Source organism: Rheinheimera sp. SA_1 (assembly GCF_001669775.1).
GTDB lineage: Bacteria > Pseudomonadota > Gammaproteobacteria > Enterobacterales > Alteromonadaceae > Pararheinheimera.
The window spans coordinates 922,747-980,417 of record NZ_LXWK01000011.1 but is presented as its reverse complement, the minus strand read 5'-3'; the positions used below and the strand labels follow the sequence as shown (position 1 = coordinate 980,417).

35 protein-coding genes (2 of these 35 only partly in view) are annotated in these 57,671 nt (G+C 49.4%); 19 read left to right on the top strand and 16 right to left on the bottom strand.

The window, feature by feature from the left end:
• The 7 genes in view from A5320_RS05155 to A5320_RS05125 are tightly spaced (at most 58 nt apart) and all read left to right on the top strand, a layout consistent with a single transcriptional unit that may run on beyond the window.
• Positions 1–7,282 carry the 3' portion of a non-ribosomal peptide synthetase gene (locus A5320_RS05155; RefSeq protein ID WP_082971543.1) on the top strand. 1,628 nt of this gene lie to the left of the window's left edge, so only the last 7,282 of its 8,910 coding nucleotides appear in the window; its start codon lies beyond the left edge, outside the window; the stop codon is at positions 7,280–7,282.
• Entirely contained in the window at positions 7,276–8,559 is a 1,284-nt protein-coding gene (locus A5320_RS05150) for a phenylacetate--CoA ligase family protein (protein ID WP_068061790.1), read from the top strand. Before A5320_RS05155 ends, A5320_RS05150 begins: the two co-directional genes overlap by 7 nt.
• 9 nt (positions 8,560–8,568) lie before the next feature.
• Complete coding sequence (locus tag A5320_RS05145) at positions 8,569–9,792, top strand: aminotransferase class V-fold PLP-dependent enzyme (RefSeq protein ID WP_068061788.1); 1,224 nt, start codon at positions 8,569–8,571, stop codon at positions 9,790–9,792.
• 30 nt (positions 9,793–9,822) lie between these two features.
• Positions 9,823–11,085, top strand: a complete 1,263-nt coding sequence (locus A5320_RS05140; protein ID WP_068061784.1) for an efflux RND transporter periplasmic adaptor subunit — start codon at positions 9,823–9,825, stop codon at positions 11,083–11,085.
• A gap of 12 nt (positions 11,086–11,097) precedes the next feature.
• A complete protein-coding gene (locus A5320_RS05135) occupies positions 11,098–11,808 on the top strand; it encodes an ABC transporter ATP-binding protein (RefSeq protein WP_068061781.1) in 711 nt (236 codons plus the stop codon).
• An 8-nt stretch (positions 11,809–11,816) separates the two neighbouring features.
• The gene (locus tag A5320_RS05130) at positions 11,817–14,303 is read left to right on the top strand and encodes an ABC transporter permease (RefSeq protein WP_197489985.1); all 2,487 of its coding nucleotides are present in this window, start codon (positions 11,817–11,819) and stop codon (positions 14,301–14,303) included.
• A gap of 58 nt (positions 14,304–14,361) precedes the next feature.
• Complete coding sequence (locus tag A5320_RS05125; RefSeq protein ID WP_157605643.1) at positions 14,362–15,741, top strand: hypothetical protein; 1,380 nt, start codon at positions 14,362–14,364, stop codon at positions 15,739–15,741.
• A gap of 302 nt (positions 15,742–16,043) precedes the next feature.
• Here A5320_RS05125 and A5320_RS05120 read toward each other — a convergent pair whose 3' ends face one another.
• Positions 16,044–16,448, bottom strand: coding sequence for a VOC family protein (locus tag A5320_RS05120; RefSeq protein ID WP_068061774.1), 405 nt, complete (start codon positions 16,446–16,448; stop codon positions 16,044–16,046).
• Positions 16,449–16,641: 193 nt separating this feature from the next.
• On the opposite strand from A5320_RS05120, the gene A5320_RS05115 reads away from it, so the two are divergent.
• The 7 genes from A5320_RS05115 to A5320_RS05085 all read left to right on the top strand — a co-directional run bounded on the left by A5320_RS05115 (position 16,642) and on the right by A5320_RS05085 (position 26,069).
• Positions 16,642–18,111, top strand: coding sequence for a sialate O-acetylesterase (locus A5320_RS05115; RefSeq protein ID WP_068061771.1), 1,470 nt, complete (start codon positions 16,642–16,644; stop codon positions 18,109–18,111).
• 340 nt (positions 18,112–18,451) lie between these two features.
• Positions 18,452–20,476, top strand: coding sequence for a CTQ-dependent lysine 6-oxidase LodA (gene lodA / locus A5320_RS05110; RefSeq protein ID WP_068061769.1), 2,025 nt, complete (start codon positions 18,452–18,454; stop codon positions 20,474–20,476).
• A 5-nt stretch (positions 20,477–20,481) separates the two neighbouring features.
• On the top strand, positions 20,482–21,687 hold the full coding sequence (lodB, locus tag A5320_RS05105) for a lysine-epsilon-oxidase maturase LodB (RefSeq protein ID WP_082971542.1): 1,206 nt from the start codon (positions 20,482–20,484) through the stop codon (positions 21,685–21,687).
• 316 nt (positions 21,688–22,003) lie between these two features.
• Positions 22,004–22,330: a low molecular weight protein tyrosine phosphatase family protein gene (locus A5320_RS05100; RefSeq protein WP_197489984.1), complete on the top strand. Its 327-nt coding sequence runs from the start codon at positions 22,004–22,006 to the stop codon at positions 22,328–22,330.
• Between the two features lie 1,030 nt (positions 22,331–23,360).
• A complete protein-coding gene (locus A5320_RS05095) occupies positions 23,361–24,017 on the top strand; it encodes a pentapeptide repeat-containing protein (RefSeq protein WP_068061764.1) in 657 nt (218 codons plus the stop codon).
• Between the two features lies 1 nt (position 24,018).
• Positions 24,019–25,056 (top strand): hypothetical protein, encoded by a 1,038-nt coding sequence (locus A5320_RS05090; protein WP_068061762.1) that lies wholly within the window; start codon positions 24,019–24,021, stop codon positions 25,054–25,056.
• Between the two features lie 2 nt (positions 25,057–25,058).
• A complete protein-coding gene (locus A5320_RS05085; protein WP_068061758.1) occupies positions 25,059–26,069 on the top strand; it encodes a hypothetical protein in 1,011 nt (336 codons plus the stop codon).
• 356 nt (positions 26,070–26,425) lie between these two features.
• Here the strand turns inward: A5320_RS05085 and A5320_RS05080 are convergent, their stop codons facing one another.
• The 6 genes from A5320_RS05080 to A5320_RS05050 form a co-directional block, all read right to left on the bottom strand.
• A complete protein-coding gene (locus tag A5320_RS05080) occupies positions 26,426–28,591 on the bottom strand; it encodes a TonB-dependent receptor (RefSeq protein WP_197489983.1) in 2,166 nt (721 codons plus the stop codon).
• Between the two features lie 145 nt (positions 28,592–28,736).
• A complete protein-coding gene (locus A5320_RS05075; RefSeq protein WP_068061752.1) occupies positions 28,737–29,594 on the bottom strand; it encodes an energy transducer TonB in 858 nt (285 codons plus the stop codon).
• Between the two features lie 216 nt (positions 29,595–29,810).
• On the bottom strand, positions 29,811–30,431 hold the full coding sequence (locus tag A5320_RS05070; protein ID WP_082971541.1) for a 2OG-Fe(II) oxygenase: 621 nt from the start codon (positions 30,429–30,431) through the stop codon (positions 29,811–29,813).
• A 230-nt stretch (positions 30,432–30,661) separates the two neighbouring features.
• Positions 30,662–31,273, bottom strand: coding sequence for a TetR/AcrR family transcriptional regulator (locus A5320_RS05060; protein ID WP_068061745.1), 612 nt, complete (start codon positions 31,271–31,273; stop codon positions 30,662–30,664).
• Between the two features lie 19 nt (positions 31,274–31,292).
• The gene (locus tag A5320_RS05055; protein WP_068061743.1) at positions 31,293–34,403 is read right to left on the bottom strand and encodes an efflux RND transporter permease subunit; all 3,111 of its coding nucleotides are present in this window, start codon (positions 34,401–34,403) and stop codon (positions 31,293–31,295) included.
• A complete protein-coding gene (locus A5320_RS05050) occupies positions 34,403–35,647 on the bottom strand; it encodes an efflux RND transporter periplasmic adaptor subunit (protein ID WP_068061741.1) in 1,245 nt (414 codons plus the stop codon). Before A5320_RS05050 ends, A5320_RS05055 begins: the two co-directional genes overlap by 1 nt.
• 343 nt (positions 35,648–35,990) lie before the next feature.
• Here A5320_RS05050 and A5320_RS05045 point away from each other — a divergent pair, with 343 nt between their 5' ends.
• Complete coding sequence (locus tag A5320_RS05045) at positions 35,991–36,839, top strand: hypothetical protein (protein ID WP_068061739.1); 849 nt, start codon at positions 35,991–35,993, stop codon at positions 36,837–36,839.
• A 93-nt stretch (positions 36,840–36,932) separates the two neighbouring features.
• Here A5320_RS05045 and A5320_RS05040 read toward each other — a convergent pair whose 3' ends face one another.
• Together A5320_RS05040 and A5320_RS05035 are read right to left on the bottom strand one after the other, a co-directional pair.
• The gene (locus A5320_RS05040; protein ID WP_068061736.1) at positions 36,933–37,793 is read right to left on the bottom strand and encodes an AraC family transcriptional regulator; all 861 of its coding nucleotides are present in this window, start codon (positions 37,791–37,793) and stop codon (positions 36,933–36,935) included.
• A 99-nt stretch (positions 37,794–37,892) separates the two neighbouring features.
• Positions 37,893–39,833 carry a GGDEF domain-containing protein gene (locus tag A5320_RS05035; protein ID WP_068061734.1) on the bottom strand — a complete coding sequence of 647 codons (1,941 nt, stop codon included), beginning with the start codon at positions 39,831–39,833 and terminating at the stop codon, positions 37,893–37,895.
• Between the two features lie 145 nt (positions 39,834–39,978).
• Here A5320_RS05035 and A5320_RS05030 point away from each other — a divergent pair, with 145 nt between their 5' ends.
• Complete coding sequence (locus A5320_RS05030; protein ID WP_068061732.1) at positions 39,979–41,577, top strand: MFS transporter; 1,599 nt, start codon at positions 39,979–39,981, stop codon at positions 41,575–41,577.
• A 40-nt stretch (positions 41,578–41,617) separates the two neighbouring features.
• Here the strand turns inward: A5320_RS05030 and A5320_RS05025 are convergent, their stop codons facing one another.
• The gene (locus tag A5320_RS05025; RefSeq protein ID WP_442966048.1) at positions 41,618–42,712 is read right to left on the bottom strand and encodes a zinc-binding alcohol dehydrogenase family protein; all 1,095 of its coding nucleotides are present in this window, start codon (positions 42,710–42,712) and stop codon (positions 41,618–41,620) included.
• A 134-nt stretch (positions 42,713–42,846) separates the two neighbouring features.
• Between A5320_RS05025 and A5320_RS05020 the strand changes: the two genes are divergently transcribed.
• Entirely contained in the window at positions 42,847–43,752 is a 906-nt protein-coding gene (locus A5320_RS05020; RefSeq protein WP_197489982.1) for a LysR family transcriptional regulator, read from the top strand.
• Positions 43,753–43,814: 62 nt separating this feature from the next.
• Here the strand turns inward: A5320_RS05020 and A5320_RS05015 are convergent, their stop codons facing one another.
• From A5320_RS05015 to A5320_RS04990, 6 genes are read right to left on the bottom strand one after another with little or no spacing between them, the layout of a single operon-like run.
• Positions 43,815–46,178 carry a GH92 family glycosyl hydrolase gene (locus tag A5320_RS05015; RefSeq protein WP_197489981.1) on the bottom strand — a complete coding sequence of 788 codons (2,364 nt, stop codon included), beginning with the start codon at positions 46,176–46,178 and terminating at the stop codon, positions 43,815–43,817.
• Positions 46,175–48,568 (bottom strand): GH92 family glycosyl hydrolase, encoded by a 2,394-nt coding sequence (locus A5320_RS05010; RefSeq protein ID WP_197489980.1) that lies wholly within the window; start codon positions 48,566–48,568, stop codon positions 46,175–46,177. Before A5320_RS05010 ends, A5320_RS05015 begins: the two co-directional genes overlap by 4 nt.
• Positions 48,569–48,585: 17 nt before the next feature.
• A complete protein-coding gene (locus A5320_RS05005) occupies positions 48,586–49,833 on the bottom strand; it encodes an AGE family epimerase/isomerase (RefSeq protein WP_068061730.1) in 1,248 nt (415 codons plus the stop codon).
• Positions 49,834–49,850: 17 nt separating this feature from the next.
• Positions 49,851–50,921 carry a carbohydrate kinase family protein gene (locus tag A5320_RS05000; protein ID WP_197489979.1) on the bottom strand — a complete coding sequence of 357 codons (1,071 nt, stop codon included), beginning with the start codon at positions 50,919–50,921 and terminating at the stop codon, positions 49,851–49,853.
• Complete coding sequence (locus A5320_RS04995; protein WP_068061728.1) at positions 50,918–52,246, bottom strand: sugar MFS transporter; 1,329 nt, start codon at positions 52,244–52,246, stop codon at positions 50,918–50,920. The genes A5320_RS05000 and A5320_RS04995 overlap by 4 nt, the downstream gene beginning before the upstream one ends.
• On the bottom strand, positions 52,243–54,684 hold the full coding sequence (locus A5320_RS04990; protein WP_082971538.1) for a GH92 family glycosyl hydrolase: 2,442 nt from the start codon (positions 54,682–54,684) through the stop codon (positions 52,243–52,245). The genes A5320_RS04995 and A5320_RS04990 overlap by 4 nt, the downstream gene beginning before the upstream one ends.
• Positions 54,685–55,146: 462 nt before the next feature.
• On the opposite strand from A5320_RS04990, the gene A5320_RS04985 reads away from it, so the two are divergent.
• Positions 55,147–56,151: a LacI family DNA-binding transcriptional regulator gene (locus tag A5320_RS04985; RefSeq protein ID WP_068061725.1), complete on the top strand. Its 1,005-nt coding sequence runs from the start codon at positions 55,147–55,149 to the stop codon at positions 56,149–56,151.
• Between the two features lie 472 nt (positions 56,152–56,623).
• Positions 56,624–57,671: the start of a TonB-dependent receptor gene (locus A5320_RS04980; RefSeq protein WP_068061723.1), read on the top strand. Its footprint extends 1,916 nt past the window's final position; only the first 1,048 of its 2,964 coding nucleotides appear in the window; the start codon lies at positions 56,624–56,626; its stop codon lies off the right edge, out of view.

Sequence of the window (57,671 nt, the reverse complement as noted above, 5' to 3'; positions counted from 1 at the left end):
CACTTCGGTAGATTTTCAACTCAGGCAGCCGGTGCATCAATGGTTTGCCGCACGGGCGCAGGACCAACCTGATCGAATAGCATTAAGTCTGGCAGAACAACAGGTGACTTATCGTCAGCTTGATGAGCACAGCAATCAGCTTGCTCAATACTTGCGGGAGAATTATCAGCTCGGAACCGGACAACTGGCGGTGGTTGGCATTGCGCGCAGCATTGAGTTGGTTGTTGGGATGCTTGCAGTGATGAAAACTGGAGCTGCTTATCTGTTGTTGGACCCAGAGCAGGGAGAACAACGGTTGTCCGATATCCTGCTGGATGCCACACCTACATTGGTTTTAACCGCGAAGCCATGTGTGTTCGATCGACTGACAGACAAAGCTCCTGTTGTGAATATAAGTGCGATGTGGCCGACAATACAGCGCTACAGCTCTACACCTTTGCCTGTGGCTCAGCGCGATACATCACTGTCGTCGGCCGATGATTTAGACCAATTGGCGTATCTGATTTATACGTCAGGTTCAACGGGACTGCCAAAAGGGGTGAACATCACCCATCGAAGTTTGGCTGATTATTGTACTTTCGCGATGCAGTATTATTACAGTCCGCACTGCGAGGGTGCATGGTTGCTGACCTCGCCATATTTTGATATTTCAGTGCCAGCCTTATTGTTACCACTTATTACTGGCGGTAGGTTGGATCTGCTGGCGACGGAGCATCCGTTAGAAGTACTGGCCGGCCAATTATTGGCGGGTAGTGAACAACGGTTTTTGCTGAGGTTGACTCCCAGCCATCTGCAGGCATTACTACAGTTGTTACCAGAGCGACCTTTTTCACACCAGATTGTGTTTGTTATTGGTGGGGAAGTGCTGTCCGTGACTGCCGCCGACGCACTGGCTGAGCGTTTTCCTCACAGCCAGATATACAATCATTATGGTCCGTCTGAAGCAACGGTGGGCTGCGCTATTTTTGACTACAGTTTGCACCGTCGGCCAGATCGGCAGAAAGTACCGATTGGCCGAGCGATGGCTAATACGGCATTATTAGTGTTGAGTGACGATCTGGCTCTGTTACCGGATGGCGCTGTTGGTGAGCTTTATATTGGCGGAGCGGGGCTCGCCCGGGGCTATCGTAATAATCCGACAGCCACTGCCCTGCATTTTGTTGAACACCCGTTTGCAGAACTGCTGTCGACGATAGGCCGGTATCTCTACAAAACCGGCGATTTGGTTCGTTACAATCAGGATGGTGATTTGGAGTTTGTCGGCCGGGTTGATCAACAGTTGAAATTTCGCGGCTTTCGACTTGAACCGGCGGAAATTGAGCTAAAAATCAATCGACACCCTGCTATTCATTCCTGTCTGGTGTTGATTGATACTTCAGCCAGTGGCTATCAGCAACTGATTGCATATGTTCGGTTGCAGCACGATGTCGCGAATACCGACATCTCTGAGCTGTTAAAAATGTTTCTGCGACCTCAACTTGCTGATTATATGCTGCCGGAGCAGTTCGTGGTCTTGCAGCAGTGGCCGTTGAGTGCCAATGGTAAAATCGACCGTAAGAGATTACCGGCAGTAGTTCGTTCTCTCAGTGCGATCGAATCTCGACCATTATCGACTCCACAAGAGACGTTGTTGGCTGATTTGTGGCAGCAATTATTACATATACAAAAAGTAGGGCCGGATGATAGGTTTTTTGCATTAGGCGGCCATTCCTTGCTTGCTGTCAGCTTGTTATCTCGTCTTGAAAAAAGCGGGTATCGCATCAGCTTAAAAGATGTCTATCGAGCTGGCACCTTAGCAGAGATGGCCCTGGCATTAATACCTGTCAGCACCTCAGCGGATAGTGAGCCCCTAACGGCTACTGCGCTGATTCCGCCTGGCTGCCAGCAACTTAAGCCAGCGATGTTAGCTTTTGTGCAGCTCGAGCAGTCGGAATTGGACTGGCTGACTCAGCAGGTTCCGGGAGGCGCCGCCAATATTCAGGACATTTATCCGCTGTTATCCTTGCAAACCGGCATTTTGTTTCATCATTTGCTGGATGCCGAGCACGATCCTTACCGGCAAAGTAGTCAGTTGTTGTTACACAGTGCACAAGCGGTGAATGAACTGATAGCGGCGATCAATTTTGTGATCAGCCGACATGATTTACTTCGCTGTTGTGTGATCTCTGAATTAGAAGAGCCTGTTGCGGTGATTCTGCGTCAGGCTGAAATACCAGTGTTCAACTTTGAGTTACAATCGACCGACGATATCAGTGCACTATTGCAGCTTCGGTCTGCCACCCGGTTAACGAGGCTCGACCAGGCGCCGTTGTTGAACTTGGATATCGGCCATGATCGCAGTTCTGGCAAGTACCATGCGATTTTGACGTTTCATCATATGATTATTGACCACGTCGGTCTGGACATTTTGATGAAGGAGATTGCATTACACCGCAGTGGCCAGATTGATCGAGTCCCCAAGCCTTTACCATACCGGAATTTTGTTGCTGATTTGCTCAGTCGCAGCCGAAAAATCAATTCGGCAGAATTTTTTGCCGACATGTTAGCTGGCTTCAAAGAACCTGTGGTGCCATTTTCAATCGATGATGTTCAGGGAAATACGGCGGTTGTGGAAACGGTATTTCAGTTGCCAGAACCGCTTGCTGGCGAAATCCGACGTTTGGTTGCAGAGCTGAATGTCAGTCCTGCCAGTTTTTTCCACACTGCATTTGCGCTGATGCTGCAGCATTTGACCGGGCGTACCGATGTCGTGTTTGCCACCGTATTATCGGGTCGGCAACAAGGTCTGGTTGGTAGGGAACATAGTGTTGGTATGTTTTTGAATAGTTTACCAGTTCGGATCAGACTGACCGGCAGCTCAGTCCAAGCGACAATGCAGCAGGTGCAACATAATTTAGTTGCCTTACTGGAACATGAGCAGTGTCCGTTATCGGTCGCAATTGCGGCCAGCAATGTGGATCCGGGCAGGCCTTTGTTTACTTCTGTGTTGAACTATCGTCACAGCAATATCAGTCAGGCAGCCGATATTGCTGCTATGACGGATATTGAGTTGATCCGGACTGTGGAGCGAACCAACTACCCACTTTCATTAGGGGTGACTGATGTAACTGGCGAAACCGGACAAATGTTTCATCTTAGTCTGAAACTGCATCCTTCCATGGACCAGCAAACAGTGCTGAGTGTCTTGAATGGTTGTGTCAACAGCCTGGCGACGAAGCTTGCCGAGCAGCCGGATCTGCCGATAGCACAGCTGTTGGAGCCATCGGAGCCGTCGGCAGACCAATTGCTTGCCGCTTGTTTAACAGCAGAAGTCTCTACTACCGAACCCGCTCATCTGGCGGCATTATTTCAGCAAACTGTAGGACAGATTCCTGATGCTCTGGCTCTTTGTGTCGGCGAGAGGCAGTTGAGTTATGCAGAGCTGGCGGTATTAGTGATGCAAACTGCTTTGCATTTGCAAGAGCAAGGGATTGGCAGGGGAGACAAGGTTGCGCTTTGCCTGAATCGTGGTATCGATATGGTGGTGGCAATGCTGGCAACTTTGCAGACCGGCGCTTGTTATGTACCGCTCGAACCTGACTGGCCGGCGGCACGACTTCGTTTTATTCTGCAGGATGCCTCTGTTCGTCTGGTGATTACCGAAGCCGATGTTATAAAAGCACAGCCGTGGTTGGTTGAGCACCGGCTGTATTTGGCCGGGAAACCGGACTTAACACCACCACCATTGACCTTTGAGACTGTCGCTATTGAGCCTACGGATCTGGCGTATATTATTTATACGTCAGGCACAACTGGCCAACCTAAGGGGGTTTTGATTTCCCATGGTAATGTCCTGAGTTTTCGCCGAGGTTTTGCCTGCCAACTGGCTGAACTGGGACTGTCGGCCCAGGACATCTGGCTCTGGAATGCATCTTATGCTTTTGATGCTTCAATCAAAGCTCTGGTCTCGTTGTTGTCAGGTCGGCCTGTGGTATTGACTGGTCATGCACAAAATAAAGATGCTGCAGCTTTGGTGACATTGTTATGTAAGCATCGAATCAATGTATTTAACAGCGTACCGGCAATGGTGGAGCAAGTTGCTGGGTTACTGCTGGAGCATGGCGTCAGGACCGTGCATCTAATTTCCAGTGGTGAAGATATCCCGCCTCGAGTCTGGCAGCGACTGATTGAGTATAGCAAGCAAACTGGCTGTAAAGCGCTGAATGCCTATGGACCGACAGAAACGACCGTGAATGCCTGTTATGGTCTGATCACATTGCAGCATGGGGTGCATATGGGGCGACCATTGCCAGATTGTCAGTGCTATATTTTGGATGAACAACAACAACCGGTGCCACAAGGGACGATAGGGGAGCTGTATATTGGCGGCGCAAATGTTGCTTTAGGCTATCTCAATCGTTTAGAGCAGACGGCAGCCAGTTTTATTCCATCACCTTTTGCCACGGACAGTGGGCAAAAGCTGTATAAAACCGGTGATTTAGTTAAATTATCTGAAATGGGCAATCTGGTGTTTTGTGGCCGGGTTGATCATCAGGTGAAGATCCGGGGTTATCGCATTGAACTGGAAGAAATTGAGCGGACACTGCTGGCGGCAGATCCGACAATCACACAAGCGGTAGTGTTGGTTCAGGAAAACAAAAGTGGCAGTAAATCGTTGTTCGGATATGTGCAAAGTGAGGCTGCATTGGAACAGACGTTGTTACGGCAACACTTGCTGTCCGTGTTGCCCGAGTATATGGTGCCAGAACAACTCAGCGTCCTGACTGCCTTACCAATGTTATCTTCCGGTAAAATCGACCGGGCTGCGTTATTGGTGCCACTAAGCCAACCGCAGGATAACAAGACGTTGCCAAGGAATGATACCGAGGCAGTGCTATGTGAGATTTGGCAAAAAATCCTGCAACTGGACAGTGTCGGTATCCATGATGATTTCTTCCTATTGGGCGGAGATTCTATCTTATCAATGCAGGTAGTGGCGCATGCCAGGCGCAAACAGCTACAAGTCAGCATTCGACAGTTGCTCAGTGCCAGAACTATTGCTGCGCTGGCAGAACAAATCCGTGATCCGGCTGGTCAGATATCTTTGCAGCGGCAAGTCCGGGGCGAGCAAGTGTTGTTGCCGGTGCAACGGCAGTTTTTTGCTGATCTGTCTGACAACGGCCAGCATTTTAACCAATCACTGTTTGTGCAGCTGCCAGCAGGTTGGGCGGCGACAGCGATACAGCAGTTTGTCAACAAACTAATTAGTCGCCACGATGTCTTCCGTCTGGCGTTCAACAAAGCAGAGACTGGCAGATGGCAAGGTAGGTATGTGCGTGCCGCGGGGAAGGAGGCTGACTATTTTAAGGTTGTCAAGATGGACACGCTGGCAGCAGAGCAGCACGCTCAAACTATTGTGCAGTATGCAAACGAGGCGCATGCCTCTTTTGACTTGGCAGTTGGATGTTTGTTACGGGTGATATTCTTTGATTATGGGCCTGAGCAGGAAGGCCGTTTATTACTGATCGCCCACCACCTGGTCGTTGATGGTGTGTCATGGCGGATTATTGCAGCAGATCTCGAGTTTTGGTTACAACAACCTCCTTCAGCTGAAGTCAGCTTACCGGCGAAGACGGCAAGCTATCAGGATTGGGCGCGTTTTCTGCAAGCATACACGGGGAGTGAAGCATTTCGCAGTGAGTTCGCATACTGGCAGGAACTGTCGGAACAGATAAACGAGCAGTTACCTGCCTTGCCTGTAACAAAGGCTGGTCACTCCGCGTTGCCAGACTGGCAAAGTTGCCGGTTTAGTCTCAGTGCAACTGATACCAACTATTTATTGAATGTAGTGCCACGGATCTGGGACTGTGATATCAACGAGATTTTACTCAGTGCGTTAATGCTCGCCTGGCAGCAATGGCAGGGTAAAACAGCACTGAGCCTGCTAATGGAGGGACATGGTCGTGAGGTATTGGACGGCGCACCGGATATCAGTGAATCTGTAGGCTGGTTTACCAGCAAATATCCGTTGTTACTCTCATCCACTGAGACGGAACCAGCGAGAGTCATTCAGGCCGTAAAACAGCAATATCGGGCAGTTCCTTCAAAAGGGATTGGGTATGGTCTGGCGCGATATATTGCTGAACCGTCACTGCCAAACGGTTTGAATACTGAGTCGATGCTGCAATTTAACTACTTAGGCAGTTTTGATGCGAGTTTCTCCGGTGATACCGCATTAAAGCTGGCAACTGAACATAGTGGTGATGCAGTTGCAGCCAGTTATGTGCCAAAACATGCAATGAATCTGACCAGTATGGTCTGGCAACGTAAATTGACTTTCAATTTCAATCATTGTATCAATCGGTTAGAGCCTGCACAGGTTAACCAGTTAATGGTGGCTTGCCAGAACGCTTTACAGCAAATTCTTGCGATCAGCCGGCAAAGCTGGACCGAGCAACAAGCGATGTTCCGTCTCGGTACCGAGATAGCGCCAACAGATTTTTCTCAAATCATGTTGCGATTGAATAAGTCGGTGCAGGTAAATAACCTGTTTTGTGCACCGCCGGTTTCAGGTACCTCGTTGGTCTATCAGCCTTTAGCCCGTGCCTTGGCTGATTCGGTCAGTTGTTACGGTTTGCAACTACCGGATTTATACACAGATATCCGTACAGAGTCTGTTACAGGACTGGCGGCTTTTTACTGTGCGTTGATAAAGAGAATACAGCCGAGCGGACCTTACATGTTGCTGGGGTGGTCATCCGGAGGTACGGTGGCTTATGAAATCGCCCGGCAACTGGCGCAGCAAGGTAATGATGTCGGTTTTCTCGCGTTGTTGGACCAACCAATGCGACGGTCAGGGCAACAAGCCAGTCTATGGCAGTACAATCCTTATTTTAAAATTCAAGGGTTGTACGGCAGTAAACTTGTAACTGACTGGGAACAAGTTCGGCACATGCCGGTTGAAGAAGCGTTGCCGCTATTAGTGCAACAGGCCTGCAGCCAGGGCTTAAAACCCGCTGATGCAGACGAACGGATGATGTTAAAGCATTTTGAAGCCTTGGTCGGTTTTCCACAGGTGATGGATTCCTATCAGGCCGGTAGCAGTGCAGTGCCCCTGACGCTTTTCAAGGCAATTGACTCGCAGCACACAGAGCCTTACTTATGCTGGGATCAAACCTGCAGCGGCCCGATCACTGTTGTGTCAGTACCCGGAGAGCATCAGAATATGGTTTATGCGCCTTTTGTTGATGAATTGGCCGCAAATATAAAACAACAACTGCTGGTTGGAGGCGTTAAATGCTGATTAATTTATTGCAGTTTGATCGGTTTATACAGGAACTGGAATATGCCTTCGAGCGGGTACCTTTTTATAGCAAGCACCTGGCGGCAGCTGGTTTAACGCCGGATGACATCATTGAACCGGAAGATATTCAGCGGATTCCGCCGACAGAGAAAAAAGATTATCGGCGTAATTTTCCGGCTGGCGTGCTGGCTGCAGGCTATAAACTCAGCGATGAGGGGCTGGTGAAAAGCCAAAGTTCCGGTACATCCGGTGAACGGTTAATCACCTATGAACTAGGGATGTTACTGATGGATAGAGCTTTGACCTGTACCGGTATTCATCCGGCAGTCGAAGCAGCATTTGCCGCGACCCCCCGCAAGATTTGCCGTTTTGCGGCGCCAAATTGCTCTGATGTGGAGTGTGCAAACCCAAACAGTTCTATGCAGGACAGGATGCTCAGTGACGGCACGCTGGTATTGCCGGTTTATCATGATCTATTGACGACGCCGGAGTTTATGCTCGACCGTGCTCTGGAAGAGATTTGTTTGTATCAACCTAATTTGTACTATGTCGATCCCACGCATTTTGCACTGTTGATGAGACATGCAATAAAACGAGGGATCCGCGTGCCTCAGGCGCCTTTAGTGGCGACTTACACAGCTATAACCCCATTAAACCGTAAACAAATTCTTGATGCATTTGCCAGTTTTGGGTATACCGGAACCGTATTTTCGGCGCTAGTGTCATCGTCTGAGATGGGGTGGCTGGCTCTCGATTGCCCACATGGACAACTGCATCTGAACAGCGATTGTTATTTAACAGAGCTGCTGAGTGGCGACCGGATAACCACTCCCGGTGAAGTCGGGGAGCTGCTGATTAGTAGTCTTGATAACGGTGCCGTCCCCCATATTCGCTACCGGACAGGTGATACTTTTGTATTAAAACCGCAGGATTGCCCATGTGGTCTGCCTCACCCTGCGGTGGACTGGGCTGGTCGTGTCAGCGAACAACTGAGTACTACAGAATATCCTCATATTCACCCTTATCAAATCCATCAGGCAATTGGCGCGCCAGACTGGCTCGACTTGTATCAATTCACACAATTATCAGCAGATAAATCTTGCCTGCTATTGATCGTCAATCAACATTATCAGGCTGTGAAACTGTTAGATATCCTAGCTCCGTTGCAACAGTTGCTTGGAAAGCAGCATGAGATTGAACATCAATTAGTCGGTTATATCGCAACGGAACGTTCAGGTAAATTCCAGTGCGTCCGCGCAATGACAGATAAATATTAAGGAATCAACATGCTGGAGATAAAAACAGAAATTAACTGTCAGGAAGCGCTGCTTGCGGACTTTCCTGGTTTATATAAAGAAGTTGATGGTAAACAGTGTGTTTATCTAGACAGTGCATCAACGACTTTAAAGCCGACACAAATGGTCGAAGCGGTCTGTGACTACTATCTTGGTATCTCAGCAAACATCCATCGCGGAAAATATTTTTCGTTGGAGGATGTTTCAAATAAATTTGAGCAGGTACGTAGTAAAATTGCTAACCTGATTGGTGGTAGCGGTAACGAGATTGTCTTTGTAAGCAATGCAACTGAAGCGTTGAATATTGTTAGTCATGGGTTGAATCTATCAAAAGATGACCTGGTTGTTTGTTTGCCATTCTCTCATCACTCACATCTTTTGCCTTGGTTTGATTGTGCAAAGGTTGAATATTTGCAGTTAAAAGCATGTCAGAATCCGGATTTAGAGCATTATGCAACGCTGCTGGCAAAGAACCCTAAAGTCGTTTGCCTGACCCATTGCTCTAATGTGACCGGCATTTACCTCGATCTCGAAGTTATGATTGCAATGGCAAAAGAAGTTGGAGCCTTGGTGGTGGTTGATGCTGCTCAGTCCATACCACATCGAAGGATTGACGTCAGAGCGCTAAACATCGATTTCCTCGCTTTTTCAGCCCATAAAATGTTGGGTCCCACTGGCGTCGGAGTGCTTTACGGAAAAGCTGAACTCTTGAACCAACTGAAACCTCTCAAACTTGGTGGTGGCATGGTGGACTGGGTTGAGTTTAGTTCCTTCAATTTAAGGAAGATCCCACATCGTTTTGAAGCAGGTACGCCAAATATTTCCGGTGTACTTGGATTTGGCGCTGCCATAGATTATTTGCATAAAATTGGTTTTAACTGGATTGAACAGCATGATCGTGAGTTAGGCAGCTATATGCTGGCTAAAGCTATGCAGCGCAGTTACTTACGGGTCGTTGACCCAAGACCTGATGCTGACCGGGGGGCAGTATTGAGTATGTCAATTGAAGGGATGAATAATCTCGATGATTTGGCTCGATATTTAAGTGACTCCTTTGGAATCATGTGTAGAAATGGTCATTTATGTGCGCAGCCTTACGTAAGTTCTTTAACTTCAGGGCAGGTTATAAGAATCTCGGGATACATTTATACCAGATTTCAGGATATCGATTATTTCTTCGATTCTTTAGATGAACTGGTAAGTGCCTTGTTGTAAATTTTTTTCATGCTTCTGACAGAGTAATTTATGGATAGAATCAAACAGAAAGAAAAAAGTAATTTTCTAACTCGGATAAAAAAGTACAGCTTTATTGTTGTTGCGGCGGCTTCCGGTGTTGCCGCCTTGTATTGGCTCAGTCTCGGAAGCTCGGCGTATGTAGTTAAACGGGACACCGTGCTGCTGGATGAAGTAAAGCAAGGGCAGTTGAATATCCAAATCAGAGCTTCCGGGGAGCTTGCCGCCAGAAATATTCGTTGGATCTCGGCAAAATCTGCTGGCAGGGTTGAGCAGTTGCTGAGTAAAGCAGGCGATGAAGTAAAAAAAGGAGATTTAATTGCGGTATTAAGTAATCCGCAGCTGGTACAAGAGTTAGAAGAAGCACGGTTGCAGTTAGGTATTGCGCAGATTGAGGCAAAAGTTGAACTGATTGAACAGGATAATCAGCTGGAGGAACAAAAAGCTTTGTTGCTTGAAGCTGACGTCGATTATATCGCTGCCAGAAAAACTTATGAAGCATTGGAGATGTTAAATAATAATGGAACCGGGGCTATTTCCCGCTTGGACTTTATCCGGGCTGAATCTGAATCCAGACGCTTTGAGCTCCGCAAGACTTTACAGGAAAAACGCATTGCGATTCAGGAGAAAAACGTTGTTTCACAAAAAGAAGCTATCCTGGCTCGACTTGATATTTTGGAAAAGTCTTTGCAATCACTGCAACAAAGGGTTGATGAGCTGAACATCCGGGCTGAATTTGACAGTGTGGTACAGACGGTGCTGATTGAACCTGGCCAGGAATTAGTGTTGGGTAGCAATATTACGACGTTGGCACGAAAAGATGAATTAATCGCTGAGTTGCAGGTCCCGGAGATCCAGATCCAACAGGTCAAAATAAATCAAAGTGTTGAAATTGACACCCGAAGTTCGAAAATCAGTGGTCATGTGATTCGGATCCATCCGGGGGTAACTAATGGCACAGTGCAGGTCGATATTGATCTGACAGGGCCGTTACCGGCAGAGTCAAGGATGAATCTGAGTGTGGATGGTCTGATCAACATTACAGATATCCAAAATACTTTGTATGTCAGACGGCCGGTATACGTGCAAAGCAACTCAAAAACCAGGCTTTATAAATTGACTGGGGGAGGCAGCGAAGTGGCGCTGACAGCTGTGTCGTTCGGTGAAGCTTCCGCTGACATCATTCAAATAAAAGAAGGGCTCAAGCCTGGTGATCGGATTGTTGTATCCGATACGTCGGCTTGGGGCTCACATGAAATGGTTCGCCTTAATTAAACGGGGAATAAAATGAATAATACCAATGTAATCACGTTATCCAATATTACTAAGATATACCAGACAGAAGAAGTTGAAACTCTGGCCTTAGACAATATAAATATTAAAATAGATGCGGGCGAGTATGTATCTATTGTTGGATTGTCAGGTTGTGGGAAATCAACATTACTTTCTATATTGGGTTTGCTGGATAAACCAACGGATGGGCAATACTTGTTGAATGGACGTGATGTCTCAGATTTATCACGTAACCACCAGGCAAACATCCGTAATGAAATGATTGGTTTTGTATTTCAGTCGTTTAATTTGATTAGCGATTTAACTGTTGAAGAAAATATTGAACTGCCACTGACCTATCGTAATCATCTTACGAAAAGTCAGCGTGCCGATATGGTCAAAAGTGCTTTATTGAAAGTTAATATGGAGCACCGGGCCAAGCATTTGCCTTCACAATTATCAGGCGGACAACAACAGCGGATTGCGATTGCCAGAGCGATTGCCGGATCGCCAAAGATCATATTGGCCGATGAACCTACCGGTAACCTGGATTCTCAGAATGCACTGGCGATAGTCGAACTGCTCGATAAATTGAATAAGCAAGGAACTACAATCTGCGTTGTTACCCATGACCCTAGATCCGTGCAAGGTGCCACACGACAAATCCGTTTGCATGATGGCAAAGTTTGTGAAGATGTTGCATCGCTTAAATCGGCAGTAGCATGAGGTGGATGATGAATTTAGCCATTGACATAAAGTATGTGATCCAATCGATCAAAAAAAGAATCCGTTTGTCACTGTTAATCATTTTTGTGATGTCGATAGGGTTAGCATTAAGCATTTTTACTTTTTCCATTCTTAACAGTATGGTTCATGCCGATTTGCCATTAAAAAATGGTGAGCGAATTGTCGCAATCAACGGAGCGGCGAACCACGGTAAAGCAGGTTTGTATAGTGTCGATGCCCGCGATTTTTTTGAACTCAGGCAGGAAGTCCAGACTGTCACAGATACCGGTGCTTACGCACTAACGGAACAAAATGTAACGTTCAGGGAAGCGACGCAGAAATATCGTGCGGCGTTTGCGGAATGGAATTTATTCAATCTCACCGCAACTCAACCTGTACTAGGACGGCTGTTTGTTCCGGAAGACAATTCTGATGGCGCTGAGCGAATTATGTTGCTGAGCTATGAAGTCTGGCAACGTGATTTTGACGGTGACCCCTCGGTGCTTGACACTAAGCTGCTGGTAGACGGGCGTCAGACCCGTATTGTCGGTGTGATGCCAGCTGGGTATGCCATGCCGAGGGATACCCAGATCTGGTTGCCATTACGGGATGCTTGGCTAAAACCTGCACAGCGCAGGAGTGGTATGCAAGTTGGCGGTTATGCAATGTTAAAAGAGAATCACTCTTTAGAAGATCTAAATAAAGAGCTTTCTTTAATCTCTGCAAGATATCGTGAAATGTTTCCACAAACGAATACTGCAGGCCTTTATTATTATGCAACATCTTTCCCCAATAGTCTTTGGGTGGAGACTGATAAAGATGGATTGCTGATATCATTGAAAATTATAAATGTACTAATTATGGCGCTTTGCATTATTAATGTTGGTAACCTTGTTTTAACCAGAATGAATGAGAGAACAAAAGAGTTCTCAATTCGGGTTGCATTGGGCTCTCCTTTTTACCGACTTGTCATATTGGTAATTCTTGAATGTTTCATTCTCTGCGCAATAGCTTGTTTGATAGGAATAGCTCTGGCGATTGGTGCTTTGGAATTTACCGAACAGTTTCTTTTGAACTATATGTATAATAATGCTGCTCCGTTTTGGTTAGATCTTAGGATCTCTGCAGAGAGTTATTTTTATATTCCATTAAGTCTGACAGTTACAGTTCTTTTGATTTGTGTAGTACCTATCATAAAAGCCGCAAAAGGTAACTTTATCGAAGACTTGAAAGACGGAACCAGAGGTGCTCAAGGAACGAAAGTCGCGTTTATTTCTACTCTTCTGGTATGTTCGCAGGTCATACTTTCTGTACTAGTGCTGATCTCGTCTTTGGTCATGGTGTCGTCTAATTATATCAACAGCAAAGTAGACTATGGTGTTGTCACAAAAAACGCACTTACAGCGACGATTCAGTTGCCGCGAGCCAAATATCAGACATTGGAAGAAATGTCGCAATACTATGGTAATTTTGTTCGCAATCTTGAAGCCGCAGCAAATATTCGGTCAGTTGCCGCAGTATCCCGACTGCCCAGCGATTACCCGCTGGATGGCTCTTTTGTACAACCCTATGAGATTGAAGGTGCCGTGTATGCGAATCCGGAAGATCGAATTCAGGCGGTGCGTGTTTATGCACAAACAGGCTCGCTGGAAGCTATGGGCGTTAACTTATTAGAAGGGCGATACTTCAGTCAATCAGATACACCAGACAGTGAACGGGTTGTAATCATTACGAAAACGCTGGCTGACCGCTTGTGGCCAAATCAAAATTCAGTTGGAAAACGTCTTCGGTTAGGACGTTGGTCTGCCATGAACTGGATGACTGAAGAGCACATGCCGTGGATGACTGTGGTGGCTGTGACCGAGGATGTATATAACAACAACCCATTTGGTTTTAAAACACAGGATCGTGGTTCTGCCTACATTCCTCTATCACAGAGAACGATTTGGTCGAGTCATACCATGCAAATAGCCGTGTACTACGACGGGGCTATTTCACCGGCTATGAAGGTTTTAGACGAGGTGCGGAAAGCTCTTGACCCGCAGGTTGGTATTTACGACATTCAGTCTTTCGATGATCGTATTAACAAAAATGGCATGATGAATGATGCTGTCGGCAAGTTATTCTTGGCATGCGGATTATTATCACTGCTACTTGCTTCTATTAGTATCTACGGAGTTATTTCTAATGTGATACAGCAAAAGCAGCATGAAATTGGTGTCAGAAGAGCATTAGGTGCGACAGACAGCAACATTATTGTATTTTTTGTCAAAACAAGCACAGTCAATGTACTTTTGTCATTACCTATAGGCATCCTTTGCTCTGTGTATTTCAACCAGTTAATTGCAAAGCACATCAGTATCACTAATGCATCGAACATGTTGGTATTTATCACAGTACCGCTGGTTGTATTGGTTATAGCAGTCATAGCAGCTTTAATCCCGACCAGACGTGCGATTGAATTGTCACCAAGTGAAGCTCTGAGAGAAAACTAATTTGTACTGGCCCTGTTTCAAACAGGGCCATCATAACGCGTTACCGGAGTCTACAATTATGCTTAATCAATCAGCAGAATTATCAAAGTTCAACACTGATTTTATCAATAGAATGATATTATCGCCTGACCTTATTGTTGCTCAGCAGCAAAAGATTCGGAGTTGTGAGTTACCTCCAGCCTACGAATCATTAAGGAATTTTATATCGCCTTGGCCTGTAGTTATTAATGACAAAATAGTCAGGGATATGCGAGGTATATGTCAGGTTGTTACTTCTTTGCTTCACAAGTCTCTTTTTATAATTTCAGAGGACTATTTTGATTTTTCAGTAGCAGCTTACGGCATTGATATTTCAAATTTAATTTCTACAAATCGTAACTCTATGGATGTTCATCTATCTGTTGGTCGGTATGATGCAATTATGACCAAAGGGAATTTCAAGTTAATTGAATATAACGCTGGCACCAATATAGGCGGTTGGCATCTTTTGCGTTGTGTGGAAACTTATAGAGATATAGTCGGTGGTGGTGGCAATTTAGTATGCACTCCAATTTTAGAAAAATTCTTAAAATTGGTTTATCAAATGACAAATAATGATAAATGCAATGCTGTTCCATCAGTCAACCTATTGTTCGTTCTGGATAGTACAGATGCTGTAGAAGACCTGCGCACTTCATTGCCTTTTTTTAAAATGGCACTAGTTGAGCTTGACCTTGATATCAGTGTTTTTTGGACTCAATCCCTGGATGATGTATCAGTCAGCGATACAGGAGTTTTTTTTCATAATAAAAAAATGGATGTGTTGAGTTTTCCTGTATTTCAGTTTGACTACCACGATCCGAAAATTGAAATGATGGTTTTGTTGCATCAACAAAAAAAAGTCGTTTTTCCTGACATGCCAGCCTTCCTTATAGCAGGGTATAAATCTAATTTTGCTAATCTGCATTGGCTCAACAATTGTGGCAAGTTTGATAAAAGCGAGTCAGCTTTCATTAATAAGTTTATTCCAGCAACGTATCATCTATCTGATGAATTAAATTCAGTGATAAATCAAGATCTGAGTTGGTTATATCGCGAAGTTGAACAGAACAAAGATAATTTTGTCATAAAAAGGGATGGCTATTTTGGTGGTGATCATGTTTATGTCGGGCGATTTATGACCGACACTTCCTGGCGGAATATTTTATCGGCTGCCAGAAAGTCTAAAGACTGGATTGTGCAGCAATACTGCCCGTCTGATCATTTTTATGCGCCGGAGCCTGATGGAAAACTGGCTTTGCATAACTATATATTTGGTTTTTTTAACTTTGGTGGCGATTATGGTGGTGCTGGCGTTAGGTTAATGAAAATGGATACAGGGAGTGGTGTTGTGAATTCTGCAAAAGGGGCACAATACACTTCAATTTTTGAAGTTCCGGCGCAATCAATTTTTATTTGAATGACTGTATCTACCTGATCCGCTGGCTCAGGATAGTTGGCCAGTCTATAAATCAAGTTACAACTGGGACAGACCCGCAATCACGCACAAGCGCTGGAAAAAAGAAGTTATAACCGATGGCAGCGCGCGTGATCACTGCCTTGCCCGGCAGCGGGGCGATACGCATGCCAAACCAAATCTCAACTTCGCGCCAAAAGGGTGGATAAGCGAAACGCCATCCACCACATACCACACCAGACCAGGGCCAATGTGCTCTTTTCCCAAGAGAAAATTCCATGGCCTGTGTAGGCTGGATCAAACAATCAACCCGCCATAGCGGCTGGGTCCATCCAGAAAAACTCCCAGATATGCCCATCCAAATCCAGCACGCTGCGGCTATACATAAAGCCTAAATCCTGCTTCGGCATCACATCACTGACACCACCCGCGACGCCAGCAGCAGTACAAAGCTCATCCACTGTTTGTTTATCATCACAATTGAGCGCCAGCATCACCTCACTGCTACCCTCGGCCGGTAGCGGCCTTTGGGTAAAACTCTGCCACTTCGCCGGCGTGAGTAACATCACAAAAATATGCTCACTCCAGACCATACAAGCGGCCGTATCGTCACTAAACTGCAGATTCTGGCTAAAACCCAGCGCCTGATAAAAGCCAATTGCAGCGCCTAAGTTGCTGCAGGGTAAATTCACAAAAAGCATTTTGGCCATGTGGCCCTCCTGTTGATTTTGGTGTTGTCCTGACGATGTCTTTTTCTCTGACACTGAGCTTAGTCGGTTTAGTTCCTGCTAAATCGACAGAGATAATGAAATTTTATTGCGACAGTTCTGTTTATTGTTTTTAGCTGACAAGCAAAATGCGACTATATCCAAACACTAGCAGCACAACTTATTAGGAATAGGCATGATGATCACGTCCGCAGCCGCTGCGCCAGAGAAACTCGAGCTGGCGCCGTTATTTAGTGATCAGATGGTGTTACAGCGTGAGCAGCCGCTGCCGATCTGGGGGCAGGCAGCGCCGGGCTCGGTGGTGAAGCTTCGCTTGTTGGATGAGCAAGGTGCAGCGATGACTTCCGCGTCCGGCGCGGTGATTGCTGATGGCAATGGCGACTGGCAAATCACCTTACCTGCGCTGCCGGCGGCTGGGCCTTTGCAAATGGAAGTGGCAACTGCCCGGCAACATATAACGCTGAAAGATGTCTGGCTGGGTGATGTGTGGTTGGCATCGGGGCAGTCGAATATGGAATGGCCGCTGAGCGCCCAAACTGAAAACTGGCAACAAGCCGTCAAAGATGCGGCCTATCCGAAAATCCGGTTTTTTACCGTGCCCAATCTGGTAGCCGCAACGCCACAACGTCAACTACCTGTAACCCCGTTGGCAACCCCGTGGGCAACACAATGGCTGGCCGCATCTGCCGAAACCGTGCCAGATTTTTCGGCAATCGGCTGGTATTTTGCCAAACAGAATCACCTGGAAAAAGGGGTTGCGGTGGGCATTATTGATGCCACCTGGGGCGGAACTGTGGCGCAGGCCTGGACACCTGCCGCAGCCTTGTTGGCGTTGCCAGCATACCAGCAAGCGGCAATGGAGGTGATTGCCCAAAGTCAGGCGTTGGCTCAGGCGCTGGCACAGCAAATCATCAACAAAACCCCCAACCAGCAGCCACATTGGCTGCCCGGCGTGTTGTTTAACGCCATGATCAAACCGCTGGTACCTTATGGGATGAAAGGGGTGCTGTGGTATCAGGGCGAAAGTAATGTGGAACAAGCGGCGCATTACCATGCGCTGTTCAGTACGTTAATTCAAAGCTGGCGCGACGAGTGGCAACAGCCGCTGCCATTTTTATATGTGCAGCTGGCCAGTTATCTGCAGCCGAAAGCTCAGCCAGCAGCCAGCGCCTGGGCTTCACTTCGGGAAGCACAGTTTCAGACACTGCAATTGCCCGCCACTGCGATGGTGGTAACCACCGACTTAGGCGATGCCAATGACATTCACCCAGCGCGTAAAAAGCCAGTGGCCGAGCGGTTATGGCTGGCGGCGCGGCGCACAGTATTTGGCGAGGCCATCATCGCCTCTGGCCCGGTGTTCAGCAGCCTGCACATCGAAGGGAAACAACTGCGTGTGCGTTTTGAGCAGGTCGGGACCGGGCTTTACAGCAAAGACGGTGCGTTACGTGGTTTTGCCATTGCCGGTAGCGACGGCAAATACCACAACGCCCACGCCAAACTGGAGGGCAACGCCGTGCTGCTGTGGAGTGACAAGGTCGCAACACCGGTGTCGGTGCGCTTTGGCTGGGCCGATTTTACCGACGCTAACCTTTACAATAGCGCCCAGTTACCGGCGGTGCCGTTTCGGGCAGGTGAGGCGAAGTAGCTGTTTTTCAGCAGCTACAACAACGGCTACTATACCCCGAATCTTCAAGGATGACGGGTATACATCAGCTAATTCAACACCTTCTTCAGGCCCTTATTGCTGGCCTCACCCCCTAAAAATCTGATGACGTTTGATAAAACGATGATATCGCGTGGTATCTGTCGAAAATGCCCGCGCCTTGCTCTACCTTTTCACTGAATTTTGTCTCCGCTTAAGGTAATCACTTTAGGTAATCCTTTTAGTTAATCAATGAAAGTAATCACTGAAAGTAAGCAAGGTTAGCTTTATGGAAGTGCAAAGCTAACCAACGTTCGTCAACAGCCAACAAAGGAAGCATGTTATGGCTTTGTGTATCCACCCTTCAGTCGGTGTCGCCCGGCTTGGTAATAGTCCTGAACAGTTTTATCTGGCGCCAGATCACATCGGCCAACTGCCGTTTGAAGCCGATAGTTATGGCAACCCGCTGGGCACGGTGCAGACTTTTAAAGATGCTGTCGGCCGGGTCCGGCGACAGGGGCAGCCGTTTCGGATCTTTGCCGAAGATGGTGCAGAACTAACCCTCAATAGTGCCAATGTCCAATCGATCCAATGGACGGTGCATTTGGCCAATAAAAAAGCCGCCTGGTATCAGTACAGCGAGTTAAAAGGCAACTTGTTGTATGGGCCACAAAACAGTTATCCGAACCGGCAGGTGCCGTTTCGTAATCCGAATCAAACCTCGCCGCAAGATCGCCAAAAACTGATAGTTGATCCAGGCCCACGCACCATTAGCGGCGCGCGGCAGAGTATTGGTTTTGACCAAGGCAATGCACCCCAGGGTTATCCGGTGTCTTATCCGCCAAGCACCGTCACCTACGGCACTGCGGTGACCACCTTAGGCGATTTACTGACCGATGATGCCGGTCGGTTAGTGGTTTTGGGCGGTTATGGCCACGCCGGTGGTGATGAGCCGTTAACCAGTTATGGTGGCTCCAACACCTGGCATGATGATATTTCCGATGGTCCGGTGTATTGCACCGTAACTTTTAATGATGGCAGCAGTGAGCAATTACAGGCGTGGGTAGTGGTCGGTTCGCCCGATTTTGCGCCGCAGATTGTGAATATTTCGACCTTGTCAGACACCATGTTTGATGTGGGGGTGCGTTTTTACAATTTAGTACCGCAGCTTTGCCTGAATGGGGAATTTAACCCGGCTTACCGCGCCAATTATCAGCGGGATATTCAGCCCATCATCGAGCGGCTGAGCCGCTATCAATGGGTTGCCAATGTGCAGGCTATGTCGGCATTTAACAGTCGCCAGTTTGATTATGCCGATAACAGCGAGGCGAATAAAAGCAACCGCGAAAATTATTTTTCGTATTTTCGGGGGCTAAGTAAAGAGGGCGATCCGTCACCTGATCAACCGCAACAAGTGCTGTTTAAAGATAATTTCCCGATGTTGCCGCTCAATTCCGGCAGTAATTCGGTCAGTAACGATTTGATTATGAAATTTCTGGCATTGGATGCCACCCAGCAGTTTTTGTTAAGCCAATGGGCGGCCGGTTGTTTTGATGCCGATTGCCACGCCGAACCCTATCCGGTGCATGCACTTGATCAGGGCAGTGTTGGCAATTGTGTCGGGCTGCCGATGTGTCCGGGGATTGAAGTGACCTGGAGTATGCAAAACCCGAACATTTATGCCGCGCCTTATCGGATCTCCGACCAAAGAGGCCCAAATGGTTATAACAGCACTGGTTTAACGCCCTCAAGGGATGAGTGTGAAGGCGGCGGTTGTGAGCCTGGTGATTTGACCAAGCGGATGGCGTGTCCATGGCAAGCAGACTTTTTCCAATGTACCGTGCAAACCGTCAATTTCACCGTGCCGGAAGTGAATAAAAATGACGGTACGCCGTTACCACCCACCTATTATGCCTATTGGTGGCCACCACAAAGTCCATGGGATGTGTTAACCGGCGATGTCACTGCCGCAGGGCAGGCCGCTTCCCATTTACCGGCGGGCCAGCAGATGAATTACGCCCGTGGCGTGAATACCTTTGTGCAGATGGTTGAGCATTGGTCAGCACTGGCGTTTATCCGGGATCAAAATAATCAGGATGCGGCTTACCCGTACTTTGTTGAAACCGAACGTAATCATGAGATTTTCTCGTATAAAGAAGTGGGTGTGGGCACTATCAGCGGCAATCCTGATGATAATGAAACCACCATCCCGGTGTTTTATATTGAGCAAAACCCCCAAGTGGTGAAAGGCAAAAGTGCCAGAGCGACCCAGATGGTCAAAGCCCTGGAGCAACGCGCCTTCAAACCTATTGCTGTCGCCAAGAGTGGGTTAGGTTTACCACGATCCGGCACCAGAGCCCGGCGGTAACCGGCATGATGGTTGTGAATACAGATGTGGTGATTGTAGGCGCAGGTCCGGCAGGGGCCTGCGCCGCCCTGAGTTTATTAACTTATTCAACACTTAAGGTGGTGGTGCTGGAGCAATCCGATTTTAGTCAGCCGCGGGTGGGTGAACATGTGTCAGACAGTTTATTTTCGCTGTTGGCGTATCTGAAGCTAACCAAAGCCGATTTTCCGGCGCATTGCTTTATGCCCTGTTATGGCGATACCGCTTACTGGGGTTCGGATTTGCCGCGGGTGCGGCATGCGATATTCAGTAGCGAAAATACCAGTGTGCAGCTGGATCGGGAAGCCTTTGATTTCACCTTGCTTGAGCAAATTGTGGCCCGTGGGGGGAGCGTTTATCCACGGACTCACTTCTCTTTAACAAAGAGCTCTGTGACTAAGAGCGCTGCAACGAAGGGCGCTGCCGATGCGGCGGCCAACTGGATATTGCAGTGCACGCACCCGGAGCAATCACCTTTTCAAATCAACGCCCGCTATGTGATCGACGCCTCAGGGCGCAGTAGCAGTTGGAGTCGTCAACTGGGCGGGGAACTGCATAAACTGGATCAACTGATGGGCGCAGGGCGGTTTTTTTCACTGCCAGGGACTTCGCTAACAGGGACTTCACAGCCGGAACGGCCACAACAGCAAATTATTGAAAGTTGTGAGCATGGCTGGTGGTATGGCGCCTTATTACCCAACCAGCACTATGTGGCTACTTTTTTCTCCGATGCCGATATCATCAGTAAACTGCGACTGAATCAGCACCAACACTGGCAGCAACTACTGCAGCAGACAACTCATCTCAAACATGCAGTTGCAGATGCTCAGGCCATGTCGGCGCACCCCTGGGTTCGTAACGCGGCTAGTCAATACAGCGACGTCAGTCAGATTGAACATTTTATCGCAATCGGCGATGCCGCTTGTGCGTTTGACCCCATTTCATCGATGGGACTGGGCTTTGCGATTTCATCAGCTTGCCATGCCGCCAGGCTGGTGATCAACGAATTGGCACAAGTACCAACACCGCCAGATCGCGATAGCGCATCAACAAATAACCCTGCGGCCAAACAGCTGTACCAGCATGATTTACATCAGCATTTTTCGGGGTATCAGACATTACGCCAGAGTTTTTATCGTGCAGAAGCCCGTTGGTCGAATGCACCGTTTTGGCAACGGCGGCAGTTGGGGTAAACGCTTATTGAACAAAGCCGGGATCCAAAACTGCCGCCGCCCCAGTGCGGTAAGTTTTTGCTGGTTGTTTTCAGAGGAATATGGCGTGATAGGGCAATTTGAGGTCGGGTCTTCCACCTTGCTTCAAAATAGTGATTGATTCAGTCGCAATGAGTTTAACGAAAATAAAAGAGGAAAAAACCTGAGAACATAGTTTCCAAATCTGTCTGTAAACTAACGATGCAAGACTTGCCCCTCAGCCAAGACCTTCAAAGACAACTAAAACCCGATGGGCAGCTTCAAGTGCAATCAAAACCAATAAAAAACAGGCCCGTTGATGAATTTACTTTTCGTTTGTAGTGAAAATCGCCTGCGTAGCCCAACCGGCGAAGCAGTTTTTTCTAAATATGCCGGCTTCAGCGCCATTGGTTGCGGCACCAATACTGATGCTGAAACTCCGGTCAGCGGCGATCTGATTGAATGGGGCGATATCATTTTTGTGATGGAGAAAGCCCATCGCAACAAAGTGGCGAAAAAATTCAGGCCATTGTTAGCCAGTCAAAAACTGGTGTGCCTCGATATTCCGGACAACTATGATTGTATGGATCCTGAATTGATAAGGTTGCTGGAAGTTGGGGTTGCTATGTATGTGCGATTTAGGTGAGAGGTTGGTCCGCTTAGTTGCCGTTAAACCCGAGGGGCATGTCCTGAGTTTTGCCGCTCAATATCAAAGGACAAATACAAGGATTGAACTTGTGAGTTCCTAATTTTTTCCAAAAATTGCTAGCATTTAAGGTACATAGTTTCTGTTAAAGGTGTAGGTGGTGTGCTACGTTAATAACCTGATAGTACAGGCTGGCGGTTGCATAAGCAGAAGCTGTAAGACGGGTTCGCAGAGCTAATTCTTGCAGATTTACGGGTCTATTGAATGATGCACGTTAATGTATATTAAAGTGCATCGTTAGATAGTGTTATGTGCCAAAAATGGACAAATGTGGTGCGGCAAATTTCTGATAATAAATCCTTTCCTTGACTCGAACCACTGGATAAATTTCCATGTATTTCTCTTGAGTAAATTAAAGACCATCTAGCGTTATGTCTCTATAAGTTTTGCCTCATATGAATGTAGTGACTTCAGAAAACTTGTTGAAGTATAGGTACATCGGCGTTAGCTTGGTATGAGTAAAAATCATGAAAGAACGCAGAAACATGCACGTTAATAGGTATTAACGCGCATGTTTATATTGTAGTTATGTGTCAGAAGCAGACTTTACTTTTCAGTGCTAGCTTAGTGGGTGTTTATGAAATTGTGGGAAATCCAGTGATAATCGGAATCTTAAATGAAAAGCAAACGGCGTATGATGTAAGGAGTATTCAATTGCACGCATCAACTGTTGATAATTAAAACTGTTTACTGTCATCTGCAAATGACAGTAGAGCCAATTTTTTAAACGTTTTAAGTGATATCAGCTTGACTGATCATGATAGCGTTGTTAAGAGTATTAAATTGAGAAAATTTTGAAAAAAGTGATGTTACACCAGTTTCATTAGGTGTATGTTAATATTTGCATAATAGCAACGAGCGGGTGAAATACCTTGGGGTACAGAAATCACGAACGCGGTAATTTTGGTAATGCATATCAGAGATCAAATTACTTGTTAAGTGATTTATAAGTGTTGATGGATTAACGGTAATGGAATTTCCTAAATCATATATAAAAACATTAAGTATTGTATCCATTATATTTGGAGTGGTTCTTGTCGTTGTGACAAGTATATTTTTTGATTACGACGAAGATTTTTGGGGAAACATTACGGTTGAACTCCACGGCGCGCTATTCGACATATTAATTTTTGGTCTGTTACTTTATTGGTTGCTTTCCCGCAATGAGACGGCAAGAAACGATGAGAACGCCAGAAAAAAGATAGAATCCTACCTTAACAAAAAAAACTTATCAAATTTGAACAAATCGGATCTCGTGTCACAGATAAAGATTGCGGCGGGGGATGCACAAGTACTGACAAACATCCACTTCAACCACGACCTGAGTCATTTATCTTTTCAAGGCTTGGTTTTTGTTGAGTGCGATTTCGATAGCTTATGTGATCTATCTAATACTGACCTGTCTGGCGCAGTGTTTAAGAGCTGCCGTTTTCTGGGTGCCCTATGGCCTTCTTCAGGCCCGATGCCCATTATGGAAAGTTGTATTTTTAGAGAGTGCGATCTGTCGCAATGCTCAACATCAGAAGATCAAGCTTCGGCATTCGAGCACGCTAGTTTCTTTAAATGCAATTTCACTCCTGAGTTATACAACATGCTAGACAATTACGATTCAATTAAGGAGAAATAGGATGCGTAACCCAGCGTACACGGAAGACAAGCTCACTCGACAAGCTCTTTACATTTCAGATAGGCCTGATAACGGCAGACACTTTAACAAGTTATGTGTACTGCTCTCGGATGTTATTGAGAAGGTTAACAAGTATGGACATGAAATATCGATATTGGGTGAATTAGACGTCTCAGGTATTGATATACGGCTGCACAAATCCGTGGGGAGAGGCTCGGCATTAACTGGTCATATTAATAACGTAAGACTAGAGAAAAGTAGCATTCACAAACTCCGTATTGTTATCGACCATTTTCTAGAAACTCTTTTAGAGGCAGGGCCTACTGAGAATACCCCTACCATTGTCTCTTTGATAAAATGTGATGAAAATGCTGAGCAGATATCCGTCCGCCGTCAAACTGGTGTTTTTCTCCAATCTTTGGCGACTCCTTGGAAGACATTAGAACAAGTATTAACTTTTTTGTTGCTCGACATATGTATGTTTAGAGCACTGTTCGGAAGTCTGGAGGGGCAGGAAAAGATTGATATCTTGTCTCAGAAGTTCGATTTTGATCGCACCAATTTCCCAGAAGATTTTGCCTCTGTTACGCCGCTGTTAGATCAGGACGTTGCGCCTCAGTCATACAGTTTTGCGATGAGCTGCATGCTACAAAATAGGCTGCAACTGCAACAATATCTAAATAAATGGTTAGAGTTTAAGGGGTTTCTCGAAGGAGCTAACTTGATTGATGTGGCAGCGGCCCGATTTGAGAGTACAGAGCAACTGGTTGATTTCCTTCTCTATTCACTGGGATGCCGTTCAGGTCAAATAAATCCGGCTAAGCTTAAAGTAAAAATTGATAACAAAAAGCCAGGAAAATACACCTTGGTGTTTCAAAAAAAAGCGGTAAAGCGTGAAAACGATAGGGTTACGCTTAAGAATTATTTTCAATTGCGGCATCCATCAGATTTTTCAATTATTGAGCGTCAAAAGGAAACGAAAATGCGGCATTACATTGACAGGTATTGCTTGTTTGTTCGCTTTACAAAGGAGGAGTAGTTATGAGTACGTCAAATTATTCTGCTGTCGTATGCTTGGTGGGCGCGAGGCTTCTTTCTCGTCATGACCAAATACGCTACACGGATTGGATTTTTTCTTTTCAGCAATGTGTTAAAGATAGAGCCAGCTTGGGTGCAGATGGTTGTACGTACTTTTTTCTGGGTGAGTATTGTTACATCACTGCACATGATATCCATTCCCTGCTAGCGACCGTTGGAGAAGTTCGACTAACCTTGTTGCAACAGCAAGTCTATTCGAATGCTGTGTTGACAGACAAGAGCTGCGGTATTGACCAATATTTGTATACTCACGCTGGCGATAAAGCAGAGAAAGACGTTGACAATCTTAAGCTACATTACTTTGGAATAAACTTTTTTTCTGATTCGAGTCATCTTCGTCCAGAGATTGAAGAAATGCGAGCGATTGGCTGTTCAATTTTGGCCGATGAAGTACGTAGTCAGTACTTTAGCTCTAACATTCAATTCGTCAGTAATGTGAATATCTCGACCAATAACCATCGTGTTGATATATTTTTGGATATGGCGTTTGAAGAAGATGCATTCGCAGAGAATATTCTCAGAAATATCATTGAAGACTTTTTCTATTTCACGGCTTTTTCGAAGTCAATTTCCCGATTCTTTATTCCATTCTTCTTGAACCTTGTTCAATCACTCGAACTCAATGCGTTTGCTCACAAGATTCGTATTCTCAAAGTGTTAAGCAGTCCGCAGTTTATTGGCAAATTAAATCAAACGATCGGTGCGGAGTACGTCATTTTCAAGTTGCTTCACTTAACTATTGTGGAAACTGAGAGGGAACCCGACGATGTCCAGTCGGCTAGCAGTTTGAAAGGCAATCGTGCGTCTCTGACTAAGTTTATTTTCTCGAAAGCAACACTGTTGGATAAGTTAGATTCGCTGCCCGAATTTGTTATGCCAAGGCAATTAAGACAGAAGCTTGTAGCTGATTACGCTAAGGTCTTGTATCAAAACATTCATAGTGCGTCTAATTGATTATTTGGTGCCTGTATGCGTAAAGTACCGTTCAATGATTCATAATTCCGTTCATGAGTCAAATAAAAATCTTACTTTATTGAATCGTTAATCCTCTTACTTTCACTGTGCGCTTGCATTGAATATTGACGTTCATTATTCGCTCATTACGGCGCTCAGACTCGTGTCAGGGCAGACTACTGTAAGTGAAGGATTGGTTTATCATAAACCCTCTGTGCTGCGCTTATAGCCCCTACGTTTTTTTTCGGTTTAAACGGGTAGACATCTACCTTGATGTCAGCGTTGACCGAGCGGCCTGCGCCACGCATGGTGGAAAGCGCTTCGCTTATCCACCTACGTTTTTTCGGTTCAAAGGGCTAGAAATCTACCGAGATGCCAGCGTTGACCGAGCGGCCTGCGCCACGCATGGTTGATGGGTCTATGCCCATCATCATATCGGCTGAGGCGTATTCTAGTCCGCCGAGCGGCAGGCGATATGCGCGGTCAAACAGGTTGTCGACTCCTGCGTCAAGTCGGATGGTTGCGGTCAGCTCGACACTGGTGCGCAAGTTAACCAGGGCGTAACCGGCCGTTTGTTGTTCGGCCCGCAGGGTGCTGAGGCGATCTTTGCTGGCCACCATCTCGGTTTCCAGTGAACTGCGCCATGGACCCTGATGATGTTCCAGCGCAAGCCGCATATTTAGCGGCATGATGTTATAGAGATTATCGCCACTGTCCGCCTTGCCTCTGACGTAGGCGATGGTGCTGCGAACTGTCCAATCACCGGCCCATTGCCCCAATGCTTTGCTGCCTGAAACATCAACGCCATACAGTTTGGCATCGTCGTTGGCAAAGCGTAGTGACTGCCGGCCGACCAGCATGCTCATATTGTATGGGTTGGGGTTGGTATTCGGCTCTACATTGATGTAATCCTGCACCAGCGTGTAGAAGGGCGTCACTTTCAGCTGCCAGTCTTTATCCGCGGCGTCGTGCCAGTCTGCGCTCATTCGCAGGCTATAAGCCACTTCCGGTTCCAGATTGATATCACCGACGTAGGAGTTCAAATCACCAAACCAGTTGTTCATCAGGCCCGCCATCATGGCTTCGTTGGACCAGATGTAGCGCTCATGCAGATTCGGTGAGCGGGTTTTACGCGACAGACCGAGGTCATAGGTTTGTGTCTCGTTTCTGACATAGCGTAGTGCAGCGGTCAGATCCAGGTTCAGATCATCGGTGTGATGATCCTGCGCGTTAAAGGCATCGGCGTCGGTTTTGTAGGTGCTGTCGTCGTAAGGCGTTGATCCCATCATGCCGCCATAACTGCCATCTGCTGCGCTATGGTAACCAGACACGTCACCGGTATTCATCCGCACCTGCTCAAGGCGGGCACCCAGTTGCGTCGATAACTTCTGGTTGAGCTGGTTGTCCAGCTCGGCAAACAGGGCAAAACGCTGGCGCTTGCCATCGCGAATATTCCAGAAGTCGTGCGGCCCCATAAAGCTATTTGCTAAGGCTGGCCACCAGTCATCTAAGCTATATTGATGAAATTCATGACCCAACCGCAACGTCTGATTTTCGGTGAGAGATGATGTTGCCAGCAGCGAATATCCGAGATCGGCGGCGTCGGTATCCATCGGCATCTGGCCGCCTTTTTCCGGCAGAATGTCCATCTTATGCCGGACGCTCTGCCGGTAGGCGCGGGTCTCCAGCAGACCCCAGCTAAACTCGCCCGAATAAGCGGCATTCAACGACAGACTCTTGTTGTAGGTCATATCCATTGCCTGGTTCGGAAACCCCTGCAGTGGAATATCCTGCCAGCCAATATCCAGCGAAAACAGGTCATCACCCTGTTTCATCGCCAGTTTGACGGCGTTATTCCGCACTTTATAGCGGCTGGCACCCACAACCTCACCATCCCCGTCTTCATAGTTGCCGGCATCCACGGTGTTGCCGGTGTAAGTCAGACTGAAATCGTCAGCAGCCAGGCTCGCCCGGGCGCTGGCGCCTTTTACATCACCATTGCCACGATAATAAGCACTCAGATTGCCAGAGGTTTTATAACCTTGACCTGGTTTTGCAAACTCCGGTGCGGCCGACACCACATGAATCGCACCGCCGATACTGTCGCCGCCCTGGCTCACCGGCACCACCCCGGCATACACATTGATATGGCTCAGCGCCACCGGCGCAATATAAGAAAGGGCCGGGTTCATGTGATTCGGGCAGGCGGACGTGATGGTCATCCCATCAACCGAAATTTTCAGTCGATCATCGGCCAAACCGTTGATGGCCGGCAGACTGGACACGCCGCCACCGGTATAGAAACTCAGGCCAGGCATGTTTTCCAGCAATTTGGCGGTATCGTCGCTGGCAAACTGCTGTTTTTTATGATCTTTATTGATGGTGTTGCCAAAAGCCACCTCGTCGATGCTGCCTTTGACTTCGATCGCAGGGAGCAGTTTTGCTTGCTCTTCGGCTGGCGCGGCATGGGCTGAAAAGGCGGAAGCGAAGGCCAGCGCCAGCGGCGATAATGACAGAAGCAAGGTTCTGCCTGAATGATGTGATGATTGCATTGGAGCCTCTGAGTTTTTCTAATTCGGCTTAAAAAGTGAGAGCGCAATTATAAACAGAGCCGGCGGCGCTGATGCTGCGGCATTTTGTCGCAGCGGTGGCCGAATTTGCGATCGGCTATCGGTTTAAATCAAAATGAAAAGGTTGCAGTGCCACTGCTGGTGCCGGCTGGCCGTTGCGGGAGGGGGCATTGCAGCGCCAACGGTTTACGGTCGCAAGGGCGGCCTTGTCTAAGCGCACATATCCGCTCGATTCGACAATCTGTGCGTCTTCCACCTCGCCTTTGGCGCTCAGCCACACTTTCACCAGCACCGTCCCTGATTCCCGCAAGCGCCGGGCTGAGGCTGAATAAACAGGGGCCGGTCGATGCGGACAATTCACCGCAAGCTCAACTGCCAGCACCAGCGGTTCGGTGGGTTTTGAATGAGGACTTACCTCAGCGGTTGTTTGTTCCTTGATAGGTTCCGCCTTGGCTTGAGCGCTATTGGCTCTGAATTGCGGATGCTCAGTGAACGTCTGTGGCGTGACTACGGGCGTTGTGGAGCGCTGAGTTGGTGACTGAGTTGGTGACTGAGTTAGGGGCAGCGTTTTGGCGACTGCAGGCTTGGCCAGCTTGGGCATCGGCGCTGGGGGGCTGCTGTCTGGTGTTGGCCTTGCTGATGTGGCAACCGCTGTATTGGGCAGAGCTGCTGTCACGGCCTGAGTGAGTGCCGTGCTCTGAGGCGGCGGCGGTGTAGGAATGACGGATACGCTGATAAATTGCACCGACATTGCGGCAGCGCTCGGCACAGGTGTTGGCAGAAAGTATGTAACGCTGAAGAACAGCGCAAAGTGTAACAGCAGCGAGAGTAGCACTGCGGTCAGTGGCTTGTCGTATAAACTGCGCCAGCCGGCATGACAGCAAACAAAGGTGTTGTTCTCTCTGCAATCGCCGCGGATTGGCTGGTGCCTGCTGACATAGATCCGGATCTTCAATGATGTTGCGCTTCATCTTTCGACTGTGGTTAAGAGTGACAGGGCTAACAAGCTGAGTCTGGCAGTATTTTAGCGCCAGTGCAGCGCGACTGCGTGCGACAAATTGTCGCAGTGCACGGATCAGCACATATTATTAAACAGAGCAGTCAGCAGTAACAATCATGTTTCAGTAAAAGGCGGATTTCCTGGCGCCCGCTTATTGCGACCCCGTAAGATTTAATCCTTGCGAAACCAACCCGCAATACTAAACCTCTCAAATTCCGCCGGTAGTACCTGATGCGGAAAACGTTCGCTTTCGAACGTCACTAACAAGCCAGCTTGCGGCAGTACCCGCGTCAGCTCAACTTCGTTTTCGTCATAAATCACCAGTTCGCCGCCGCTTGGTACGTCGTTTAAATATAAAACTGTGGTGAGTACGCGGTTGGAGCGGCCGCGAAAGGCGTCGAGGTGAGTTTGGTAGAAGTCGCCTTGGCGGTAGCGGGCGAAATGGCACTCGTGGTGGGTGAGGCCGAGGAAACATTGGCGGTTCATTTGTTGTTGTAGTTGCAGCATCAATGCGAGGTAGTCTTGTTGTGCTTGGGTCGAACCGTCGAGCCAGGCGGTGTGGTCGCGGCGGATTTCGCTGTTTTGTTGCAGTTGCCCCGCGCGGCCAACACCGGCGGCGGTTAAATCTGTGTGTTGTTGCACTTCGGTCAAGAGCGCCTGGCACAAATCTGCCGGGATGGCTTGCGGCAGGATCGCTAAGCCTTGTTGGTAAAAGTCCGGCATGATGAGGTCGACCCAGTTGGTTTTGGTGGGCCAATTGGGTGATGTCAAAGTGGGGACAGATTCAGACATACAGGAGACTCAATACAAAGTGCCGGGGACAGCGCTTTGTACTGAGTTTGGGTGGGTGTGTCAAGTTATGGGGTTTTTGGATGTTTTGGGCTTGGCGCACTACCGCTGCCGCGGTGAGTGACGCCCTACGAGCCGGTTGGTGCATTTCATTTGGATGTATTGCTAACGATAAGTTCGGCGCACTACCGCTGCCGCGGTGAGTGACGCCCTACTTTTTAACTACTTTTGTGCTATGCCGCCAACAACTGTCGCAGCCAGGGTCTTAACGCCTGCAATAGTTGCTGGCGATCGAGCTGGGGGTGCAGCACCGCGCGGACCAGCAGGCCGTTGTAGACTGAGGCCAGCAGTTCGATGCGGGCGTCGACCTCAAAGTCGGGCAGGGTGCGCAAGCTACCTTGGGGTCCTGCCAGTAACAGTTTTAGTTGTGCCCGCATGCTGTCGTCGGCGTGGCGTAATAAGGTGGCGACTTTATCGTTGCGCGCGGCTTCGGACAGCATTTCCAGCTGCAGGGCGGCGTACGCCGGATCCAGGTTTTTCTCCACACCATAATCGGCGCCATCCACCATCGCTTGTACCAAATCGCCATCACACTCGGCAAAACCGGCCAGCAACGAAAACAGATCCGCCATATTCTGCTCGATAATGCCGGCAATAATGGCTTCTTTGCCGTCGAAATAATTGTAAATATGACCCGGGCTCATGCCGGCGGTTTTGGAAATTTCGGCCATCCCGGCGCCATGATAACCGCGACGGCGAAAACAATCGGCGGCGGCGGTTAACACTTGCTCCCGCCTGGCTTGCGCCAGGGCAGGGTCCTGATGTTTTTTAACTTTTGTCGTCATCATCAGCTCCGCAACTTGCTTAATTAATCGGTGCGGGCTTGGCAAACTTACCAATCAGCACATAAAACAGCGGCACAAACAACACGGCCAGCACAGCGGACGCCAGCATCCCGCCAATCACACTGATGCCCAGCGCATTTTGCGCGCCAGAGCCTGCGCTGGAAGCAATCGCCAGCGGCAATACGCCAAAGATAAAGGCCAATGACGTCATCAAAATCGGCCGTAACCGCAAGCGAATGGCTTCGACTGCTGCATCTTTCAGTGCCATGCCTTGTTCAAAACGGCCTTTGGCGAACTCGACGATTAAGATGGCGTTTTTCGCCGCCAGGCCCATGGTGGTCAATAAGCCCACCTGGAAATAAATGTCGTTGGATAAACTGGCGCTGGTGGCCGCTACTAACGCACCAAAGATCCCCAGTGGCACCACCGCCATTACGGCTGCAGGCACCGACCAGCTTTCATATAAGGCCGCCAGACACAAGAACACCACCAACAAACTAATGGCGTACAGCATTGGCGCTTGATCACCGGTCATCCGCTCCTGATACGACATACCAGTCCACTCAGATCCGACGCCGTTTGGAAGTTTCGCCACCAGTTCTTCCATCGCCAGCATCGCGTCACCGGTACTAAAACCTGGCGCGGCCATGCCCTGAATTTCCATTGAACTCAGGCCGTTATAACGTTCCAGTCGCGGCGAGCCAAAGCTCCAATGTGCGCTGGCGAAGGCCGAAAATGGCACCATTTCACCGGTTTTATTGCGCACATACCATTGCTGGATATCTTCCGGCACCATCCGGCTTGGCGCTTCGCCTTGCACAAAGACTTTTTTCACCCGGCCTTTATCAATAAAATCATTGACATAAGTAGCGCCCCAGCCGGTTTGAATGGTCTGATTGATATCAGCCTGACTGACACCCAGCGCACCGGCTTTGGCGAGATCAATATCCAGTTTCAGCTCGGGTGTATCTTCCTGACCATTCGGCCGCACTGCCATCAGGCGTTTGTCTTGCGATGCCATGCCCAGTAACTGGTTGCGCGCCGCTAATAACCCGTCGTGGCCAATATTGGCGCGGTCTTGCAGGTGCAGGTTAAAGCCATTGGCGGTGCCCAGTTCCACCACAGCGGGCGGGGCAAAGGCAAACACCATCGCATCTTTAATCTGACTAAAGCGGCCCATCGCTTTACCGGCCACAGCTTTCACCGACAAATCATCGCGTTGCCGTTCATCCCAGTGTTTCAGGTTCACAAAACCAATAGCGGCATTCTGGCCTTGACCGGCGAAACTAAAACCAGCTACCGAAAATACTGATTTTACGGCTTCTTTTTGGTCGACCAGGAAATGTTGTTCCACCTGTTTAATCACTTCCAAGGTGCGCTGTTGCGTGGCGCCTGTTGGCAGAATGATTTGGTTAAACAAAATGCCCTGATCTTCATCCGGTAAAAAGGCCGAAGGTAAGCGCATCATCAGCAGCACCATGCCACCCACAATCAGCGCATAAGCCAATAAATAACGTTTTGGTTGGCGGATCATCCGGCTGGCAATCGACTGGGTGGCATTATTACCGGCATCAAAACCACGGTTAAAACCGCCGAAAAATTTGCCCAACCAGCCGCCACCGCTATGGCCAGACGGTTTTAATAAAGTCGCGCAAAGGGCAGGGGTCAGGATCAATGCCACCAACACCGACAACGCCATCGCCGACACTAAGGTAATCGAGAACTGGCGGTAAATGACGCCAGTGGAGCCGCCGAAAAACGCCATTGGCACAAATACCGCTGACAACACCAAGGCGATGCCGACCAGCGCACCGGTAATTTCGTCCATCGATTTACGGGTCGCTTCCTTGGCGGATAAACCTTCTTCAGTCATCACTCGTTCGACGTTTTCAACCACGACTATGGCGTCATCGACCAACAAACCAATCGCCAGCACCATCGCAAACATGGTCAGGGTATTAATCGAATAACCAAAGATGGAGAGCACGGCAAAAGTACCCAGCAGCACCACTGGTACGGCAATGGTGGGAATTAAGGTGGCGCGGAAATTCTGTAAAAACAGATACATCACCAGAAAGACCAGTACGATCGCTTCGAGCAGCGTTTTCACCACTTTTTCAATCGAGATCTTCACAAAAGGCGTGGTGTCATAAGGCACCACCGCCTGTAAACCGGCCGGAAAATACGGGCGCATGGTTTCAATGGCGGCTTTGACGCCATCGGCAGTGGCTAACGCATTAGCGCCAGCGGCTAATTTGACGCCTAAGCCGGTGGCTGGTTTGCCGTTGTAACGGGCTGAAATCTGGTAACTTTCGCCGCCAAGTTCAATTCGGGCGACATCGGATAACCGCACGGCCGAGCCGTCGGTATTGATCCGCAGCAGAATATTGCCAAACTGTTCGGTGGTTTGCAGCCGACTTTGTGCGGTAATAGACGCATTCATTTGCTGGCCGCTAATTGCTGGTAAACCACCCAACTGACCGGCCGACACCTGGGCATTTTGCGCCACAATGGCCGCGCTGATGTCCGATGGCATCAATTTATAGTTGGCGAGTTTGGCCGGGTCTAACCAAATGCGCATGGCGTATTGGCTGCCGAACATTTGAATTTCACCGACACCGTCGACCCGTGCCAGCACGTCTTGCACATTAGCGCTGACATAATCGCCGATGTCGATATTGCTCATCGAGCCATCTTCTGACACAAACCCCATCACCAGCAGGAAGTTACGCGCTGATTTAGCTACTTGCACGCCCTGACGCTGCACTTCTTGTGGCAATAACGGTGTCGCTAACGCCAGTTTATTCTGCACCTGAACTTGCGCGATATCCGGATTGGTATCGGCGCTAAAGGTCAGCGTAATAGTGGCGGTGCCGCTCGATTCGCTGGTCGCCGACATATACAGCAAGCCGTCGAGGCCTTTCATTTTTTGCTCGATCACCTGGGTGACACTGTCTTCCAGGGTACGGGCTGATGCGCCAGGATAGCTGGCGGTGATGCTAATAGCAGGTGGCGCGATCGACGGATATTGCGCAATCGGCAGGCCGTTGATGGCGAGCACCCCGGCCAGCATGATCACAATGGCGATGACCCAGGCGAAAATCGGCCGGTCAATAAAAAATCGACTCATTAGTTCGCTCCTGTGGCTTTGTTTTGCCCAGCAGGCTTGGGATCCGTGGCTGCTGTCGCATTAACAGTCGCGTTAAATGGCACTGCTTTGGCTGGCGCGCCTGGCCGGACTTTTTGCAGTCCTTCAACGATGAGTTGATCGCCAGCGGCTAAACCTTCTTCAACCAGCCATTGATCAGCTGCGCCGCCGTTTACGGAAACTGTCCGGCTCGCTTTCACCAATCTAGGCTCCACAGTACCAGCAGCATTCACCACCAGTGCAGTTGCTTCACCTTTGGCGTTACGGCTAATACCGCGTTGTGGCGCCAGAATGGCGGCGGTGTTGATGCCGGTTTCCAGCGTCGCCCGCACGTACATGCCCGGCAATAACAACAGATCCGGGTTGGCAAATTCGGCGCGCAGCACCACCGAGCCGGTGCTGGCATCGACGCTGACTTCGCTAAACTGCAAGGTGCCTTTGTGTTGATAAGTGCTGCCATCTTCGAGCTTCAGGCTGACAGCAGTGCCGGCGCTACTCAGCGCACCACTGGCCAGCGCTTGTTTTAGTTTTAACAGCTCAGCGCTTGATTGCGTCACTTCGACATAAATCGGGTCCAGCTGTTGTACGACTGCCAAAGCTTGGGCTTGATTGGCGCTTACCAATGCACCTGCGGTCACCGCTGATTTACCAATGCGGCCGTTAATCGGCGCTGTGACTTTGCTGTAATCGAGCTGAATCTGCGCACTTTGTAGCTGCGCTTTGGCGGCGAGCACATCAGCCTTGGCTTGTTCATGCAGGGCGGCCACTTCGTCAAAATCCTGCTGGCTGATTAGTCGCTGCTCAATCATTTTCTGGTAGCGACTGGCTTTGGCAGTTGCTTGCTGCAAATTGGCATTGGCGCGCGCCAACGAAGCGGCAGCGCTTTGTTTGGTGGCGGCAAAAGTGGCTGGGTCAATTTGGTATAAGGTGTCACCGGCTTTGACGTCGCTGCCTTCAGTGAATAAGCGTTTCAGAATAATACCGCCCACTTGTGGTCGGATTTCCGCCAGTTGCCAGGCGACAGTGCGGCCCGGTAATTCGGTATTTAAGGTGATTTGTTGTGGCGCTAATGTCACCACACCCACTTCAACCGGCGCCGGTGCTGCTGCGGCATTCGGTGCAGCTGCTTCGGTACAGGCCTGCAACAAAAAAGCGCCAAGCAGCGCTGCCGCCACTGGTTTCAGCAGAGCGCTGCGCTTCGGCAAAAGGGAATTTAATGATGACATAACCGGACTCCAACTTTAGAATGAACGATCATTCTACGTTTTGATGCTAAATTGAGCAAGCGCTTTCTTAGGGACGCCAACCCGAGGATTTGTGGTTTGGTCGTGGTGGAATGAATAAAACGGCGGCATTTGCCACGTGAGTATGAAAGAAGTCGACAGCAGCTTACAGGCATGCTGTCTGGCGCTGGACTGCCGGGCTAACTGCATAAACGACACAATTTACGGTTATTTTTTTCGCAGTGAACTTCTGGACGGTTCAGTTGCGATAAAGGGATTTTATTGTTTATTGAGTGTTACCATCACCCTATGCTTGGGCATCTTGCCCAACGGCCGGAGTACCAACATGAAACTTAAGTTTGTCAGCTGTGCTTTGTTATGCGTTGCAGGCTTAACTGCCTGCCAGTCGACCCCCGAAGAAGATATGCCCATTCCCGTCACCTTTGCGCAGCAAGCACAACAATATCCGATAAAACGACCTGTAGTGACCCTAAGCGATGAAGCCTTTCACCAGAACATCGGGGCCTTTCACATTGAAAACATGGATTTATCCGGTAAGTATCTGGAGAAAGTATCCAGGGGAACGGGCTGGAAAACCACGGCAACCGGTGGACTGTTATTTCAGCTGTTGTTTCACGACGCCGTTAACACTCGTGGTGATTTGGTCAGCGAATTCAGTAGTCGTGGCGAGCAAAGTTTCAGTTTTAATGTGGCTGCAGCAGGTTTAGCGCCAGTACACAGTGAATGTCAGCTGCTGGTGTTTGGGACTGGCGAAGAGACGTTGGACAATGGTGTGAATAGTTACAACTGGCAAACCTCAGAGCAAGCCGCCAGTTATCTTGGTTGTAAACTGACCCAGCAAGGGCAGGTCTCTGAACTGATTGTCGAGCGCAAATCTGGTGCAAAGCCCAGCTTCCGTTTGCATCAGGGTGCTCAAGTTTTTCAATTGGATCCGGTGCAAGCAGGCCCGAATTTATCGCAATACAATCCGTTATTTCAGCGGGTTGAAGATGGTTATTTACTTGGGCAAAACGCTGGTGTGCAGTCGGCGCTGCAATTAAGTCTGGACCAGTCCCGGCTATGGTTGGGCAAAAATGTGGCGCCAGCGCAGCAACAATGGCTACTGGCAGTGATGTTTAGTTTGCAACTGTACCACTGGCAGGATCGAAACTGGCCGTCGCTAACCAGTAATTAGCCGCCTATTCGTATATGGCGGCTAGGATGGTTTCTGACCTAGCTGCCTGTTTTGGGTTACCGGCAACAAGGGACGATATTTTGCGGTGAAAACTTAATTGTCCAGCGCCAGCCAAATTTCCGTGCGCAGATCTTTTGGGGCGGTATTGCTGGAGTCATTCAGGTACAGCTCAATACCTGGCAAAGCTGCTGGCTGTTCGTCGCTTTGCTGCAACCAATGCCCAATAAGCCATTGATATGCATGGTCAAGTTCACTGTAGGCGCCACGGTGTTCTATCACCGCAAAACGGCCTGGTGGAATGTGCACTTTTTGCAGCTGATCAGGCAAATCTGAGTCAGCAGTAATTTCGACACAGGCATCCGAACGTGATTCCGGGCCGATAATGCCTTGCCTGACGTGGTCTGGCTCATCGTAAAATAAACCAAACCAGCGCGGTAACGGCGGAACGGTTAACTTGCCAATCTCCAATTCCAGCAAGCTGAATGCTTCACCAATGTTTAAGTAAGATCCAAGATGGCGTCGTGCGGCCAAATGGATCGGGGCAGTTAAAGTACGAATTTCAACGTGATACATAGCTTTCTCCTGTAGGTTTTTTAATTGGAGGGCCAGCAAACGCTGACGACGGTATACGCCCGGTGTGACGCCATAGGCCACCGTAAAAGCGCGAACAAAAGCGGCACTGCTTTGGAAGCCAGCGCGTTGTGCCACGCGAATTTGCGGTACTTCATCCAGCGCTAAATCACGCGAGGCAAAATGCAGTCGCAGCCGTTGTTGTGTCGCTGCAACTGTTTCTCCCATCATGTCGCGATAAATCCGGTGAAAATGAAAGGCCGAAAAATTGGCGACGCTGGCCAGTTGCTCCAGCGAATAATGTCGTGTTGGATCTTGCCAGATCAGCTTCACCACCTTCATCAAGCGCCGGGCATAATCCTGTTGTGTGCTGCGTTTGCTCATCATCCCTCCAAGTCCAGAGTTTAAGGAGGCTGCATTGATTTAGGTTGCTCAGTTTGGCATTGGCGAGGTGTGGCGTTGCACCAACCTCATTCATTTTCTTCAAACCGAAAACAACACCGCCTGATTCCGGCCCTGATGTTTGGCCTGATACAAAGCAGTGTCGGCCTGGTGCCAGAGTTGTAGTAAATCGGCTTGTTGGGCTTTGCCGGCGATGCCGATACTGATGGTGACTTTGCGATCAGGCGCCAGTTCCGGCCAGTTTAAGGCTTCGAGTTCCAGACATAAGCGCTGGGCAATTTCCAGCGCCTGCGATGGCAATGTCGCGGGGAGTAAAATCAGAAATTCTTCGCCGCCAACCCGGCCGATTTTATCTTGCGGTCGTAGGGAAAATCGCAGGCAGTGCGCCACTTTTTTCAGTACCAAGTCGCCGGCTTGATGGCCGAAGGTGTCGTTGATGCTTTTGAAAAAGTCGATATCCAGCGCCAATACTGAAAATGGCGCGCCATTTTTTGTGCTGGCGTTGGATTGTTGCCATAACTGCTCGGCCATCGCCACGGTATGGCGGCGGTTGGGTAAGCGGGTCAGCTCGTCGAGCAAGGCTAAATCGGCCAGCTGGCGCGATAATTTGCGCTGGCGCTGTATCAATAACAACAAGGTCAGGATCAGCATCGTGGCGCAGCCAAGCGCGATCATCTGCCATAACTTTAACTGCTCGGCATCTTGCAATTGTTGTTGTTGCAGCAGGTTTTTTTGCTGCAGTAGCTCTTTATCACTGCGGATTTGTTCGGTTTGCAACTGGGTTTTTAACGCGCTGGTGCGCTGGTCTAATAACTGTTGTTGCAGCTGGGCGTCACGTTGTAATTGCTGTAGTTGCAGCAAAAAGGCACTTTGCCATTCACCACGTTTTGCCTGTAAATCGGCGAATTCTTTGTATAACCTGGCTTCAAACCGCGGATTGCGGTTGGCTTTAAAATACTGTTCGGCCGCGGCTAAATCGTCCGCTGCCAGTTGCCATTGTTGCAGCGCCTTGTAACTGACCGCGCGGCTGAGCTGGCAATACGCCAGATATTCCAGATTGTTGCTGTTTCGGTAGTGGGCAATCGCCTGATCCAGCAAGGCCACCGCCTCAGCGGCGCGGCCGGATTTGGTCAGTACGATTGCAATCGAGCGCTGGTTATAGGCGATGTCATCCGGTTGTTTGCGTTGCAGTTCCACTTTGAGGGCCTGTTGCAAATACTCCAACGCTTGCGGCAAGTCCCCCATGCTTTCATAAGTGCTGCCGAGGTTAAACAGGGCGGTGGCTTCGTCCTGCAAATTCTGTTTACTGCGATGATACGCCAGCGTGCGTTGATATAACGGAATAGCGTCCTGATAATCGGCCACTGCCGGATCGGCATAAAGATTGGCCAGCGCATTGCTGATGTAACTTTCCGCGTTCGGGTCATTTTGCTGCGCTGCAACTGCCAACGCCTGCTGGAAATCGGCCAATGCCTTTGGATATTCGCCAGTACGGGCATATTGCTCGGCGCGCAGGCTGAGGGCGCGAATATGCAGTTCCGGATCTTGTATTGAAAGTTCCTGCTGCAGAATGTCCTGATAAAGCTCAAACGCCCGCTGATTATCGCCGCGTTGCTCTTCGGCATACCCCTGACACAACTGAAACCGCAGTTGCCACAGCTTCGCCATTGTGGGGTGCTGACTGTTGACATGCTGCACTAAAGTGACCGCAGCGTCCGGTTGGGCTGGTGCCAGCGCCCAGCACCAGACTTGCTGCACTTTCAGCTGTGCTTCCGGCTCGGTTTGTTGCGTAAGTAAGGTGCGAAAAGCTGCTTCACCGGCTTTGGCGTCGCTGGCGAATAAAGTCTCGGCAGCGCTGAGTTCCTGAGTAAGTTGAGGCTGTGTGTTGGCTGTTGCGCCAAAACTTAGGCCGAAGAAAATCAGAACTAAAGTCAGTGATAAACGCCGTTTGCTGCCTGTAACATAAATGACTGGCGCTCGCTGTCCACAGAAAGTATTCCAGGTCAATTTCAAAAATCCCATCCGTTTTAATTCCTGTGCTGCATATTTTTCAGTGCACTAACCTGCAATTTACAATATTCCGGAAACAAGCTGAGGTCTAATTAAATCAGATTGTTAGTCGCAGACAACTGCTTTATGCTGATTTTTTTCTTTTTCGGAACTTAGCATGAGCAAGGCATCCGCAGGCCTGCATTTTTATCACCCGCTGGCATTCTGGCTGGGTTGTATGGCCATTACCGCCGGGGTGCTGGCGCATATTCCAATGTTTATTCACGCCTCTTATATGAATTATCAGATGGTTGGAATGCCGATGGACACCAATATGCTGGTCGGTATGGGGTTGATCCCATTTGGTTTATTGCTGGCGATGTATGGCCTTATGCCAAGAATGAGCCAGCTGAAACAGCAACAAAGTTGTCAGTTACAGTTCCATGTTGCCGATCAGTTGCCGCTGAATCGCGAGCACTGGACGCTGGTGGTGGTGTTGCTGGCGGCGGTGATTGTCGATGTGATGAAACCGGCCACTTTGGGTTTTGTAATGCCAGGCATCAAACTCGAGTATGAAATTGACAGCAAAACCGCCGGTACCCTGGCTTTGGTAGCCTTAACCGGCACTACGGTGGGATCGGTGTTGTGGGGCATAGCTGCCGATAAATTTGGTCGTCGCGCCGCTATTTTATTATCTGCTTTGATGTTTATCGGAACTTCCATTTGCGGCGCCATGCCGACGTTCGAATGGAACCTGATTATGTGTTTTTTAATGGGCATGTCAGCCGGTGGCTTATTGCCGATTACTTTTACCTTGATGGCTGAAACCATCCCGGCGGCGCATCGCGGCTGGTTACTGGTGGCACTGGGTGGTATTGGTACTGCCGCCGGTTATCTGGTTGCTGCTGGCTCTGCCGCTATTCTGGAGCCGATGTTCAGCTGGCGGGTGTTGTGGTTATTAGGCTTACCAACAGGTTTATTGTTGATTGTGCTGAACCGATATTTACCTGAATCACCGCGATTTTTAGCCGGGCAGGGCCTGACGCAACAGGCTAGAACTGTGCTCGCCAGATTTGGTAATGATGGCCAGGGTCATGAGCAGGTGGTGGTTGAACAGGCGCCGGAAGTACCGGAATCCAGCTTTAAGCAATTGTTTCAAATGCCGTACGCCGGGATCAGTTTGGGCCTGATGCTGGCCGGTGTGGCCTGGGGTTTAGTCAACTTTGGCTTTTTGTTGTGGTTGCCAATTAACCTTGGCGCGCTTGGCCTTGCGGCGCAGGCCAGTGCCATTATTGCCAAATCGGCGATGATGGCGGTGCCTGCAGTGTTACTGGTGATTTGGCTGTATCACCGCTGGAGCAGTATCCGTACTTTGATGCTGTTTTTACTACTGACTGCCTTGTCGTTGATGTCCTTTGTGCTGTTTGATCTGATGCAGTTTTATCAGCCGTTCTGGTTGTCGGTGGCTATTACTTTATTGCTGGTGAGTGCCAGTGGCGTGATAGCGATGTTGATCCCCTATGCTGCCGAAATTTATCCAGTGCAGCTACGAGGCTCAGGTTCAGGCTTAGTGGCTGCTGGCTCCAAATTTGGTGGCATTCTGGGTGCTATTCTCGGGGTTTATGGCGCTTTTGATCATATGGCCTATTCGGCGTTATTGCTGGGCTTGAGTCTGGTGGTAGCTTGTTGGGTGTTGTATCGCCATGGTATTGAAACCCGGGGCAAAACGCTGGAAGCGGTACATCAGTCGGTGATTGACCGCTCGGCGGCTCGCTAAGCGGCTGAAATTTGGATTTCAGCCGCTTTGACTGTGGTTCTTAGTCAGCAAAACCACTTAACACCAACTTGCCAATCACTTGGCCTTGTTCCAGTAACGCATGCGCCTGGCGTAGATTGGTCGCGTTGATAGCCCCCAGCTGTTGGCCAACCGTGGTTTTCAACTGACCGCTATCGACCAGCGCTGCGACTTGGTTTAGTAGCTGATGTTGCTGTTGTTGATCCGGCGTCTGGAATAATGAACGGGTAAACATCAGTTCCCAGTGCAGGCTCAGGCTTTTTAGCTTCAGCGGCCGGATATCCAGCGCGGTTTTTGGGTCATCAATCAGCGCTAGCTTGCCTTGTGGCGCTAAGGCGGCAATAAACTGATCATAATAGGCGGCGGTATCGACCAGGCTGGCGATATGGCTGACTTCGTTGATGCCGATACGCGCCAGTTCTTCCGCCAGCGGCAACTGGTGATTAATCACATAATCAGCACCTAACGCCTTCACCCAATCCTGACTTTCCGGCCTGGAAGCAGTGCCAATCACAATGGCATCGGTGCGCAGTTTGGCCAGTTGCACCATCACCGAACCCACACCACCGGCGGCGCCGCTAATCAGCAGTACTTTTGGGGTGTAGGTTGGTGGCGTTGTTGCTGGCTGATTCAGCTGTAGCCGGTCAAATAACAATTCCCAAGCGGTAATGGCGGTTAGCGGTAAAGCTGCAGCTTCGGCATCGCTGAGGGTTTTTGGTTTGTGGCCGACCAGACGCTCGTCAACCGCATGAAATTCACTGTTAGCACCGGGTCTGTCGAGCGCTCCGGCGTAAAACACCTGGTCACCTGTTTGGAATAAAGTCACAGCTTCGCCAGTGGCGACCACAGTACCCACTGCATCCCAGCCGAGGATCTCTGGTTTTTCTGTGCTGCCCGGGCGGTTCTGACGGATTTTATAATCAACCGGATTGGCGGCGATGGCGCTAATCTTCACCAATAAATCATGCGGTTTTAAGCTTGGTAATGGCAGTGTTAAATCCTGCAGTGCTTGCGGATTGTCGATCGGTAACGATGCGGTATAACCGATGGCGCGCATGGTTTTTGGTAAAGAAGTCGGTAACGTTGTTGGTAAAGTCGTTTGGGTTTGTTGTGTCATTTAAAAACTCCGGGTTTATTCGATTTAAATTGATTGTTCAAAAAGTAACTGGCTTGAATGACGCGCATTGTGCCGGTTTGACATCATTAGAAAAACCATCTAAAAACACATTCTTTATCAAATAAAATTTGAAAATGCTGCAACTTCAGGATTTAAAACTGTTTCAACAAATTGTGGTCACCGGCAGTATCAGTGCCGCTGCCCGGCAATTTGATTTAACGCCCGCCGCCGCTTCCGCAGCGCTGAAACGGCTGGAGCTTTATGTGGGTACCGCGCTAATAATTCGCAGCACCCGTTCGCTGAAACTCAGTAGCGCTGGCGAAAAATTCCTGCAGCATTGCCAGAATGCATTGACCGCGCTGGAGCAGGGCAAGCAGGAATTGACCGAACAAAGTGGCCGGATTGGCGGTGAATTACGACTGACTGCACCAAGCGATCTGGGGCGAAATCTATTATTGCCCTGGCTGGATGAGCTGCAGGATCAACATCCGGATTTGCGCATCCGGCTGGAGCTTTCCGATAAAATTGCCGGCCTCACTGCCGAGCAAGTTGACGTCGCGCTGCGTTATGGCGCCTTGCCGGATTCAAATCTGGTGTCCTTTCATATTGCCGATGTGCCACGGGTGTTGTGTGCTGCGCCAAGCTATCTGGCGATACATGGTAAGCCGCTGCATCCAATTGATTTACAACAACATAACTGCTTGTTGTATCTCATCGACCAACGCACCTTTGCTAACTGGCATTTTGGCTATCAAGACGATCCTTTTACGGTCAGCGTCAGCGGCAACCGCGTCAGCAACGACGCCGAAATCGTCCGGCGCTGGGCAGTCAGTGGCAAAGGCATTGCACTCAAATCAGCGTTGGATATGTCGGAAGATTTACGCGTCGGCCGGGTCATTTCGCTACTACCAGAATTCAAACCACACCCACAGCAACTCAATCTGGTCTGCGCCAGCCGCGCTCAGGTCAGCCCAACGGTGTTGCTGCTGCGTGATGAACTGAGAATTCGGGTGGCGCAGCAGTTGGCTAGAATCAATTAACATTTGGGGTCAGAGTCAATTGTTAACAAAAATCTGTTAACAATTGACTCTGACCCCAGAAATTACAAACGTAACACACCACCTTGCACCAGCTGTTGATGGCTGATAAATGGGGTTTTCAGCGCTTTATCTTGCCAGCTGTAGCTAGAGTTGCTTGCAGCATTCTGTTGAATTTCCAGTGTTTTTCCAGGGTAATAAGCTGGGTTTAGGCTGATGCGTGCGCTTTTTACCGTTGGGGCGAATAGGGTGTAGGTTGGGTTGCCGGGATCGGTGGGGTAGAGTCCGAGCATGCTAAATACCAGCCAGCTGGATAGGGTGCCGGTGTCATCGTTGCCGGGTAAACCGGCTGGGGTGTTGTGGTAATGCTGTTTTATAAGCTGTTTGACCCGGGCTGAGCTTTGGCTTTGCGATAAAGCGCTGCTGCCGCTTTGCAATAAATAGTTGTACAAAAACGGATAAGTAATATCCGGCTCATTCGCCATATCAAATTTGCCGCTGTCAAAGGTCAGATCCAGTTGCCGGACAAACTCGTCTTCGCCCAATAGCTTGATCAAGCCCGGCACATCGTGTGGCACATAAAACCGGTAATTCCAGGCGGTACCTTCGATATACCCAGCGGTGGGTTCAAAGTTGCGGCCGCTGTCCGGATTAAACGGGCTATGCCATTCGCCGTTACGTTTTTTTGGCCTTAGCATACCGGTCGAAGCGTCGAATAACTTCTGATAATTCAGCGATTTTTGCTGAAACAACGCGGCGTCATCGGTGTGTCCAAGCGCGGCTGCCAAACGGCCAATGGCGGCATCGGCCAGATAATATTCCAGGCTGGTGGATACACTGCCATCATAAGGACCTTCGTCGTCGACCGGCACGTAGCTGAGCTTAAGATAATCAGCATTTTCTGGTCGCAGCGGGTTATTCGTCGCCGTCAATGCGGCTTTTTTCATCGCCTGATAAGCGGTTTTTACATCAAAATCGCGGATGCCACGTAAATAAGTATCGGCAATCACCACCGCCGCCGGGTCGCCGACCATCACTTTGGTTTCGATACCAACCAGCTCCCATTTTGGCAGCCAGCCATGTTCCTGACTCATCGCTACCATCGTCTGCACCATCGCGCTTTGCAACTCCGGATAGACCAGGCTAAGTAGCGGATGCACATTGCGATTGCTGTCCCATAATGAAAACACCGAATAGCGTGGCTGATTTTTATTATTGCCAAACAAAGGTTTATCTGCAGCGAACTCGCCCATCAATGGGTAATCGCCATTGACGTCGCTGATAATGCTCGGGTGGATCAGGCTGTGATACAAGGCGGTGTAAAACAAGGTTTTGTCGGTTTGGCTGGCATCGATATCGATGCGGCTAAGCAGGTTGTCCCATGCTTGCACTGAACGCTGGCGTAATTCGTCAAAGCTTAAGCGTTTTGCTGACACTGTCGGCGCTGAAGTCGAAGCCGTCTGATATTGCTCTGCATCCAGATTTTGCCGCGCGTTGTCGATACTGACCCAGGATACCCCCAGCTCGACTTCAATCACCTCGCCAACCTTGTTGTCAAAGCTGAAATAAGCGCCGATATCATCACCGCTCAGCACCTGGCGGTGAAAAGGGTAGGCTTTGTAGTTGTTGTTATGTGGCATCCACTCGGCTTCGACATTTTTGTATAACGGCATTTTTTTAAAACCGCCAAAACGCTGCGCTGGTTTGTTAAAACGGGCTACAAAATACACCGGCCGCGCTTGTTCGCTGTGATAACAAAAAGTGCCAATGCTGCGGCTGCCTTGCACTTCAGTGGCGGAATTAATTTGCAGACTGCCGCCACTTTCGTTGGTCAGGCCAAGCCCTAAATTCAGCAGAATATTGGCCTGACCGGCCGGAAAGGTAAAGCGGCTGCGACCGCTGCGTAAGGTGCTGGTGACTTCGGCTGTTGTGTTGTATTTGCTGATTTCAGTTCGGTAATAACCAGGGCTGGCTTGTTCATCCTGATAAGTGGAACCATATTTTTCGGCGTCCAGTTCCAGCGCGCCGCTAGTTGGCATCAGCAGTAGTACACCCAAATCCGGACAGCCCACGCCACTTAAATTGACATGGCTAAAGCCGGTCAGGAATTTATTCTCGAAGATATAACCGCGCGAATTCCAGGCGGCGTCTTTTTCAAATTGGTTTAGTTTATTGCCGTCGGCGCTTTTGCCATCAAAAGCGACATTAAAAGGCGCCACTGATACCAGTGCTTGCGGATACTGCGCGCCGGGGTGGGTGGCGCCAAAGTTGGCGGTACCGATAAAAGGGTTTACGTATTGGCTGGGGCTGGGGCTGGAGCTGGCTGGCATTTCTTTAGCCTGCAGCGGAGCCGCTGGCAGACTGAGCAGCAATCCAAATAGCAGACCTTGTGGCATCGCAAAATACGCAAATCGCTTGTTCAACTTCATGGTGCTTGCTCACTCATGGTAAAAATCAGTTCGCCACCTTGCATCAGTTGCTGGTGAGAGATAGTAAAACCAGTCACCGGCGTGCCGTTGAAAGTCACCGCTTTGACATACAGATGCTGCGGCGACTGATTTAAAGCTTTAACTGTCAACTGCTTACCGTTACCCAGTTGCAGTATGGCCTGATGCACTTCCGGGCTGCCCAACACGTACTCGCCGGATACCGGATCCACCGGATAAAAGCCCAAAGCGCTGAATAAATACCAGGCCGACATTTGCCCGGCATCTTCATTACCAGCGAGGCCGTCCGGCTTGGTGCTATACAGCTCGTGCATAATCCGCCGCACCAGCGCCTGCGTTTTAGCAGGCTTACCAGCGTATTGGTACAAATAGGGCACATGATGGCTGGGTTCATTGCCATGCACGTACTGGCCAATATAACCGGAAATCCATTCTGGCAGCGGTTGCGCGGAGCTGGTTTGTGAGGCGCTGGTTTGTGAGGAAATCAGCTGCGCAGTACTAAACATCTGATCCAGTTTGGCAGTGAACGCGGCCGGACCGCCGTACAAAGCAATTAAGCCCGGCACATCATGCGGCACAAAAAAGCTGTATTGCCAGGCATTGGCTTCACAATAATCTTCCGGATGATAGGCGTTCGGGTCAAACGGCATCCGGAATTTACCTGCGCCGTCTTTAGCGCGCATAAAGCCAGTGGTGGTATCAAAATGTTGGTGATAGTTTTGCGAGCGGGCGCGAAATTCGGCGGCAATGTCAGTCTTACCTAAGTGTTCGGCCAAGCGGGCAATAGCCCAATCGTCATAGGCATATTCCAGCGTCAGCGCGACATTCCATTTGCGTTCGGCATAAGGCACGTAGCCAAGCTGCTGATAACTTTGTAAGCCAAATGCCTGCTGTTTGGCACTTTTAACCGCTAACTGCAGAATTTTATCGCCAAGTTCCTGTGGCTGTTTGCTGGTTAAGTGGCCCTTTAAGTAGTTGTCCACTAACACCGGCACTGCGTGGTAACCGAGCATCATATCGGTCTCGTTGCCCTGAAAATTCCACACTGGCAGCAGGCCAGAGATCTCGGCGTGATCCAGTAACGACAACAACTGCTGTTGATTACGCTCTGGATTAAACAACGTTTTCCACGGATGCAAAGCGCGGAAAGTATCCCATAAACTGAAAAAATCATGATGGGTATGGTCAGTGCGCTGATGCACCTGGCCATCCGGGCCTAAAAACCGGCCGTCGCTGTCGGCAAAAACTCTGGGCGCTAAAGCGCTGTGATATAAAGCGGTATAAAACTGGATTAAGTTATCGCGACTGGCGGTCACTTGTACTTGCGATAATTCGGTGCGCCAGGCTTGTTGTGCTTGTTGTTTCACTTCGTCAAAGCTCAGCGCTTCGCCTTCAGCCAACAGATTTTGCCGGGCGTTGTCGCTACTGACCGAGCTGAGCGCGGTACGGACGGTGATGTCACGATGTGCAGTGGCAAATTGCAGCAATAACGCCACTGCTACGCCTTGTTGTTGTTTGGCCGCGGCAGACAATTCGACAGTACTGAGGCTGCCATCAGCTTGCAACTGTTCAGTGTCGCAAGCCAGCTGCCACTGTAAGCTGCTGATTGGCTTTGAAAACTTAGTGTAAAAATACACTTTTTGCTTGGGCGCCCAGCCGCTGGAATAACGATAACCTTCAATACTGTAAGCATCGATAATGCGAATGGCGCTGGCAGTGGTTTTGTCCCAGTTGCGGCTATAGCCTAAATCGAGGCGGATGAGCGGGGCGCTATTTGCCGCTTGTATTTCATCAAACCGATACCGCTGATAACCGGTCCGCAGGCCAGCAGTCAGCTCAACATTGACCCGATAATCCGGCAAATACACCTGATAATACCCGGCTTGGGCTTGTTCCTGCTGATGCGAAAAGCTGGATACCAGCGTGCCTGCTGCCGGGCCGCCGTCGGTTTTTTCACGTTTGAGCGGCAAGCGCAGTGGCATAAAGGAAATATCGTATAAATCTCCGGCGCCGGTGCCGGATAAATGGGTATGACTAAAGCCGGCGATGATGGTATCGGGGTAAAAATAACCGGCGATCCAGTCCCAGCCGGTGCGGCCATTGTCGGGGCTTAGTTGTACCATGCCATAAGGCACGGTCGCGCCAGGGTAGGTTTTACCCTTGCCGTCAGTGCCAATCAGCGGATCAACAAACAACAGCGGATCGGTAGCAGTCAGCACTTCATCAGCTGAGTTGTTAGCCGTGGCTTGTTGCGGCGCCTGCTGTGCGGGCTGACTGCAGCTAGTGACGCCAACCATCAGCAGCAAGCTTGCCAACACTGCAATCGCCTTCGCCGAAACAACCTTTGCCGAATCATTATGGCAGTTATGCATCAACCCCGGCCTCCGGCTTAGTCTGCGCTGTTAAAACTAACAAGCGGCAAGCTGGCAAATCCCATACCACGCAGCACTTCAATGCAAGCACACAGGGTGTGGTAGTCGCACTTGGCACCGGCGGCGCTTTTCTCACTGCTGACTTTGCTGTTGTCGCGGTTTAGCAAGCGGAACCAGGCGCCGTATTGGTGATCAATTAAATGATCCCAGCTGTATTGCCATAAATTCTGATACGCCACTAAATACACTTCGGCGCCGGTGGTTTGGTACAACAACGCCGCCGCCGCCATACTTTCGGCCTGCACCCAGAAATATTTGTCATCGTCACACCAGCGACCGTCCGGCGCAAAACCGTAAATCAAGCCGCCATGTTCGGCGTCCCAGGCTTGCTCGTAAGCGCGGTCAAACAGTTCACACGCCTTGGTGACGAGCCAGTCCCGCGGTTGATGGCGGTGTAAAATCAGCAATAACTTGGTCCATTCGGTCTGATGGCCAGGTTGGAAACCCCAGGGACGGTACAGGTTTTTCGGATCAGCTTTGTTGTAGTTCCAGTCCGGCTGGAAACTGGGGGTGTAATGTTCCCACACCAGGCCGTCGGTTAACGCCGCTTGCCGCACTGTGATGTTCTGCGCCAAGGTCATGGCGCGCTCAAGGAAAAGCCGCTCGCCGCAGGCTTCATAAGCGGCCAGCATCGCTTCACATAAATGCATATTGGCGTTCTGGCCGCGATAATCACTGAGCACACCTTGCGGGCTGATTTCATCGGCATACAGTCCAAAATCGGCTTGCCAGAAACGTTGTTCCAGCAACTGATAAGTTTGGTTGAGTTTATGGCTGTCTTTAATTAAACCGGCTTTATGCACAGCAGCGTAACAGAGCAGCACAAAGGCATAACCATAAGCTTGTTGCGTGGTGTCGAGCGGCTGGTGGTCTTGTAAAGTCCAGGCGTAACCCTGGATATCTTCGCGCCAGTGCACTTGCTCGACATAGTTCAGGCCGTGCTGGGCGATTGCTTTGTATTTCTCTGATTTATCTGTATCAGCGGCAAATAACATCGCCGCTGTGGCGTAGTTAATGACGATGCGGGTGCTGCTCACTAGCTGTTTAAATCCCGGATTAAACAACTCGCCGTTATCAAAGTAATTGTGGAAATAACCGCCGGATGGGTCGACTACCCGTGGATCATAAAAACCCAGAATGTCCTGACAATGCTGCAGAATAAAATTCTGGTCGTAATAATTATTAGGCTGTGAGGTGCTTGGCATCATCAATCTCCGGAAATTCAACAGGCCGGGGCGACCGGCAAAAAGGGTATTAAGGCTTGTACGTCAACCTGGCGACTGGCCAAATCGGCGAGGATTTCAGTTGCGTCCGGCAGGGCGGGGAAAGCGCCTGGTCGGGTGACAGTGACGGCGCCGCAGGCGGTGGCAAATTCAATACAAGCGTGCAATAAGGCGCCTTGCGGCAATGAAGCAGCTGGTAAACAGCTGAGGCTAAACAGTAAACCACCGATAAACGCATCACCGCCGGCTGTGGTATCAACCACCTGTACTTTGGGTGGTGTGACCGTTACCGGCGCCGATCCGGCCCGATAATAGTCAATCCTGCCACCGCCGTCGGTAACCAGCAATAACTGGCAACCGGCTTGTAGGCAGTGCTCAAGATAAGCCGCTGCTGACTCGAAGCCATCACAAAGATATTGCAACTCATCCCGCGAAAACTTCACAATATCCGCCTGCCACACCAACGCATTGACCCGCTCGCGATGGGCAACGCCCTCCTGCCATAAGTTATGCCGTAAATTGACATCAAAACTGACCAGGCAACCGGCCGTTTTCGCCTGCATCACCAGCTGTGTGGTGGTGTGCGCAATAAAATCATCGGTCAGAGTATTGCTGCAAAAATGCAAAATAGGTTTGCTATCAAACCAGTCGGCGCTGATTTGCTCTGGTGTAAATAACACGTCGGCGCTTTGGTCGCGATAAAACGAAAAACTCCGGTCGCCGGTTTCATCCAGCATTACAAAGGCTAAAGCAGTTTTAGCCGTTGGGTGACGCTTCAGTAACGACAAATCCACGCCATAAGCCTGTAACGCCTGCGCCAGAAAATCACCAAATGCATCCTGGCCAACCTGACCGGCGAAGCGCGCCAAACCGCCTAATTTCGCTACAGCGACTGCGGCATTGGCCGGAGCACCGCCCGGAAACTGGCGGTAGGCTGGTAATTGCAGTGGCCCTTGTTGTTGCACACCAATATGTAAAAAATCAATCAAGGCTTCGCCAAAACACAGCACCTGACGCAGGTCTTTGGCTGCAGCGCGCTGCTGGCCTGAGGTAGAATTTACAATGATCATAACGATACCTGTGATAATGCCGAAACGCGGTGCTGCTGACGGGTGCTATACCATGCATATCCGGCAATATAACCATAAGCCAACACCGGCACGATAAAACTGAGTTGCACACCAACACTGTCAGCGACCAGCCCCTGCAGCAACGGTAAAATAGCGCCGCCGACAATCGCCTGGCACAACAAACCCGAGCCACGGCTGGTCAAAGGCCCTAAACCGCGAATAGCCATGGTGAAAATAGTTGGGAACATAATAGAGTTAAAAAAGCCAATCGCAATCACCGACCAGACCGCTACCATGCCAGTTGAGTTCATTGTCACAAACAGTAATAGAATCGCAATCAACGCATTGCTCAGCAGCACATAACTGGCTGAAATATAACGGGTCAGCAAAGCACCGATAAAACGGCCGATCATCGCACCGCCCCAATAATACGCCACCATGGTGCTGGCTTGTTTTTCTGAGAGGCCACCAATATGCTCCAGTGCCAGATAATTCACCAGAAAACTGCCAATACTGACTTCAGCACCGACATACAAAAAAATTGCCAACACACCGAGCAATAAACCTTTTTGCTGCCAAATCGAGCTTTCTGCCGTCAACAGCTGCTGGGTTGGGCTGGCTGCTGCAACCGGTGGTGTCAACAGCGGTAACTTGAGGAAATAAAAACCGGCAGCGGTGAGTAAAGTGACGCCCGCCAAAATCAGATAAGGTAACTGCACTGATTTGGCATCTGCCGTTTGGCCAGCAACTTCAGCGCTGGCCGACAAATCCGCCGTTGCCGAAAAAATCAACGCCGCACCAAACAGCGGTGCCAATGTATGACCCAGTGAATTGATTGCCTGCGCCAAACTTAACCGGCTGGCGGCAGTTTCTTCTTCGCCGAGAATCGCCACATAAGGGTTGGCCGAGACTTGCAGGATAGTCACCCCAGATGCCAGGATAAATAACCCGAATAAAAACAGCGCATACACCGAAATTTCTGCCGCCGGATAAAACAGCAGACAGCCCAGAGCGATGGTCGCCAGACCCACCATAATGCCTTTGATATAACCGATACGTTCAATCAGTTTGCCAGCCAGCGGCGACACCAGAAAATAAGCGCCAAAAAAGCAAAACTGCACCAGCATCGCCTGAGTGTAATTGAGCGAAAAGGCCGCTTTGAGTTGCGGAATCAGAATGTCATTCAGCGCTGTAATAAAGCCCCAGATAAAAAATAAACTGGTCATCGCAGCAAAGGCAAAGTGGTTGGATTGGTCGCCGCTACCCGAAATGTTAGGGGCGCCAGTGACGGCAGGCTGGCTGCCGCCCTGTGAAATTATACTCATGGTTTGGCCTTTTCTGGGGTTGTGGGGGTTGTGGCAGTTGTCGGAGCAGTGTGGTTCGCCGTCGACATTGAATAGGGTCGATCAGCAGTTGCCAAACCCCGTTGTTTATTCGGCGTGTCGCTCAGTTGGAAATCCAGCTGGCCGCCTTGGCTAAGCTCGTGATGACTAAACCAGTTTTTTGGATAAGTCTGCTGCTGCCAGGAAAGTGCCTGAATATAAGGTGTTTTAGCACTGTTACCTGGTGCATTAATTTGCAGGGTCTTGCCATTAGGTAAGGTCAGTTTGACCTTTTCAAACAACGGGCTGCCGAGTACATATTGATCAGTGCCCGGCGTTACCGGATAAAAGCCTAAAGCGCTAAACACATACCAGGCTGAGGTTTGGCCGTTGTCTTCATCGCCGCTGTAACCGTCCGGCGTGGCGCTGTACAGTTTGGTCATGACGTCACGCAGCCGCGCTTGTGCCTGCCAGGGTTCGCTGGTGTAGTTGTACAGGTAAATCATATGCTGAATAGGCTGGTTGCCATGGGCATAATTCCCCATATTCACCACCTGCATTTCGCGGATTTCGTGAATGGTAAAACCGTAGTAGGAGTCATCGAAGGTCGGTGGCATTTCAAAGACTTCGTTGAGTTTATTCAGGAAAATATCTTCGCCACCCATTGCCTGCTGCAAGCCGGCAATATCATGAAACACCGACCAGCTGTAATGCAGGCTGTTGCCTTCGGTAAAAGCATCACCCCATTTCAGCGGGTTAAACGGGCTTTGGAAACTGCCGTCTTTATTGCGGCCACGCATCCATTTGGTTTCTGGATCCAGCAGTTTCAGATAGTTTTGCGAGCGCTGTGCAAATACTGCCGCATCCTCGGTTTTACCAAGCTTACTGGCAAGTTGGTACAGGTTAAAATCAGCAAAAGCATATTCCAGGGTGCGGGCGGCATTTTCGTGAATACCGACGTCATAAGGCACATAACCTAAGCTATTGTAATAACTTAGCCCTTCACGCCCCACTGACGACACTGGCCGGCCTTGCTCCACTTCGGCGTTCTTTTTCGCCGCTTGGTATAAAGTTTCGATATCAAAATCACGGCCGCCTTTGAGGTAAGCATCAGCGATATTAATGGCTGAATTCGAGCCAATCATCACGCCGCGATGACCAGGGCTGGCCCATTCCGGCAACCAGCCCGATTCTTTATAGGTATTAACCAAGCCTTGCATGATCTGGCCATTGAGTTCGGGGTACATCAGGTTAAAAAACGGGAATACTGCGCGGAAAGTGTCCCAAAAACCATTGTCGGTAAACATATAACCCGGCAACACTTCGCCGTTGTAAGGGCTGTAATGGACGATTTGGTTGGTGCTGTCGAATTCATAAAATTTGCGCGGAAACAGCAGTACCCGGTACAACGACGAGTAAAAAGTGCGGATCTGGTCTAAATCGCCTTGTTGGATGTCGATCCGCGCCAGTTGCTGTTGCCAGATCTGATGGGCTTTTTGCTGCGTCTGGGCAAAACTATCGGCACCAATTTCCCGTTGTAAATTAAGCTCGGCCTGCGCTTCGCTGATAAAAGACGATGCCACTTTGACATGCACCTGTTCGCCTTTTTCAGTGGCAAAGCCAATGATCGCGCCAACATGCTGGCCTTCACTTTCTAACTGATTTGGTTGTAGTTTCCAGCCGTCATGCCAGCTATGACTGACGGTAAAATCTTTATCAAATTCCAGCACAAAGTAGTTGTGGAAATTGGCCGGCACACCGCCGTGGTTGTTGCGGGCGTAGCCAATAATTTTGCGCTGTTTCGGCAGGATTTTCACTTTGGAGCCTTTATCAAAGGCATCCAGAATAAGATAAGCCTGCTCAGTTTTTGGAAAGGTAAACCGGAACTGCGCTGCGCGCTCAGTCGGCGTCACTTCGGCGGTCACGTCATAATCGGCCAGATACACCGAATAATGGTGCGGTTTGGCCGATTCCGCTTTATGCGAAAACCAGGACGCGCGTTCATCCTGTTGGAATTTCAGTTTGCCAGTGACTGCCATCAACGAAAAGGCGCCGTAATCATTCAGCCACGGGCTTGGCTGATGAGTTTGTTTAATGCCACGGATTTTGTGGTCGTCATATTTGTAGGTCCAGCCATCACCCATTGGCGCGGTCATCGGCGCCCAGAAATTCATGCCCCAGGGTAGCGCAATGGCAGGGTAGGTATTGCCGTAGGACAGTTCAAAACTGGAGTCGGTGCCCATCAGCGGATTAACGTGCTGGACTAAATCAGGCGTATTCACTAAATCTGGCGTGGCGGGTACTGGTTTTTCGGCCGTGGCAGACCCTAGATTGTTAGCGGCATTGCTGTTTTTTGCCGAATCGCAACCGCTTAGCACACTTAGGCTTAACGTCAGTGTCGCGAGTAAAGCTGTTGAGTTCAAAAGAATTTTTTTACGCATTGGATTTGGTTTTCCGCTGAAATTCCCGGCAGTGCAGGTGGCACCAACATTGTGCTTAAAATGAGCTTCCCGTCATCCTTGAAGCTGCGGCTTTGTTGCCTTCTTTCGCTCGCCCCAGTCACATAGGGCAACTATGCTCCTGGGGTCTCGCTCAATTGTCGCCGCGCCGCAACTTCAATGATTTTGGGATTAAGTCAGACTGTAATCGATTACATTTAAAATTGTCCAGAAAAAATTCACTGGTTGTTCCAGCTGGCGTATTTTATCGTTTAATGGCTATTAACTACCCGGTTCTGCGCTAAATTAGTGATGAGTGTTATCGATTACATGGTGCTTGCTATTGTCAGAAAGGAGTGGGAATATAGCCAAAATCGCTATATTTCCGTTATGTTTAGCGGGCTACAGCTGAACAATATATAAAGCAAACAGCATTATCCGCTGGCTTTGGGAACGTACAGACGAATGACGAATATCAAAAAAGTGAGTGAATTGGCTGGTGTGTCGACGGCAACTGTATCCCGCACCTTAAAATCACCAGAGCAAGTAACCGAAGCCACCCGCGACAAAGTGATGCAAGCGGTAAAACAAGCGGGCTATCGGCCAAACTGGTTGGCCAGCAGCGTGAAAAGTGGTAAATCAAATTCGATCGTGGTGCTGGTTCCCAACCTGACTAACCCGTTCTTTTTGCGCATTATTGGCGGTATCGAACAAGCGGCGCAGGAAAAAGGTTATTCGGTGTTGTTGGGCGATACCCAGGGTGATAGTAAACGCGAAAACGAATACGCCGGCATGGTGCTGAGCAACAGAGCCGATGGCTTGATTCAGCTGGACCATTCTTTCCCCTTCGCGCCGCAAGATGCTGAATTGGCAGACAATGTTCCTATGGTCAGCGTCTGTGAACGGATTGAAGGTGAGCGCAAGTATCCGGTGATCGAGCTGGATAACTATGCCGCAAGCCGGGCGCTGGCGCATCATTTAGTTGGATATGGCCATCAGAAATTCGCCGCTATTGTCGGGCAAATCAGCAGTCAGATTTACCGTGAACGGCTAGCCGGTATTCGCAGTGTGCTGCAGGAAGAAAACCTGCCATTGCCGGACGAAATGTTAGTTGGCGGTAGTTATACCATCGAAGCCGGCATTGACGGGGTACGGCAGTTACTCAAACAGCCGGTCCGGCCGACCGCCATCTTCTGTTTTAACGACGACATCGCCATTGGTGCCATTCACGAAATCAAAAAACATGGTTTAAGAGTGCCACAAGACATTTCAGTGGTCGGTTTTGACAATATCAAAGTGTCCGCTTTTATCGATCCTCCACTGACCACCGTCGACCAACCCGCCTACGACATGGGCCGCCGCGCTTTTGAGGTCCTCAGTGTGCTGATGCGTGGCGAAAGTCTGACCCGTATCCGGGAAATCCTGCCATTTCAGCTGGTCGAACGCCAAAGCAGCGGCCCCGCCCGGTAATTGTTAACCGCGGTGTCAGAGTCAATTGTTAACTCTTTTTGGTTAACAATTGACTCTGACACCTTAGTTTACATATCTATATATTCTTACAATTCAATGCTTTAATTGTTTTATTTCCCTTCTGTGACCCGCAAGTGAATTTTTTTATTTTTCTGCAATTGTACAGATTGACAGCAGTGCCAATGCTGGCTAGTATCTAACCGCGATATGTAATCGATTACATTTAGCTGATTACCCAAATCATTGAAGATGGAGGTAGGCGGCAACTGAGTGAATCCCCATGAGCATAGCTGTTCTATGCGATTGGGGTTCAGGAAGGCGGCCAACACCCCTGCATTTTCAAGGATATAGGGTAAAACCATTTCCGCTGATGTTGAGAAATGCAGTGGTCATAACATCATAAGAAATAATAAAAATTAATCGAGACATGCTTTCAATGTTTACGATTACACCATTCACTGGGGGAGAACCCATGGTCAACCGGATAGATAGCAAAACGCCTGCGTGGAAAAAAGGTCTGACCCGATCTTTGCTTTCACTGGCCGTTCTAACAGCATTAGGCTCAAATTTTGGTGTGGCGCAGGCGCAAGAAGCCAGCGCGGACACCGACGATAGCTCCACAGCAACAACCAAAGAACAGGTGACGGAAGTCATTGAAGTTCGTGGTATTCGCGCCAGTCAGGCAGAAAACCTGGCGGTAAAACGTTTAGCCGGTGCCGTGGTTGATGCCATTACCGCCGAAGATATCGGTAAATTCCCGGACAAAAACGTCGCCGACTCGTTGCAACGGGTTCCTGGCGTGGTGATTTCCCGTAGTGGCGGTGAAGGTGCAGCGGTCAGTATTCGTGGTTTATCTTCTGAATTAACCTTTACCCAATTGAACGGCAATTTTATCGCTTCTTCACCTGGCGAACCAAGCCGTTCATTCGACTACGCTTTATTGCCTTCAGCGATGATTTCCAAAGTCGAAGTTTATAAATCTTCTGAAGCCAGATTGGATGAAGGTGGGGTCGGCGGCACCATTTTACTGCATACCCGTAAACCGTTAGACATGGATTCTGGCTCTGGCGTGATGAACGTTGAAGCGACTTACGCCGACGTTACCGACGACTATGAACCACATTTTACCGGTGTTTATTCCTGGAAAAATGAAGCCGAAAATTTCGGTATTTTATTGGGTTACACCAAACAAGACCGTACCAACCGCACCTTGACCGGCAGTACCAGTGATTGGCGCTGGACCAGTCAGACCATCAAACCGGTGGATGTGAACGGCAATGTCGTTCCTAACAAAGACCTGATCGGACCTATTGTCGATGCCACTGGCACTAAATATGAAGGGTACTGGGTACCACAAGTTGTCCGTGCTGGCATCACCAATGAAAAACGCGAACGTGAAGGTATTCAGATCACGCCACAATGGCAACTGACTGATAAGTTAGAAGTTGGCATCAACTATTTCGGCTTCACCCTGGGGCAGGATATGACCTTGTCGGTGCTGGATATGCCGGAATGGTCGC

Excerpts from the sequence above, each read along its gene's own strand:
- A5320_RS05060 (WP_068061745.1), bottom strand. The coding sequence starts at position 31,273 with ATGACGACAAAAGTTAAAAAACATCAGGACCCTGCCCTGGCGCAAGCC.
- A5320_RS05035 (WP_068061734.1), bottom strand. The coding sequence starts at position 39,833 with ATGGGATTTTTGAAATTGACCTGGAATACTTTCTGTGGACAGCGAGCG.
- A5320_RS05100 (WP_197489984.1), top strand. The coding sequence starts at position 22,004 with ATGAATTTACTTTTCGTTTGTAGTGAAAATCGCCTGCGTAGCCCAACC.
- A5320_RS05070 (WP_082971541.1), bottom strand. The coding sequence starts at position 30,431 with ATGTCTGAATCTGTCCCCACTTTGACATCACCCAATTGGCCCACCAAA.
- A5320_RS05015 (WP_197489981.1), bottom strand. The coding sequence starts at position 46,178 with ATGAAGTTGAACAAGCGATTTGCGTATTTTGCGATGCCACAAGGTCTG.
- A5320_RS05150 (WP_068061790.1), top strand. The coding sequence starts at position 7,276 with ATGCTGATTAATTTATTGCAGTTTGATCGGTTTATACAGGAACTGGAA.
- lodA (WP_068061769.1), top strand. The coding sequence starts at position 18,452 with ATGGCTTTGTGTATCCACCCTTCAGTCGGTGTCGCCCGGCTTGGTAAT.
- A5320_RS05010 (WP_197489980.1), bottom strand. The coding sequence starts at position 48,568 with ATGCATAACTGCCATAATGATTCGGCAAAGGTTGTTTCGGCGAAGGCG.
- A5320_RS05045 (WP_068061739.1), top strand. The coding sequence starts at position 35,991 with ATGAAACTTAAGTTTGTCAGCTGTGCTTTGTTATGCGTTGCAGGCTTA.
- A5320_RS04985 (WP_068061725.1), top strand. The coding sequence starts at position 55,147 with ATGACGAATATCAAAAAAGTGAGTGAATTGGCTGGTGTGTCGACGGCA.
- A5320_RS05115 (WP_068061771.1), top strand. The coding sequence starts at position 16,642 with ATGATGATCACGTCCGCAGCCGCTGCGCCAGAGAAACTCGAGCTGGCG.
- A5320_RS05145 (WP_068061788.1), top strand. The coding sequence starts at position 8,569 with ATGCTGGAGATAAAAACAGAAATTAACTGTCAGGAAGCGCTGCTTGCG.
- A5320_RS05135 (WP_068061781.1), top strand. The coding sequence starts at position 11,098 with ATGAATAATACCAATGTAATCACGTTATCCAATATTACTAAGATATAC.
- A5320_RS05000 (WP_197489979.1), bottom strand. The coding sequence starts at position 50,921 with ATGATCATTGTAAATTCTACCTCAGGCCAGCAGCGCGCTGCAGCCAAA.
- A5320_RS05025 (WP_442966048.1), bottom strand. The coding sequence starts at position 42,712 with ATGACACAACAAACCCAAACGACTTTACCAACAACGTTACCGACTTCT.
- A5320_RS05030 (WP_068061732.1), top strand. The coding sequence starts at position 39,979 with ATGAGCAAGGCATCCGCAGGCCTGCATTTTTATCACCCGCTGGCATTC.
- A5320_RS05095 (WP_068061764.1), top strand. The coding sequence starts at position 23,361 with ATGGAATTTCCTAAATCATATATAAAAACATTAAGTATTGTATCCATT.
- A5320_RS05125 (WP_157605643.1), top strand. The coding sequence starts at position 14,362 with ATGCTTAATCAATCAGCAGAATTATCAAAGTTCAACACTGATTTTATC.
- A5320_RS04995 (WP_068061728.1), bottom strand. The coding sequence starts at position 52,246 with ATGAGTATAATTTCACAGGGCGGCAGCCAGCCTGCCGTCACTGGCGCC.
- A5320_RS05140 (WP_068061784.1), top strand. The coding sequence starts at position 9,823 with ATGGATAGAATCAAACAGAAAGAAAAAAGTAATTTTCTAACTCGGATA.
- A5320_RS05020 (WP_197489982.1), top strand. The coding sequence starts at position 42,847 with ATGCTGCAACTTCAGGATTTAAAACTGTTTCAACAAATTGTGGTCACC.
- A5320_RS05130 (WP_197489985.1), top strand. The coding sequence starts at position 11,817 with ATGAATTTAGCCATTGACATAAAGTATGTGATCCAATCGATCAAAAAA.
- A5320_RS05055 (WP_068061743.1), bottom strand. The coding sequence starts at position 34,403 with ATGAGTCGATTTTTTATTGACCGGCCGATTTTCGCCTGGGTCATCGCC.
- lodB (WP_082971542.1), top strand. The coding sequence starts at position 20,482 with ATGATGGTTGTGAATACAGATGTGGTGATTGTAGGCGCAGGTCCGGCA.
- A5320_RS05090 (WP_068061762.1), top strand. The coding sequence starts at position 24,019 with ATGCGTAACCCAGCGTACACGGAAGACAAGCTCACTCGACAAGCTCTT.
- A5320_RS04990 (WP_082971538.1), bottom strand. The coding sequence starts at position 54,684 with ATGCGTAAAAAAATTCTTTTGAACTCAACAGCTTTACTCGCGACACTG.
- A5320_RS05005 (WP_068061730.1), bottom strand. The coding sequence starts at position 49,833 with ATGCCAAGCACCTCACAGCCTAATAATTATTACGACCAGAATTTTATT.
- A5320_RS05050 (WP_068061741.1), bottom strand. The coding sequence starts at position 35,647 with ATGTCATCATTAAATTCCCTTTTGCCGAAGCGCAGCGCTCTGCTGAAA.
- A5320_RS05085 (WP_068061758.1), top strand. The coding sequence starts at position 25,059 with ATGAGTACGTCAAATTATTCTGCTGTCGTATGCTTGGTGGGCGCGAGG.
- A5320_RS05040 (WP_068061736.1), bottom strand. The coding sequence starts at position 37,793 with ATGAGCAAACGCAGCACACAACAGGATTATGCCCGGCGCTTGATGAAG.
- A5320_RS05120 (WP_068061774.1), bottom strand. The coding sequence starts at position 16,448 with ATGGCCAAAATGCTTTTTGTGAATTTACCCTGCAGCAACTTAGGCGCT.